At 52.9% G+C, this 57,671-nt stretch carries 46 protein-coding genes and 1 pseudogene (2 of these 47 cut by a window edge); 24 read left to right on the top strand and 23 right to left on the bottom strand.

The features are described 5' to 3' along the window. The 3 genes from HGO41_RS14770 to rnd form a co-directional block, all read left to right on the top strand. Nucleotides 1-109, top strand: partial view of a Slp family lipoprotein gene (locus HGO41_RS14770; protein ID WP_015689883.1) — the 3' portion only. 524 nt of this gene lie to the left of the window's left edge; only the last 109 of its 633 coding nucleotides appear in the window; its start codon lies beyond the left edge, outside the window; its stop codon occupies nt 107-109. A 317-nt stretch (nt 110-426) separates the two neighbouring features. Continuing rightward, nucleotides 427-2,124 (top strand): long-chain-fatty-acid--CoA ligase FadD, encoded by a 1,698-nt coding sequence (gene fadD / locus HGO41_RS14765; RefSeq protein ID WP_250981169.1) that lies wholly within the window; start codon nt 427-429, stop codon nt 2,122-2,124. A gap of 97 nt (nt 2,125-2,221) precedes the next feature. Next, nucleotides 2,222-3,343 (top strand): ribonuclease D, encoded by a 1,122-nt coding sequence (gene rnd / locus HGO41_RS14760; protein WP_013575322.1) that lies wholly within the window; start codon nt 2,222-2,224, stop codon nt 3,341-3,343. Nucleotides 3,344-3,690: 347 nt separating this feature from the next. Here the strand turns inward: rnd and minE are convergent, their stop codons facing one another. The 3 genes from minE to minC are packed head-to-tail and all read right to left on the bottom strand — an operon-like array spanning nt 3,691 to nt 5,490. Next, nucleotides 3,691-3,960 (bottom strand): cell division topological specificity factor MinE, encoded by a 270-nt coding sequence (gene minE / locus HGO41_RS14755; RefSeq protein WP_013575323.1) that lies wholly within the window; start codon nt 3,958-3,960, stop codon nt 3,691-3,693. A 3-nt stretch (nt 3,961-3,963) separates the two neighbouring features. Further along, entirely contained in the window at nt 3,964-4,776 is an 813-nt protein-coding gene (gene minD / locus HGO41_RS14750) for a septum site-determining protein MinD (protein ID WP_013575324.1), read from the bottom strand. Nucleotides 4,777-4,800: 24 nt separating this feature from the next. Then, on the bottom strand, nt 4,801-5,490 hold the full coding sequence (minC, locus tag HGO41_RS14745) for a septum site-determining protein MinC (RefSeq protein ID WP_013575325.1): 690 nt from the start codon (nt 5,488-5,490) through the stop codon (nt 4,801-4,803). Between the two features lie 136 nt (nt 5,491-5,626). On the opposite strand from minC, the gene HGO41_RS14740 reads away from it, so the two are divergent. The 4 genes from HGO41_RS14740 to HGO41_RS14725 all read left to right on the top strand — a co-directional run bounded on the left by HGO41_RS14740 (nt 5,627) and on the right by HGO41_RS14725 (nt 8,437). Continuing rightward, a complete protein-coding gene (locus HGO41_RS14740; RefSeq protein ID WP_013575326.1) occupies nt 5,627-5,899 on the top strand; it encodes a YcgL domain-containing protein in 273 nt (90 codons plus the stop codon). A gap of 122 nt (nt 5,900-6,021) precedes the next feature. Next, the gene (locus tag HGO41_RS14735) at nt 6,022-7,197 is read left to right on the top strand and encodes a lytic murein transglycosylase (RefSeq protein ID WP_250981168.1); all 1,176 of its coding nucleotides are present in this window, start codon (nt 6,022-6,024) and stop codon (nt 7,195-7,197) included. 26 nt (nt 7,198-7,223) lie between these two features. After that, a complete protein-coding gene (locus HGO41_RS14730; RefSeq protein ID WP_013575328.1) occupies nt 7,224-7,880 on the top strand; it encodes a fumarylacetoacetate hydrolase family protein in 657 nt (218 codons plus the stop codon). Nucleotides 7,881-7,987: 107 nt separating this feature from the next. Then, nucleotides 7,988-8,437, top strand: a complete 450-nt coding sequence (locus tag HGO41_RS14725; protein WP_013575329.1) for a YcgN family cysteine cluster protein — start codon at nt 7,988-7,990, stop codon at nt 8,435-8,437. Nucleotides 8,438-8,511: 74 nt separating this feature from the next. Here HGO41_RS14725 and iraP read toward each other — a convergent pair whose 3' ends face one another. The 5 genes from iraP to nhaB form a co-directional block, all read right to left on the bottom strand. After that, nucleotides 8,512-8,853 carry an anti-adapter protein IraP gene (gene iraP / locus HGO41_RS14720; RefSeq protein ID WP_013575330.1) on the bottom strand — a complete coding sequence of 114 codons (342 nt, stop codon included), beginning with the start codon at nt 8,851-8,853 and terminating at the stop codon, nt 8,512-8,514. Between the two features lie 114 nt (nt 8,854-8,967). Then, entirely contained in the window at nt 8,968-10,077 is a 1,110-nt protein-coding gene (locus HGO41_RS14715) for an AI-2E family transporter (RefSeq protein WP_217244019.1), read from the bottom strand. Between the two features lie 236 nt (nt 10,078-10,313). Next, complete coding sequence (locus HGO41_RS14710) at nt 10,314-10,511, bottom strand: hypothetical protein (protein WP_112151906.1); 198 nt, start codon at nt 10,509-10,511, stop codon at nt 10,314-10,316. 65 nt (nt 10,512-10,576) lie between these two features. After that, nucleotides 10,577-11,107 (bottom strand): disulfide bond formation protein DsbB, encoded by a 531-nt coding sequence (gene dsbB, locus HGO41_RS14705; protein ID WP_013575333.1) that lies wholly within the window; start codon nt 11,105-11,107, stop codon nt 10,577-10,579. A gap of 181 nt (nt 11,108-11,288) precedes the next feature. Beyond that, nucleotides 11,289-12,866, bottom strand: coding sequence for a sodium/proton antiporter NhaB (gene nhaB, locus HGO41_RS14700; RefSeq protein WP_013575334.1), 1,578 nt, complete (start codon nt 12,864-12,866; stop codon nt 11,289-11,291). A gap of 244 nt (nt 12,867-13,110) precedes the next feature. Between nhaB and fadR the strand changes: the two genes are divergently transcribed. After that, nucleotides 13,111-13,833, top strand: a complete 723-nt coding sequence (fadR, locus tag HGO41_RS14695; RefSeq protein ID WP_013575335.1) for a fatty acid metabolism transcriptional regulator FadR — start codon at nt 13,111-13,113, stop codon at nt 13,831-13,833. 121 nt (nt 13,834-13,954) lie between these two features. On the opposite strand, the gene HGO41_RS14690 is transcribed toward fadR, so the two are convergent. Further along, nucleotides 13,955-15,490: a SpoVR family protein gene (locus HGO41_RS14690; protein WP_013575336.1), complete on the bottom strand. Its 1,536-nt coding sequence runs from the start codon at nt 15,488-15,490 to the stop codon at nt 13,955-13,957. A 254-nt stretch (nt 15,491-15,744) separates the two neighbouring features. Then, nucleotides 15,745-16,575 carry an alpha/beta fold hydrolase gene (locus tag HGO41_RS14685; RefSeq protein ID WP_013575337.1) on the bottom strand — a complete coding sequence of 277 codons (831 nt, stop codon included), beginning with the start codon at nt 16,573-16,575 and terminating at the stop codon, nt 15,745-15,747. Between the two features lie 240 nt (nt 16,576-16,815). On the opposite strand from HGO41_RS14685, the gene ydfZ reads away from it, so the two are divergent. From ydfZ to dadX, 3 genes are all read left to right on the top strand, one after another. Beyond that, complete coding sequence (ydfZ, locus tag HGO41_RS14680; RefSeq protein WP_013575338.1) at nt 16,816-17,034, top strand: putative selenium delivery protein YdfZ; 219 nt, start codon at nt 16,816-16,818, stop codon at nt 17,032-17,034. 480 nt (nt 17,035-17,514) lie between these two features. After that, entirely contained in the window at nt 17,515-18,816 is a 1,302-nt protein-coding gene (locus tag HGO41_RS14675) for a D-amino acid dehydrogenase (protein WP_013575340.1), read from the top strand. 72 nt (nt 18,817-18,888) lie between these two features. Then, nucleotides 18,889-19,962 carry a catabolic alanine racemase DadX gene (dadX, locus tag HGO41_RS14670; protein ID WP_131638914.1) on the top strand — a complete coding sequence of 358 codons (1,074 nt, stop codon included), beginning with the start codon at nt 18,889-18,891 and terminating at the stop codon, nt 19,960-19,962. A gap of 8 nt (nt 19,963-19,970) precedes the next feature. Here dadX and HGO41_RS14665 read toward each other — a convergent pair whose 3' ends face one another. Next, nucleotides 19,971-21,167 carry a multidrug effflux MFS transporter gene (locus HGO41_RS14665; RefSeq protein WP_037034912.1) on the bottom strand — a complete coding sequence of 399 codons (1,197 nt, stop codon included), beginning with the start codon at nt 21,165-21,167 and terminating at the stop codon, nt 19,971-19,973. A gap of 150 nt (nt 21,168-21,317) precedes the next feature. Next, complete coding sequence (nadE, locus tag HGO41_RS14660; protein ID WP_013575344.1) at nt 21,318-22,148, bottom strand: NAD(+) synthase; 831 nt, start codon at nt 22,146-22,148, stop codon at nt 21,318-21,320. A gap of 466 nt (nt 22,149-22,614) precedes the next feature. On the opposite strand from nadE, the gene HGO41_RS14655 reads away from it, so the two are divergent. The 4 genes from HGO41_RS14655 (at nt 22,615) to HGO41_RS14640 (ending at nt 36,986) form a co-directional block, all read left to right on the top strand. Next, the gene (locus tag HGO41_RS14655; RefSeq protein WP_013575345.1) at nt 22,615-23,379 is read left to right on the top strand and encodes a DUF481 domain-containing protein; all 765 of its coding nucleotides are present in this window, start codon (nt 22,615-22,617) and stop codon (nt 23,377-23,379) included. Between the two features lie 510 nt (nt 23,380-23,889). Beyond that, nucleotides 23,890-25,512 carry a ShlB/FhaC/HecB family hemolysin secretion/activation protein gene (locus tag HGO41_RS14650; RefSeq protein WP_250981167.1) on the top strand — a complete coding sequence of 541 codons (1,623 nt, stop codon included), beginning with the start codon at nt 23,890-23,892 and terminating at the stop codon, nt 25,510-25,512. 36 nt (nt 25,513-25,548) lie between these two features. Further along, on the top strand, nt 25,549-36,759 hold the full coding sequence (locus HGO41_RS14645; RefSeq protein WP_250981166.1) for a hemagglutinin repeat-containing protein: 11,211 nt from the start codon (nt 25,549-25,551) through the stop codon (nt 36,757-36,759). Between the two features lie 2 nt (nt 36,760-36,761). After that, on the top strand, nt 36,762-36,986 hold the full coding sequence (locus tag HGO41_RS14640; protein WP_173362071.1) for a hypothetical protein: 225 nt from the start codon (nt 36,762-36,764) through the stop codon (nt 36,984-36,986). Nucleotides 36,987-37,145: 159 nt separating this feature from the next. On the opposite strand, the pseudogene HGO41_RS14635 reads toward HGO41_RS14640, so the two are convergent. From HGO41_RS14635 to yeaG, 3 genes and pseudogenes are all read right to left on the bottom strand, one after another. Beyond that, nucleotides 37,146-37,354: pseudogene (locus tag HGO41_RS14635) on the bottom strand (integrase core domain-containing protein); the annotation flags it as partial. Between the two features lie 285 nt (nt 37,355-37,639). Continuing rightward, nucleotides 37,640-38,914: a YeaH/YhbH family protein gene (locus HGO41_RS14630; RefSeq protein ID WP_013575357.1), complete on the bottom strand. Its 1,275-nt coding sequence runs from the start codon at nt 38,912-38,914 to the stop codon at nt 37,640-37,642. A gap of 34 nt (nt 38,915-38,948) precedes the next feature. Next, entirely contained in the window at nt 38,949-40,883 is a 1,935-nt protein-coding gene (yeaG, locus tag HGO41_RS14625; RefSeq protein ID WP_013575358.1) for a protein kinase YeaG, read from the bottom strand. A gap of 605 nt (nt 40,884-41,488) precedes the next feature. On the opposite strand from yeaG, the gene HGO41_RS14620 reads away from it, so the two are divergent. Both HGO41_RS14620 and HGO41_RS14615 read left to right on the top strand, forming a co-directional pair. Then, complete coding sequence (locus tag HGO41_RS14620; RefSeq protein ID WP_013575359.1) at nt 41,489-42,238, top strand: MipA/OmpV family protein; 750 nt, start codon at nt 41,489-41,491, stop codon at nt 42,236-42,238. 130 nt (nt 42,239-42,368) lie between these two features. Next, a complete protein-coding gene (locus HGO41_RS14615) occupies nt 42,369-43,223 on the top strand; it encodes an aldo/keto reductase (RefSeq protein ID WP_250981165.1) in 855 nt (284 codons plus the stop codon). 237 nt (nt 43,224-43,460) lie between these two features. Here HGO41_RS14615 and HGO41_RS14610 read toward each other — a convergent pair whose 3' ends face one another. Together HGO41_RS14610 and gapA are read right to left on the bottom strand one after the other, a co-directional pair. Further along, entirely contained in the window at nt 43,461-44,330 is an 870-nt protein-coding gene (locus HGO41_RS14610; RefSeq protein ID WP_112152462.1) for a D-hexose-6-phosphate mutarotase, read from the bottom strand. A 166-nt stretch (nt 44,331-44,496) separates the two neighbouring features. Beyond that, entirely contained in the window at nt 44,497-45,495 is a 999-nt protein-coding gene (gene gapA, locus HGO41_RS14605; RefSeq protein ID WP_013575362.1) for a glyceraldehyde-3-phosphate dehydrogenase, read from the bottom strand. Between the two features lie 349 nt (nt 45,496-45,844). Here gapA and msrB point away from each other — a divergent pair, with 349 nt between their 5' ends. Both msrB and HGO41_RS14595 read left to right on the top strand, forming a co-directional pair. Beyond that, nucleotides 45,845-46,258 (top strand): peptide-methionine (R)-S-oxide reductase MsrB, encoded by a 414-nt coding sequence (gene msrB / locus HGO41_RS14600; RefSeq protein ID WP_013575363.1) that lies wholly within the window; start codon nt 45,845-45,847, stop codon nt 46,256-46,258. Nucleotides 46,259-46,353: 95 nt separating this feature from the next. Then, a complete protein-coding gene (locus tag HGO41_RS14595; RefSeq protein WP_015689892.1) occupies nt 46,354-46,626 on the top strand; it encodes a YeaC family protein in 273 nt (90 codons plus the stop codon). A gap of 76 nt (nt 46,627-46,702) precedes the next feature. Here the strand turns inward: HGO41_RS14595 and pncA are convergent, their stop codons facing one another. The 3 genes from pncA to sppA all read right to left on the bottom strand — a co-directional run bounded on the left by pncA (nt 46,703) and on the right by sppA (nt 50,370). Next, nucleotides 46,703-47,332 carry a bifunctional nicotinamidase/pyrazinamidase gene (gene pncA / locus HGO41_RS14590; protein WP_013575365.1) on the bottom strand — a complete coding sequence of 210 codons (630 nt, stop codon included), beginning with the start codon at nt 47,330-47,332 and terminating at the stop codon, nt 46,703-46,705. Nucleotides 47,333-47,345: 13 nt separating this feature from the next. Next, nucleotides 47,346-48,359, bottom strand: coding sequence for an asparaginase (gene ansA / locus HGO41_RS14585; RefSeq protein ID WP_013575366.1), 1,014 nt, complete (start codon nt 48,357-48,359; stop codon nt 47,346-47,348). A gap of 157 nt (nt 48,360-48,516) precedes the next feature. Further along, nucleotides 48,517-50,370 (bottom strand): signal peptide peptidase SppA, encoded by a 1,854-nt coding sequence (gene sppA / locus HGO41_RS14580; protein WP_217243683.1) that lies wholly within the window; start codon nt 50,368-50,370, stop codon nt 48,517-48,519. A gap of 179 nt (nt 50,371-50,549) precedes the next feature. Between sppA and HGO41_RS14575 the strand changes: the two genes are divergently transcribed. The 3 genes from HGO41_RS14575 to HGO41_RS14565 all read left to right on the top strand — a co-directional run bounded on the left by HGO41_RS14575 (nt 50,550) and on the right by HGO41_RS14565 (nt 53,582). After that, the gene (locus HGO41_RS14575; RefSeq protein WP_013575368.1) at nt 50,550-51,101 is read left to right on the top strand and encodes an NAD(P)H nitroreductase; all 552 of its coding nucleotides are present in this window, start codon (nt 50,550-50,552) and stop codon (nt 51,099-51,101) included. Nucleotides 51,102-51,325: 224 nt separating this feature from the next. Then, a complete protein-coding gene (locus HGO41_RS14570) occupies nt 51,326-53,275 on the top strand; it encodes a DNA topoisomerase III (RefSeq protein ID WP_013575369.1) in 1,950 nt (649 codons plus the stop codon). Further along, entirely contained in the window at nt 53,268-53,582 is a 315-nt protein-coding gene (locus HGO41_RS14565; protein WP_013575370.1) for a DUF1496 domain-containing protein, read from the top strand. The genes HGO41_RS14570 and HGO41_RS14565 overlap by 8 nt, the downstream gene beginning before the upstream one ends. A 74-nt stretch (nt 53,583-53,656) precedes the next feature. Here the strand turns inward: HGO41_RS14565 and HGO41_RS14560 are convergent, their stop codons facing one another. Then, the gene (locus HGO41_RS14560) at nt 53,657-54,058 is read right to left on the bottom strand and encodes a pyrimidine (deoxy)nucleoside triphosphate diphosphatase (RefSeq protein WP_013575371.1); all 402 of its coding nucleotides are present in this window, start codon (nt 54,056-54,058) and stop codon (nt 53,657-53,659) included. Next, nucleotides 54,058-54,867, bottom strand: a complete 810-nt coding sequence (gene xthA / locus HGO41_RS14555) for an exodeoxyribonuclease III (protein WP_013575372.1) — start codon at nt 54,865-54,867, stop codon at nt 54,058-54,060. Before xthA ends, HGO41_RS14560 begins: the two co-directional genes overlap by 1 nt. 255 nt (nt 54,868-55,122) lie before the next feature. On the opposite strand from xthA, the gene tyrR reads away from it, so the two are divergent. Continuing rightward, nucleotides 55,123-56,697, top strand: coding sequence for a transcriptional regulator TyrR (tyrR, locus tag HGO41_RS14550; protein ID WP_015689897.1), 1,575 nt, complete (start codon nt 55,123-55,125; stop codon nt 56,695-56,697). Between the two features lie 77 nt (nt 56,698-56,774). Here the strand turns inward: tyrR and tpx are convergent, their stop codons facing one another. Further along, nucleotides 56,775-57,278: a thiol peroxidase gene (tpx, locus tag HGO41_RS14545; RefSeq protein ID WP_013575374.1), complete on the bottom strand. Its 504-nt coding sequence runs from the start codon at nt 57,276-57,278 to the stop codon at nt 56,775-56,777. 136 nt (nt 57,279-57,414) lie between these two features. On the opposite strand from tpx, the gene ycjG reads away from it, so the two are divergent. Further along, nucleotides 57,415-57,671 carry the start of an L-Ala-D/L-Glu epimerase gene (gene ycjG / locus HGO41_RS14540; RefSeq protein WP_013575375.1) on the top strand. It continues 721 nt past the right edge of the window, so 257 of the gene's 978 nt are visible here — the first part of the coding sequence; it begins with the start codon at nt 57,415-57,417; the stop codon falls past the right edge of the window.

The following is a 57,671-nucleotide window of genomic DNA, read 5'->3' as shown; positions in this document are numbered from 1 at the left end:
TGGTTTTGGCGGGCCGTATGATTCCTGGGGGCGGGGGTTTGGGCCCGGTTGGGGTCCCGGCTGGTATAATACAGCACCGGCCCGGGTCGAAAGCGTCGTCACCGAATAGACCGCCGCCGCCGCGTGGAGCTCCGCCTTCTCTTGGCGCGCTTCCCCCGGCAACAGTAAAACCGGCAGCGACGCATTCTGTTCTGCCGCTGCCCGGGAAATGACCTGAAGAGAAGCGTTGTTAAGGCGGCTTAATTGCCGCCTTTTTATTTTCTGCCATGGACGGTTGACAAAGTAAGGGCACAGAAAAAGTGACCCGCCTCTCAACCTCGACATTGTTTGAAACGCAACTGGTAAGCTGAGTTAAAATATTGTTAAAGACGTGATAAAACTCGTCGAATAGAGACGGCAACAGAACATGATTTCAGGAGTGATACCTTGGAAAAGGTTTGGCTAAAACGATATCCGGCAGATGTTCCTGAGAACATCGACCCTGACCGCTACAGTTCGCTGGTCGAGATGTTTGAAAATGCTACGTTGCGTTACGCTGACAATGCGGCATTTATCAACATGGGCGAGGTGATGACTTACCGCAAGCTCGAAGAGCGCAGCCGTGCTTTCGCCGCCTATTTGCAAAATGAGCTTGGGCTCAGGAAGGGCGACCGCGTTGCCCTGATGATGCCGAATCTGCTGCAATACCCGATTGCCCTGTTTGGCGTATTGCGCGCCGGCATGGTGGTAGTCAACGTCAATCCTCTGTATACGCCGCGTGAACTCGAGCATCAGCTCAACGACAGCGGTGCCAGTGCCATTGTGATTGTTTCAAACTTTGCACATACCCTGGAAAAAGTGGTGTACAAAACCCAGGTTAAGCATGTGATCCTGACCCGAATGGGCGATCAGCTTTCTGCGGCGAAGGGGACGCTGGTTAACTTTGTGGTGAAATATATCAAACGGCTGGTGCCTAAATACCACTTGCCGAACGCGATTTCCTTCCGCACCGCCTTACAGCGCGGACGTCGTCTGCAATACATTAAGCCCGATATCATTAATAATGATCTGGCGTTCCTGCAATATACCGGCGGAACGACGGGCGTGGCGAAAGGGGCGATGCTGACCCACCGCAACATGCAGGCGAATCTCGAGCAGGCGAAAGCGGCCTACGCGCCGTTGTTACAGCCGGGACATGAGCTGGTGGTAACCGCACTTCCGCTGTATCACATTTTCGCACTGACAGTGAATTGCCTGCTGTTCCTTGAACTGGGCGGTAAAAGCCTGCTCATCACCAATCCGCGCGACGTGCCGGGGATGGTCAAAGAACTCGGGAAATATCCTTTCACGGCTATCAGCGGCGTGAATACATTGTTCAATGCGTTGCTCAATAATGAAGATTTCCGTGAGCTTGACTTCTCCTCGTTGCGTCTTTCTGTCGGCGGCGGAATGTCGGTGCAGAAATCAGTGGCAGAGAAGTGGGAAAAACTGACCGGTAAACATCTGCTGGAGGGTTACGGACTGACAGAATGTTCACCGCTGGTGGCGGGTAACCCGTATGATTTGAAACATTACAGTGGCAGTATCGGTCTGCCAGTGCCATCCACGGAAGTCCGTCTCGTGGATGATAACGGCCAGGATGTCGGGCCTGGCCAGCCTGGCGAGCTGTGGGTTAAAGGCCCGCAGGTTATGCTGGGTTACTGGCAACGGCCTTCCGCCACCGATGAGGTGCTAAAAGATGGCTGGTTATCGACGGGCGATATCGTTACAGTGGACGAGCAGGGCTTCTTACGGATTGTTGACCGTAAAAAAGACATGATTCTGGTTTCCGGTTTCAACGTTTACCCTAACGAAATTGAAGAGGTGGTTTCACAGCATGACAAGGTACTCGAAGTTGCCGCCATTGGCGTGCCGGATGAGTCGTCGGGTGAAATCGTCAAAATTTGCGTGGTGAAGAAAGACCCATCACTGACCAGCGAAGAGCTTCTCGCACATTGTCGTCGGTTATTAACCGGTTACAAAGTACCGAAGATTGTCGATTTCCGCGACGAGTTGCCGAAGTCAAATGTCGGTAAAATTCTCAGAAGGGAACTTCGTGATGAGCAGCTGAAACCGAAAGCCACCCCGAAGCAGGATGCGGCATAGCGGATTGCCTGTTCAGTCAGAAAGAGTCAGATTCTTAACGCCGGCGATGTCCGGCGTTATCACGTTATAACGCAGTAATGATTAAGAGAATGATGTTTTGAATTATGAGTTGATCACCACCAATGACGCGCTGGAGCAAGTTTGTCTTCAGGCCAAAGCGCACAGTAAAATTGCGCTGGATACCGAATTTGTCCGTACCCGCACGTATTATCCGCAACTGGGGCTCATACAGTTATTCGATGGCGAAAGGCTGACGCTGATCGACCCATTGCCAATCACCGCCTGGCAACCCTTCATTGATTTGCTGGTTGATCCTGATGTCATCAAATTCCTGCATGCCGGCAGCGAAGATCTGGAAGTTTTCCTGAATGCCTTTGGGGTGATGCCTTCGCCGCTGATTGATACGCAGATCCTCGCTGCTTTCAGCGGGCGCCCGTTGTCCTGTGGTTTTGCACGTCTGGTGGCTGAAACCACCGGCGTTGAGCTGGATAAAAGCGAATCGCGCACTGACTGGATAGCCCGTCCGCTGAGCGAAAAGCAATGCGTCTATGCTGCGGCTGACGTGTGGTATCTGCTGCCGCTGGCCGATCAACTGATGCGTGAAACACAAGACGCAGGGTGGATGGATGCCGCGCTGGATGAATGTCTTGCTCTGTGCCGCCGCCGTAAGGAAGTGCTGCAACCGGAACTGGCTTATCTGGAAATCAGTAACGCTTTTCAGTTGCGTCCACGCCAGTTGGGATGCCTGAAGTTGTTAGCCGCGTGGCGCCTGAACCAGGCCCGTCAGCGTGATCTGGCCGTTAATTTTGTAGTACGTGAGGAAAACCTCTGGCAGGTGGCGCGCTATCAGCCAACGTCGCTGGGCGAGCTGGAAGCGCTTGGTCTGAGTGGCCCGGAGATTCGCTATCACGGGCGTACGTTGCTGGCGCTGGTGGAGGAATCGAATGCACTGGATGAAGCTGAACTGCCCGCACCGATTTTGAACCTGATTGATCAGCCGGGTTACCGCAAAGTCTTTAAGGATATTAAGGCACTTATTCAGACTGTCAGTGAAGAGAGTAAACTGAGCGTTGAAATGCTGGCATCACGTCGCCAGATTAATCAGTTACTGACCCATCACTGGAAGTTAAAAGATAAAGAATCACAACCTGAATTAATCAGTGGCTGGCGCGGGAAGTTGTTAGCTGAAAGACTGAATGAAATTTTGAGCAATTATTGATTCCTTCTTTTAAGAAGGAAAGTGAATATGCGTTAAAAAGAGCGGGCAATTGTCCCGCTCTTTTTATTTTATATTTCCCGATAACGCTTAATCCTAAAATAGCGGCAATCAGGCCAGTCTGGGGATATTAAATTCCAGCTAAAATGAGAGAAGTCTTAATCAAGAATTATCAGGAATAAGCACAAACAGACGGAAAAAGAACCTGTTTAATGGGGTTATATACAGTGGTTATTTCGGGGCGGGAAGAGAATAGCGGAAGGGAACGAGATAAAAAGCAGTAGCCCCCTGAAAAAACAGGGGGCGCTATGCTGAAAAAAACACCTGCGAACAAGGCAAACAGACTGCTGTCATTTAGGCGTTTCTTCCGATTCTGGCAGGGTGACGTTAAGTTCCAGTACGGAAATATCGTCACCTTTTTGCTCGAACTGAACCTGCAACATTTCTGGGTCAATCTTAATGTACTTACAGATGACCGCCAGAATGTCACGTTTCAGTTCAGGCAGATATGATGGTTCACTATCCCCTCGACGCCGTTCGGCTACGATGATCTGTAGCCGTTCCTTGGCTATATTGGCTGTCGATTTTTTGCGGGACAGAAAGAAATCTAACAATGCCATGGTTTATCCCCCAAAAAGGCGTTTCAGGAAACTCTTCTTCTCTTCCTCAATGAAACGGAATGCACGTTCTTCCCCAAGCAGACGGCTGACAGTATCGTCATACGCTTTCCCTGCATCGGATTCCTGATCCAGAATGACCGGCTCGCCCTGGTTGGACGCACGCAGTACAGACTGATCTTCCGGGATAACCCCGATCAGAGGAATACGCAGGATTTCCAGCACATCTTCCATGCTCAGCATGTCGCCACGGCTGACACGGCCCGGGTTGTAACGGGTAAGAAGCAGATGTTCTTTGATAGGCTCTAAGCCTTGTTCCGCACGGCGAGATTTTGAAGACAAAATGCCCAGGATGCGGTCGGAGTCACGAACGGAAGAGACTTCTGGGTTGGTGGTGATCACGGCTTCATCGGCGAAATACAACGCCATCAGTGCGCCGGTTTCGATGCCCGCAGGGGAATCGCACACCACGAAATCAAATTCCATTTCGGCTAAATCGTTCAGGATCTTCTCAACGCCTTCGCGGGTCAGTGCGTCTTTATCACGTGTTTGCGAAGCCGGAAGAATAAACAGGTTTTCGGTGCGTTTATCCTTGATAAGCGCCTGATTCAGCGTGGCATCACCCTGGATCACGTTAACGAAATCATAAACCACCCGGCGCTCACAGCCCATAATCAGGTCGAGATTACGCAGACCGATATCGAAATCGATAACTACAGTCTTTTTGCCTTTTTGAGCTAAACCGGTAGCAATGGCCGCGCTTGAAGTGGTCTTGCCAACGCCCCCTTTACCCGATGTAACAACTATGATGCGTGCCATGAATGGATTCCTTGTCAAAAGGGCTTAGTTTAAAGGTTGTATGGTTAACACATTATTTAACAGGCTGAGGCGCGCTGCCTGACCGAGATAATCGGCCGGGATTTGATCACTCAACCAGTATTGCCCTGCGATAGAGACTAGTTCAGCGCCTAACTGCGTGCAAAAAATCTGACAATTTGCATCGCCTGCGGCGCCAGCCAGCGCTCTGCCTCGCATCATGCCGTAGATGTGGATATTGCCATCGGCAATCAGTTCCGCACCTGCGCTGACACTGTTGGTCACGATGAGGTCGCTGTTACGGGCATAAATTTGTTGGCCGGATCTGACCGGAGTACTGACAATGCGGGTTTTAGCCGGTGCATTGTCGGGCACGACAGGAACCGGTGGTTCTGCAGCGATACGCTGTGCGCGGCCTTCACTCAGCAGCGGTAAACCGGTGCGGGAAAGTGCGCGTTTTTGCGCCTCATCTTTGCAACCACTGATGCCAACAATGCGAAAGCCTGCAGAAGCGACAGCCTGTTGAATGTCTTTCCAGTTTGCTTCACCGGTCAGTGAGGCAACGTTGATAACAACAGGGGCATTTTTCAAAAAGGCTGGAGCTTGCTCCACTTTTTCCTGTAATGCCTGGTAAATAACCTCAGGTTGTGAACTATGTAAATGAACAACCGATAAGGTAAAACTGCTGCCTTTTAGTTCTATTGGCGATTGTGACATCTATCCTGACTCAGTCTCAGCAACTCTAAATCCCCGGAATACCACTCGGGGGGCGATATTCCGATGTACGATAAGCATGTTATAGTTACAGTTATATCTAGGCAAGCCACCGTTTCAATAAAATAGAGTTAAAAAAATGCTTTGTGTGATCTATAGAAGTACTAAACGCGACCAGACTTATCTGTATGTCGAAAAAAAAGACGATTTTTCCCGTGTGCCTGAAGAATTACTCAAAGGTTTTGGCGTGCCTCAGTTCTCAATGATGCTAAACCTGGCAAACCGTGAAAAACTTGCCACAGCAGATATTGCTAAAGTGCGTCAGTCGCTGGAAGAGCAGGGTTATTATCTGCAGGTTCCACCGCCGGTAGAAAGTTTATTGAATATTCATCTGAACGACGCCAGTAAATAACGCATTCCTGACATTTGTCTCGGCACTCCTCGAACTTTCAGACGGCATGACTTGCATTCATCTTGGTCGTGCTCAAAGCTTATAGCGATGAATCACTTGCAGAAGTCAAAAGGAAGAAATTGATGAAATTGTCGGCACTGGCCGTGTTAACACCGCTGGTCATCCTCAGTGGTTGTGCAGCACAGAAAGCTACCTCAGGGCAACCCTCTACACCATCCACTGCGGCAACACAGCCTGCTGCTGCCGCACCGGCAGCGCCTTCTGGCAAAACGTCTCTGGCTGAACAGGGGCGGGACCCCGCGGAATTCCCGGCTTATGTCGAACAACTCAAAGCACAGGCGCTCTCGCAAGGGATCAGCCAGCAGACCATCGACAGCACCTTCGCCAACATTCATTTTGTTGACCGCGTGATCAATTCAGATCGCAATCAGCTCGAAAAGAAAATTACCCTCGACGATTATCTGACACGCGTTCTGCCTGAATGGAAGATTAAACAGGGGCAGGAACAGCTTCAGAGTAATTTGCCTGCGCTGACAAAAGCCAGCGAACGTTATGGGGTTCAGCCGCAGTACATTGTGGCGTTATGGGCGATGGAAAGCAGCTTCGGCAAAATTCAGGGTAAAGAGGATGTATTCTCTGCGCTGGCCACACTGGCCTTCGAAGGACGTCGTGAAGCCTTCTTCACCAAAGAATTTATGTCGGCGCTTAAAATTGTCGATTCCGGTAAAGCCACCAGCGACATGATGAAAGGTTCCTGGGCGGGTGCGATGGGGCAGTCGCAGTTTATGCCAAGTTCTTATCTGACTTACGGCGCTGACGGTAACGGCGACGGCAAGATAGACATCTGGGCAAACACCGATGATGTTTTTGCTTCCACGGCCAATTATTTGGCGAAAGAAGGCTGGAAAGGCGATCAGGGCTGGGGCCAGGAAGTGAAATTACCAGCTAACTTTGATGGCGCTCTGTCGGGGCTGAAAAATAACCAGATGCATCCGGCCAGCTACTGGCAGCAGCGCGGCGTGACGCAAGTTGACGGCAACCCGCTAATGTCGACAGCGACCCGTTCATGGATTATCACACCGGATGACACGCAGGGGCGCGCGTTCCTGGTTTACGATAACTTCCGTACGATCATGCACTGGAACCGTTCAACCTATTTCGCGCTGAGTATCGGCATGATGGCGGATGGTATTATGGGCTCGCAGTCACCGGTGGTTTCCGGCGATTTAGCACCGGCGACAACTCCGGCGCCTTCTGCACCGTTAGCGCCAGCACCGCATAATCCGTTCAGCGGCTGAAATTCCTAACTTCAAGGAGTAGCTGTATGTACCAACACAGAGACTGGCACGGCGCATTACTGGATTTTCCGGTCAACAAAGTCGTGTGTGTCGGCAGTAACTACGCCGATCATATTAAAGAGATGGGCGGGCAGAAAGCGGCGGAACCGGTGTTATTTATCAAGCCGGAAACCGCTTTGTGCGATTTCCGCCAACCCATCGTCATCCCGAAGGATCTCGGTGCGGTACATCATGAAGTCGAACTGGCGGTACTTATCGGCACACCACTGAAGCAGGCGACGGAAGATCGCGTCGCCAATGCTATCGCTGGTTACGGGCTGGCACTTGACCTGACGCTGCGGGATTTGCAGTCGACGTTCAAACAAGCCGGACAACCCTGGGAAAAAGCCAAAGGGTTTGACGGTTCCTGCCCGATGAGCGGATTTATTCCGGTAAGTGAATTTGGTGATGCACAACAGGCTGAACTGCGGTTAGAGATCAATGGAGAAGTGCGTCAGAGCGGGAATACCCGCGATATGCTGACGCCGCTTCTGCCACTGATTGCCTATATGAGCCGCTTCTTCACGCTGCGCGCGGGCGATATCATTCTGACCGGTACACCACACGGCGTCGGCCCGCTAAAAGCGGGTGATGAAATTGTGGCTACACTTAATGGTAAACAGGTAAGTTCCCGCGTGATCTGACGGCGTTTTTCCTCTCCGCCGGAACCCATTTCCGGCGGCTTTACTTGCATCTGCAGGCTAAAGCGTCTATATAAGCACCCTCATTTTCTTTATACCGGATGCACATTATGACTGAACCCGCTTTTTGGCAGCACAAAACGCTGTCTGAAATGACCGACGAAGAATGGGAAGCATTGTGCGACGGCTGCGGACAATGCTGCCTGCATAAGCTGATCGACGAAGACACCGATGAAATCTATTTCACCAACGTCGCCTGTAACCAGCTCAACATCAAGTCTTGCCAGTGTCGTAACTATGAACGTCGTTTCACGCTGGAAGAAGATTGCATTAAACTGACCCGCGAAAACCTGACAACCTTCGACTGGCTGCCGCCAACCTGCGCCTATCGCCTGATCGGCGAAGGACGCCCGCTGCTTCCCTGGCATCCGCTGCTGAACAAAGCATCGAAATCGGCCATGCATACAGCGCAGATCTCCGTACGCTACATCGCCGTGCGCGAAGACGACGTTGAAGACTGGCAGGATCACATCCTGAATAAGCCAAGCTGGGCCAGATAACCGATTTTGCCCGCAATCAGAAAACAAAAAGCCCCGGCAATCATTGCCGGGGCTTTTTATTACGAATTTTTACACTAAATCTCAGAGTCGGGTCTGACACCGTTCATGGCGCTGAGTGCTTCGGCATCCAGTTCAGGATCTTCTTTATCAATCAGTCGGGTCAGTTCAATGAGTGCCTGGAATTGCTCGAACAAAATCTTAGCGTCTGATTTAAGCATCTCATCAGCAGAGTCCAGCACTGAGTTGATGGCTTTGTTCACGCTTTCGATAATTTCCTGGGGGCCGCCATTTTTGCCGACAGTTAAAAATATAGCACTCAGCAAAAGGGACTGAGCCTCAACCTGTGCGGTAAGTTGCTTGGAATCCGCTTCCATGTGGGAGATTTTTGCGACCATACTTAAGATGATATTTTTCATTCATTGCCCCTTCAGACAAAGAGTATCTATTGCTTCTTATTTCTACGCCAGGTTATGAAAACTTCATAATCATATTTGGTAAAACTCGGTGGATTGTCGCAGTTGCTGAGAGCCTCAGGCATCTGGATGGTTTTTTCCTTCTTCGATAAAGTCTTCATTAATCTCATCGGTATTGTTCTGATGATCCCGGCCGGAAAGAATGTTCCAGCAGGCGATGAATAACGCGGCAATCAGCGGGCCAATCACGAAGCCATTGATGCCATACACTTCCATACCGCCAAGTGTGGTGACCAGGATAAGATAATCCGGCATTTTGGTGTCTTTGCCGACCAGCAGCGGACGTAACACGTTATCCACGATGCCGATGACCACCACGAAGAAGGCCACAATAAAGATCCCCTGCCACAGCATCCCGGAGGCGAAGAAATAAATCGCCGCAGGCACCCAGATAATGGCTGAACCCACTGCCGGAATGATCGACAGGAACGCCATCAGAGCACCCCAAAGCAGGCTTCCGTCCAGACCGGCGATGTAAAACGCAATACCGCCCAGCGCGCCCTGTACAACCGCCACCACAACGGTGCCTTTTACTGTCGCGCGAGAAACTGCTGCAAACTTCATAAACAGATGATGCTTTACATACCGTGACAACGGCAGGGTGGCGAGTGTCAGATTGACCAGGTAAGCGCCATCCTTGATCAGGAAGAACAGGATATACAGCATGATGCCGAAACCCACGACAAAGCCGAATGTGCTCTTACCTATTACGAAAACGCTGCCAGCCAGATACTGACTACCTTGCAGTGCCACATCAGAAAGTTTTTTCTGAATCTCAGCGGTGCTGTCGAGATCATGGTCTGACAGGAAGTGCCGTGCCCATCGTGGTAAATGATGGATGAAATCCGCCAGGATCACGGGCAGTTGTGTCTGATTTCCCTGCAGTTTGGTATAAACCGCATTGAATTCAAGTGCCAGCGACGAGGTCATAATCGCCAGAGGGGTGAAGACAATCAGACAAATTATCAAAACGGTCAGCAGAGAGACCACACCGTTGCGATCACCGACAACCTGTTTCAGCCGATTTTTTAACGGATTGAAGATGACGGCGAGAATAATGGCCCATAGTACGGAAGAGTAGTAAGGCCTTAATACATCGAAGAAAGCCAAAGTTACGATAAAAAGAATTGCGATGAAAAAGCCTTTTGAAAATCCTTTAATGAACATTTTTGTTCCTCTGATAAATCTTTTAGCCCTCGTAGCATAGAATGCATTGACGAATTTACAAACGTAGGTCTTTTTTTGTGCAGTGTGTTGTGTGCAGAAGGGGGAAGGGGGAAATCTTACCTCTGATCAAAAGCAACGCCGGGATTAATGGAACTCCGCCATTGCACCCGCGTTAATACCTGTCATTCCATTTCCGTTAAACGTCACTGTCGATTTCTATCCCTGATGTTTAAATTTTATTTAAACAGACCGTATAACACGAAACCAGCGACGACCCAGAAGGCGACGCAGGCTCCTACACAAATGATCCAAATGGCCCAGACGGGAAGATTTTTCATTGCACGTTCCAATAATGGTAATAAAAAGCACAGAGGCAGAAAGCCCGTGTTGAGCGGGCGCTGCAGATAATACATCACGTCTGTTTTGGAAAACATCTTCTCCTCCACAGACATAAAAAAAGCGCCATCAGAGGCGCTTTTCCGTGTCAGCAAGGACTGAATTAACGACCAAATAAATCGCGACGTTTTGGTTTAACGAACTGAGCCAGCAGCACCAGAACAGCAATCACCATAAACACGCTGAAAATCACGACCAGCCACTGTGGCATGCCCAGTGACAGGAATTCCCACTGTTTTTCTGCACAATCACCGCTGGCGATAAACATCCACGGGAACCATTTGTCCAGTGGCAACCAGCTTGGGAAACGCGCGGCAAAATCACAGGTGGCGAACGGAGAAGGGTGCAACTGAATCATGGTGTGTTCCCATGACAGGCGGATACCTTCGTAAGCACTGTAGAGCCAGATGAGGATCCCGGCATAGCGTAACCATGTGGAAGGTGCGATAGCACCGACGAGGCCAGCCAGCAGAATACCCATCAGAGCACAACGTTCATAAATACACATGACACAGGGCTTAAGTAACATCACGTGTTGGAAATACAATGCAACCAGCTCAAGTGCCAGTGCAGTCAGAGCCATCAGAAGCCATGCACCGCGACCTTGTGAACAGCGGTTAAGATATTGCAACATAGAAAATTTTTCCCTGCAGTTAGCTACTGACACGCAGTGTAAACCAATTGCTTGCTGCTGCCAGCCTGTCCGAATCAATATTCGGTAAATAATTAATATAAATCGGACAATTCGACTTTAAATTCTGTAATTTCCTGAGTGAAGGTGCTTACAGGAGATTACTGACTCAATCTTTCCTTCATCAATGCACCGGCATGATCTCAGTTACCGGGGGCAAACTCAGCCATCCCATGTCGCTGTACCACTGGGTCATATCGGGCAACAGATACTGAACACACAACAGGCCGACGAGTGTCATGACCACAGTGTACGGCAATGCCATCCAGACCATCCTTCCGTAAGAAAGCCGGATCAGCGGTGCAAGGGCAGAAGTCAGCAGGAACAGGAAGGCTGCCTGACCATTGGGTGTCGCCACTGAAGGCAGGTTGGTGCCGGTATTAATGGCCACGGCCAGCATCTCAAATTGTTTCAGATCGATAATGCCATTTTCCAGCGCCGATTTGGCTTCATTGATGTAGACCGTACCGACGAAAACGTTATCTGAAACCGATGAGAGCAAACCGTTGAACAGGTAAAAGAGTGAAAGCTGATTGGACGGTGCAGCCTGAAGCACAAAATGAATGATCGGGCTGAACAGATGCTGTTCGACGATCACGGCAACAATGGCAAAAAATACCGTCAGCAGGGCAGTGAACGGCAGTGAATCCTGGAATGCCTTGCCGATGGCATGTTCATCCGTCACACCACATAACGCGGTTGCAAAGATAATCACCGTCAGGCCGATCAGGCCAACCTCAGCGAGATGGAATGCCAGCGCAACAATCAGCCACACACCAATCACCGCCTGCACAGCCAGTTTTATACGCTCCTGCTTCGTGTTGTTCTCGCTGTTCTTTTGATCAAACTTTTTAAGCACTTCATACACCGGATGTGGCAGTTGCGCACCATAACCAAACCAGCGGAAGCGTTCTACCAGCGCACATACAATAAATCCGCAGAAAAAGACCGGCACGCTGACCGGCGACATGCGGATCAGAAAATCGATGAATTGCCAGCCTGCGCTTTTCGCGATGATCAGGTTTTGCGGTTCGCCGACCATCGTCATCACGCCACCCAGCGCGGTACCGACACCGGCGTGCATCATCAGGCTGCGTAAAAATGCGCGGAATTGTTCAAGCACAGCCTGATGCTGCTGATTGCCGGTAAAAGAGCTGTCGTCATTGACCTCAGTATTTTCATTCTGATTTGAAGCAACGTTGTGATAAATGGAATAAAAGCCCACTGAAACGCTGATCACCACGGCAATAACGGTCAGTGCGTCCAGGAATGCGGAAAGAAAGGCGGCAGCAAAACAAAACGCCAGTGAAAGGGCAATTTTATTGCGCAGATTCAACAACAATTTGGTGAACACGGTTAACAGCAACTGCTTCATGAAATAGATGCCAGCGACCATGAAAATCAGCAGCAAGATGACTTCCAGATTAGCAGACACTTCTTCGCGGATCCGTCCTGCGCTGGTCATGCCGATCATGACGGCTTCGATGGCGAGCAATCCACCCGGCTGAAGCGGGTAGCATTTAAGCGCCATACCTAATGTGAAAATGAACTCAATCACCAGCAACCAGCCCGCGATAAAGGGACTGATGAGGAAGAAAATCAGCGGGTTAACAATCAGAAAAACCAGAATTGCTATTTTGTACCAGTTTGGTGACTGGCCAAGAAAATTCTTTATGAATGCGCGGCTGTAGGTTGTTTCCATATTGCCCAAAGGTCCTTTATATATATTTTATTAATGTTTCAAAAAGATAGGTAAGTTTAATCGTCTGACTGGATTTTTCAATAATAAAGGGCGATGCAATAAATCCATGAAAAATGTGAAATTCTGTCAGCCCACCCACAGTTTCAACATTACTTCCGTCGGGACGCTATAACAGGGCATTTTCATCTGGTATGATGAGATGAACTATATCCCTAATAAAAGCCCCACACGGAACGACAAACACATGGTTATTAAGGCACAAAGTCCTGCCGGTTTTGCCGAAGAGTATATCATCGAAAGTATCTGGAATAGCCGCTTCCCTCCGGGTTCAATTTTGCCTGCTGAAAGAGAGCTTTCAGAACTCATTGGTGTAACCCGAACCACATTGCGTGAAGTGTTACAGCGGCTTGCCCGCGATGGATGGTTAACCATTCAGCACGGTAAACCGACGAAAGTGAATAATTTCTGGGAAACATCCGGCCTGAATATTCTTGAAACGCTGGCGCGTCTGGATCATGACAGCGTACCGCAGCTGATTGATAATTTGCTGTCTGTGCGTACCAACATCGCGACGATCTTTATCCGCAAGGCGATGCGTACCAACCCGGAAGAAACCCAACAGGTTCTCGCGAAAGCGACTCAGGTTGAAGATCATGCCGAAGCCTTTACGGCGCTCGATTACGGCATTTTCCGTGGTCTGGCATTCGCCTCTGGCAACCCGATTTATGGTTTGATCATCAACGGACTGCGCGGTCTTTATACGCGCGTCGGACGCTATTACTTCTCCAATCCTGAAGCGCGCAAACTGGCGATCACTTTCTATAAAAAGTTGTCTGATATCTGCCACGAGAAAAGCTATGAGCAGATTGTGGATTGTGTGCGTAATTATGGCCGTCAGAGCGGTGAAATCTGGCACAGCATGCAGGGTGCTATGCCGGGTGACCTGGCCGAACAAAAACATCGTTAATTCCCTATATCCTTCAAACAGTCTCATCGTTGGCTGCCTCGATATAATTTGAAGGATTGAGGGAGCCAGTAATAACAAAAGGGCGCTTAGCGCCCTTTTTTAATGCCTGAAAATGGAAAATTTACAGCGGTGTCGGACGTGGCGGGCAACGTTCGAGTAACTCGACGCTGCCGTCTTCATTGAGTTGCTCGATAAAGACATCGAAGCCCCACAGGCGGTGGACGTGTTTCATCACTTCACGGCGGCTTTTATCAAGCGGTGCCCGGTCCTGCGGAATGTAGCGTAATGTCAGCGAGCGGTCTCCGCGCAAATCCACATTCCAGACCTGAATATTCGGTTCGTGATTACTCAGATTATACTGCGCCGACAACTCCTGACGAATTGCACGGTAGCCTTCCTCATTGTGGATCGCGGCGATTTCCAGATAATTATTGTGATCGTCATCGAGCACCGTAAACAGACGGAAATCACGCATCACTTTCGGTGACAGGAACTGGCTGATGAAGCTCTCGTCTTTAAAGTCACGCATCGCAAAATGCAGCGTGTCGAGCCAGTCTGAACCGGCGATATCCGGGAACCAGTAACGGTCTTCCTCCGTCGGCTCCTGACAGATACGCTTGATATCCTGCATCATCGCGAAACCCAGAGCATACGGGTTGATACCACTGTAATACGGGCTGTTATAAGGCGGCTGATACACCACATTCGTGTGACTGTGCAGGAACTCCAGGATGAAACGGTCGGAGACTTTTCCTTCGTCATACAGATGATTCAGGATGGTGTAATGCCAGAATGTCGCCCAGCCTTCGTTCATGACCTGAGTTTGTTTCTGCGGATAAAAATACTGGCTGATTTTACGCACAATGCGCAAAATTTCTCTCTGCCAGGATTCCAGCAGAGGTGCATTTTTTTCCATAAAATACAACAGGTTTTCCTGCGGTTCCGGCGGGAAACGTCGCGCCTGTTCTGGTGCGTCTACACTGTCTTTGCGTGGCAGCGTTTTCCACAGAGAATTCACCTGACTTTGCAGGTATTCCTCACGGCTTTTTTGCCGCGCCAGTTCTTCCTGCAGGGAGATTTTTTGCGGACGTTTATAGCGGTCAACGCCGTAATTCATCAGCGCGTGACAGGAATCCAGCAACCGTTCAACTTCATCGACACCATAGCGTTCCTCGCATTCACTGATATAACGCTTGGCGAACAGCAGGTAATCGACGATGGAACTGGCATCGGTCCAGCTTCTGAACAGATAGTTATTTTTGAAGAAAGAGTTATGCCCGTAGCAGGCATGGGCCATCACCAGCGCCTGCATGGTGATCGTATTTTCTTCCATCAGATAAGCGATACACGGGTTGGAGTTAATGACGATTTCGTACGCCAGACCTTGTTGTCCGTGCTTATACAGCTGTTCGGTTTCGATGAATTTCTTCCCGAACGACCAGTGAGTATAATTGATCGGCATGCCAATGCTGGAATAGGCATCCATCATTTGTTCGGAAGTGATGATCTCGATTTGATGCGGATAAGTTTCAAGCCGGTAGGACTTCGCCACCCGGTCAATCTCTTCGAGATAGGTTTGCAATAACTCAAACGTCCAGTCCGGTCCATCGCTAAGACGTTTGTCCTCAGTTTTTTGCTTTTGGGTCACTGTCGTCATAAGCCGCACCCTCATTCAGTTATGGACGCTACAGAGTGTTTGATTCACAACCTTTTCTTAAGATTTCGCACGTCCATTGATAATCGTAGCTCAATCTGAGTGTGTCGTTAGATAAACACCATGAATCCATTCCTCAACAAATCTATATCCTTAAGGCCGGAGACTGTCAATCGGCGGGCAATAAAGAGCCCAAAGCCGCGTACAGTCTGGCTTTGGGCGAACAATATCAGGAGACAGGCGCAAACAGCGGGGGATTAACTGCGGATAAATTCTAACAAATCCTGATTTATCTGATTCTTGTGTGTGCTGCACAGACCATGAGATGCGCCCGCATAAACCTTACCTTTGCCATTTGGCAACAACTTAAGCGCAGCTTCGCTGGAGGAAGCGGGTGGCACAATCTGGTCATCATCACCGTAAATCACCAGCGTCGGGATCGTCATCTTCTTCAGGTCTTCGCGCTGATCGGTTTCAGAAAACGCTTTAACACAATCATAAAGTGCTTTTATTGAACCCTGCATACCCTGGAGCCAGAAACTTTGGCGTAAACCTTCTGACACCTCAGCACCGGGGCGGTTGAAACCATAAAATGCGTCGGGTAAGTCCAGGAAAAATTGGGAACGATCTTTCGTCACACCGCCACGGATACCATCGAAAACAGAAAGAGGTAATCCTCCGGGATTGAAATCCGTTTTGATCATAATCGGTGGCACTGCACCAATTAACACCGCTTTTGCCACCCGTGAGGTGCCGTGCCTGCCAATATAACGGGCAACTTCGCCGCCGCCGGTAGAGTGCCCGACGTGTATCGCGTCTTTGAGATCCAGATAAGCCGTCAGTTCGGCCATGTCATCTCCGTACTGGTCCATATTATTGCCTTCCCATGACTGAGAAGAACGCCCGTGTCCGCGGCGGTCGTGGGCAATAACGCGATAACCATGTTCTGCCAGAAACAGCATCTGATCTTCAAAAGCATCCGACGACAGGGGCCAGCCGTGACTAAAAACCACCGGCTGTCCGCTGCCCCAATCCTTATAAAAAAGTTGTGTACCATCTTTAAGCTTCAGAAAGTTTGAGTTATTCACAATCGACTCCTTATTGCTGAAAATTGCTGAAATGAACGGTGCAAAACAGAAACCGATTGAAGTGTAGGTCAGTAATTGCGTCGTTGCGATATGAGTCACATTTTTAAAATGGCAACGTGGCGGGACAGGGTATGAAATTTAACCTGATACTTAGCAGGGTTTATATATTGAAACTTAATTTTTACGGGTATAGCATTAACCCGCTATTGTTTGTTATTGATGCTTTAGGAGGTCAAGAAAATGGTAAATACCTTTACTTATGATAGATATAGAAATCGTATCGGCCAGGGCGTTCGTGTAATGGATGCCGAAACGGGCGTTACCGGCAAAATTACCGCGTTCAGGGTGAAATCGAGTTCACCGGAAGAAATTCGCCGCGAAAGTTGTGTGCAACTGGAAGGGCAGACGGGCCTGTTTAAACCTGTCTCTCTGATGAGACTGGAAACGACGTCTGCCTGATTTTTTCTGTTACGCCGGTAAATTCCCGCAATATAAGGCCACTATGAATAGTGGCCTTAATGTTTTACGCAGCCACTTCGGCTTTGCCTCGTTTTATAAATCCCCGTTCAACCTGAACGTCAATTCTCCGCGCAGCGTGAGGGAATATCACATGCCTGTTTTTTTGTGGTGTTTTATTCCGACAATTGGCTTGTATACAAGAATAAAAACCTGCAGCAAAACTGCCCCTGATGCGTCGGGAGTCTTGTGACATCAATGCAATCAATGCTGTCATTACGCCATAAATTTCTTGCCGCATGGCCGGAATGTTGCGGAATATCGTTATTTATTTCTGGCTATTGAAATAAATGCTGTCATGAACGATAAATAAATGTGAAAGACCTCACGGTTGTGAGTGCCTGTGTTGGTGATTTTTCTTAGTCAGGTTAATTTCCTGTCATCAGAATATTATGCTTTGTTTTGTCGTGGAGTGGAGTCGATATGCGTGTGGTGATTTTAGGCAGTGGTGTGGTCGGTGTCGCCAGTGCATGGTATCTGGCTAAAGCGGGTCATCAGGTGACGGTTATTGACCGCCAGTCCGGCCCGGCAGAAGAAACCAGTGCGGGTAATGCAGGACAGATCTCACCGGGCTATGCTGCGCCGTGGGCGGCTCCGGGGGTTCCGGTCAAAGCCGTCAAATGGATGTTCCAGAAGCACGCGCCTCTGGCGATTCGCCTCGACGGAACACAGTTCCAGCTTAAATGGATGTGGCAAATGTTGCGTAACTGCAACATGGACCACTATCAGACCAACAAAAGCCGCATGGTGCGTCTGGCGGAATACAGCCGTGACTGCATGAAAGCGTTACGCGAAGATACCGGCATTCAGTACGAGGGTCGGCAGGGCGGCACGTTGCAGCTTTTCCGCACCGCGCAGCAGTTTGAAAGCGCAGCCAAAGACATTGCGGTGCTGGAAGACGCCGGTGTGCCGTATCAGTTGCTCGAATCCAGCCAGCTGGCGACTGCAGAACCGGCGCTGGCTCAGGTTGCGCACAAACTGACCGGCGGCCTGCGTTTACCCAATGATGAAACCGGCGACTGCCAGATGTTTACCCGCAAGCTGGCAGACATGGCGCGTCAGGCGGGAGTTATCTTCGAATTTAACCGCACGGTGGATAAGCTGCATATTGAAAATGGCGAAATCACTGGCGTGCAGTGTGGCAATGAGTTCGTCAGGGCGGATGCATACGTGGTGGCATTCGGATCGTATTCCACCGCGTTGCTGCGTGATCTGGTCTCTATTCCGGTTTATCCGCTGAAAGGCTATTCCCTGACGATTCCGATTACTGATCCGGCTTCTGCGCCGGTGTCTACCGTACTTGATGAAACCTATAAAATTGCTATCACCCGTTTTGATGACCGCATCCGCGTCGGCGGTATGGCGGAGATTGTCGGCTTCAACCTGAAGCTGGCGCAGGCGCGCCGCGAAACGCTGGAGATGGTGGTCAAAGATCTCTATCCGAACGGCGGCAACGTCGAACAGGCCACGTTCTGGACGGGGTTGCGTCCGATGACGCCGGATGGCACGCCGATTGTCGGGCGTACGCGCATTAAGAATTTGTATCTCAATACCGGCCACGGCACGCTGGGCTGGACGATGGCCTGCGGCTCCGGGCAGTTGCTCTCGGACATTATGTCCGGCGTGACGCCTGCGATCCCATCCGATGACCTCTCGGTTGAGCGTTACAGCCCGGATTTCATTGCCCGTCCGGCTGGCCCGCACAAAATGCATCCGGTAGGCTGAACCTGCTGTAATCCGATCCCATGCGGGGTTTGATACCGCATGGTTTTTACTTTGCTTATTGCCGGAGCTGGTATGCCTCGCCCGATTTCAGCCACATTGTCTCAGTCTGCGTTAACTCAAAACCTGAACATCATTCGCGGTTTTGCCCCCAACAGTAAAGTCTGGACGGTGGTGAAAGCCAACGGCTACGGCCACGGTATATCCCGTATCTGGCGCAGTTTATCCGCCACTGACGGTTTCGCTTTACTCGATTTCAATGAGGCGATTTTACTGCGTGAGTCCGGCTGGCAGGGACCGATATTACTGCTTGAAGGTTTTTTTACCGCAGAGGATCTGGCTATTGTTGATCAATATCGCCTGACCACGGCCGTACACAGCGAATGGCAGATAAAAGCCCTTGCGCAGGCCAGCATCAGCCTGCCGGTCAGTATCTACCTGAAAGTAAACAGTGGCATGAACCGCCTGGGTTTTGCGCCTGAGCGCGCCGGTGCTGTCTGGCAGCAGTTACGTGAGCTGAAGCAGGTGGGGGAAATCACGCTGATGAGCCATTTCGCCACCGCTGACAGTGTGGAAGGTGTCGATGCGCAGATGAGTGTGATTAACCTCGCCGGGCAAAACATTCGCGGCCCGCGATGTCTGGCCAATTCCGCTGCGACGCTGTGGCATCCGCATACACATCATGACTGGATCCGTCCGGGAATTATTATCTATGGCGCGTCGCCAAGCGGTGAGTGGAAAGATATTGCGCATACCGGTCTGCAACCGGTAATGACGCTTAAAAGTGAGCTGATTGCCGTACAGGAACTTAACGCCGGTGCGCGCGTGGGTTACGGCGGGCGTTACAGTGTAACTCGTCCTCAGCGTATCGGCGTGGTGGCCTGTGGCTATGCGGACGGATATCCGCGCCATGCGCCTTCCGGTACACCGGTTTGGGTAGACGGCGTGCGAACGACGACGACGGGCACGGTTTCAATGGATATGCTGGCTGTGGATTTAACGCCATGCCCGCAGGCGCAGATGGGTGCGCCGGTTGAGTTGTGGGGGAATAATTTACCGGTGGATGACGTGGCAACAGCGGCCGGTACGCTGGGTTACGAACTGCTGAGTGCGCTGGCACCCCGCGTACCGGTGTCGACAATCGGTTAAAAAACGTATTACTGTCCCAGGCGGGTCAGCTGGCCCGTCGATTTTTTGCTGGCGCGTCGAGCCAGCATCGCCAGACATCCTCCTGCCAGCATCACCAGCGACAGACTCAGCTTAGGCTGCAACGGTAATGCCATCGCGATAAAACCAAGTAGTGCACCGCCCGCCATTTGCACCGAACCTGCCAGTGCCGAAGCCACGCCTGCTTCACCGGAGAACGGTTCCAGCGCATAACTGGTGGCCGGGCCCATCAGGAAAGCCAGACCGGCACAGGCGCTGGCGACTGGCACCATATACAGCCAGGTTGCTGTTTGTTCCGCAGGCGGAACCAGCGTGATCCCAGCGATTAGCCCGAGACAGCCAATAAACATCAGGATGCCGCCTGTTTTCAGACATACCGGACGCCCCACTTTGCGGATAATCCGGTTGGCGATAAAGCTCATCCCCATGATCCAGAATCCGTTTGCGCCGAATACCAGTGAAAACTGCAGTGGCGTCAGCCCGGCAGTGTTCATCAAAACGGTCGGCGCCAGCGAGACATAGGTCAGCGCCATACCCATTGCACCTGCATTCACCAGAGCAAAAGTAATGAAGCGCGCATTGAATAAAATGCGGGCGTACTGACGGAATGGCAGGCCGGTGTTGGTCTGCGTATCAGCAGGGCGAGTCTCAGGCAGTTTGAATATAACCAGCAGTAAGACAGCCAGTGTATAACCGGTTAATGCCCAGAACGGCGCACGCCAGCCATAATATTGCGCGATCAGGCCGCCGATCAGCGGTGCCAGTGCCGGAATGATATTCAGCGTGCCATTGAGGAAACCATACGCACGGGCGGCATCGTTGCCACTCATCCGGTCGCGTACGCCGCTGAAAATCACTACGGAAGTGCAGCACACTGCCAGTCCCTGAATGACGCGGGATAATAAAAACATCCACGGTGTTACGGAGGTCGCAGCAACTATCGCCCCTGCCAGATACACCATGACGCCGATAATGGCGATCGGGCGACGACCAAATTTATCCACCAGCGGACCGGCCACCAGTTGTCCCAGCCCCATCACCAGAATAAATAATGAAATCGAGGACTGAATGACCGCCTCGGTGCTCTGTAAACCGAGCGCGATGGCGGGAATGGCGGGCAGGTACAAATCAATACCTAAAGGGCCAAGCAGCACCATGCTCAGCAGCAGGAAAAGGAATTTTTGCATTGAAAACATCACTGTCAGTCATCCGAAAGGAGGCTAAGGGTAATGATTTCGTTAATGAATGGAAAGAAGCTTGTGATAATCAGACCGGCGGGCGCTGTGAATAAAAACGGACACCCGCAGGTGTCCGTGATCTAAGCGGTGACGAAAGACTTATTTTTTCTTCCAGAAATCATCAAACACCGTGACCGGCGGCTGACGTTTATGTTCAGTGCGCAGGTACCAGCCCTCAATGATGGTGGCATATTTATCGTCGATTTTCTTGCCTTCCAGATAGTCGTCGATCAGTTCGTAAGTTACGCCGAGTGCGGCTTCATCTGGCAAGGCAGGGCGGTTATCTTCAAGGTCAGCGGTCGGGGCTTTCGTATAGAGATGTTCCGGGCAACCCAATTCTTTGAGCAGGGCTTTTCCCTGACGCTTGTTCAGACGGAAAATCGGATTAATGTCCGTGCCGCCATCACCGTATTTAGTGAAGAAACCGGTCACGGCTTCGGCAGCATGATCAGTCCCGACCACCACGCCTTTTTTCATCCCGGCGATGCTGTACTGCGCTTTCATGCGCTCGCGGGCCTTTTCGTTGCCTTTAATGAAATCGCTCAGTTCGATACCGATTTCACGTAAGGTCGCTTCGCTTGCCAGGACGGCATTCTTGATATTAACGGTCAGAACTTGATCTGGCTGGATGAACGCAATGGCATCCTGGCAGTCCGATTCATCAGCTTGCACGCCATATGGCAAGCGCACCGCAATGAACTGGTAAGCGCTATCATTTGTTTGTGCGCGTAATTCGCTAATTGCTGTTTGGCAAAGTTTGCCGGTAAGAGTAGAATCTTGCCCGCCGCTGATACCCAGAACCAGTGTCTTGATGAACGGGTGGGCCAGCAGATAACTTTTGAGAAAATCGACGCTGACACGAACTTCCTGTGCGGCATCGATGTGGGGTTTGACGTGCAGAGCCTGAATAATCTCTTGTTGTAAAGCCATGACCACTCCTCCTGAAGGCTGCCTTCGAGGAACCCGAGGCAAAAATAAGACGTTATCAGGACAAAACTACCCCGCATCGCTCAAAAGGACAAGATTCAGCGACGAGTTAGGCGGAAATCTGTACGCTGCCGGCTCGCAATATATCGAACCAAAGTGGCGGGAAGACGTAAAGTGTGGCGCGTAATGAACCATTTCCATTCCTCATTGAAATAAGAAATCAATGCAAGAAAGGGTAATGATTTTGTATGTTTCTATTGCCGGAAATATATGTCACTCGGAACTATCCAAAAAAGCCGCTTTATTAAGATATTCCGGGCTGAGTGCGTTATATTTGTTGCGGTAGAAATATTTGTATGCATATGCCATCGAAATGGAGTTGCAGGCTTGATTAACGGATCCTAATTAATGGCATAAATCGTGTGGTTCCAGTCTCGTTATTTGCCTTAAGTCTTATTGGGGAAACAAAATGTTTTTTCGGGTTGTACGTCGTTTACCAGCTTGTGCCGTAGTCTGCGGTGCAGCGCTGTTCAGTATTTCAAGCCTTGCAGACACCACCATCTTCACCGCGTTAGATGATCCGGCTCAGGCGAAAAAGCCGTTCGAGGGCAATATTCAGGCGGGTTACAGTGCGCAAACCGGTAACACCAGCAACTCCACGCTGAATGCTGATACCACCATGACCTGGTTTGATACCAACACGGCTAACAGCCTGTGGGGTTCTGCGCGTAACACCTCTTCTTCCGGTGTGCGTTCATCCGAGAAGTATCAGGCCGGTGCCCGTACGCGTTATAACCTTGACAACGCGAACTATATTTTCGGTCAGGGGAGCTGGCTGAGCGACCGTTATAACGGTTACCGTTCGCGGACTGTGGGCGCTGTCGGTTATGGTCGTCAGATCTGGAGCGGCCCGGTTCATACGCTGAACCTGGAAGCAGGTCCTGGTGTTCGTCATGATGAATTCGAACAGGGCGGTAACACCACTCGTGCGCTGGCTTACGCTTCAGGCACTTACGGTTACCAGATCAGCGACACTGCGCGCTTCACGCAGGGTGTTTCTGTATTAGCGAACGACGAAACTACGCTGAACTCAGAAACCGCGCTGACCGTTGCGATCAACTCCCACTTCTCGTTGAAAGTGGCGTATGACGTAACCTATAACACCAAACCACCAGCCAGTGCGCCGGATAAAACCGACACCGTGACGTCTGTAAACCTGGTGTACGGTCTGTAATTTCCCCCGGGAAATTATGCAGAAAAGCCGGAGGAGAAATCCTCTGGCTTTTTTTATGGGTTATTTTTGCCAGCATCTTGCACTGAATTTTAAATAAGCGGATGGCTATTAAGCCTCTCAATTATATTCCCTGTATCCTGCTTGTAAGCCAGAAGAAAATATCCCTGAAAGCCACAAACGGCGCAGGCAGGGGTAACCGGATGAATACCCCTATAAACCATGATTTCTTATGTTTCGCGCTATGCTTCTTGCAGAATTTTTTTTATAAACTTAAAAAAAACCTAAAGTAAGTCTTATTCCTGCCGATAGAAACCGAATGTTTAATCTTAAATCAATGCCATAGCCACTTCTGATGCTGTGTTTTTGAGGCGTACAGGCAAGCGGTTCTGGCCATAGAAAACACCGGATATGGAAATCATAAGCTTTCTTACACCATTAGCCCGCACTGTTTCGGCGTGCGCGTGTCTTTCCCTGCGGTGGCGAGTTTCCTGCCTGCTGGTACTTACCGGAATGTTTTCCCTCACCGCGCAGGCCGCGCCGCTCAGCCCCGCCGACCGCGACAGTATCGAACAGCAGCAGCGGCAACTTCTGCAGCAGAACCAGCAGCAGCGTCAGGAACTGGAGCGCAGCACGTCAGTCGCCCCCGCTCCGCAAACTCCCGTACACTCCGGCGGCCCGTGCTTCGATATTCACGACATTACCCTCAGCGGCGCAGACCATATGCCCGCGCGCATCCGGCAAAAACTGACCCAACCCTATCTGCAACAGTGCCTCGGCATTGGCCAGATTAATGCCCTGGTGAAACTGGTCTCCGACTGGTATATCGGCCAGGGTTACATCACCAGCCGCGCATTTCTCACCGAACAGGATTTATCTTCCGGCACGCTCAGCCTGACGGTGATGGAAGGCAAACTCGAAGCCATCAAAATGGAAAACCAGCGCGGCGCAATGCTGGCGATGGCGTTTCCGGGGCTGACCGGCAACATCCTTAATTTGCGTGATATCGAACAGGGGATGGAGCAGATTAACCGGCTGCGCAAAACGCCGGTGCAGATTGAAATCCAGCCCGGCAGCCAGCCGGGATACTCCATCGTCAACCTCACCTCAAAGCCTGAGTTTCCCCTGCAGGCCAGCGCCGGTTTTGATAACTCAGGGCAGAAAAGCACCGGCACCGGACAGGTCAGCGGCTCGCTGACCGGCAATAACCTGCTCGGGCTGGCGGATCAGTGGTTTGTCAGTGCGTCACGCAGCAGCGACGGCGCAAGCGACCATGACGCGAAAAGCGTGCAGGCGGGCGTCAATCTGCCTTACGGCTACTGGCTGTTCGATTACAACTACAGCTACAGCGATTACCTGAGCACCATTGAATCGCAGGGCTATCTGTGGCGCTCCACCGGCGACAGCCAGGCGCACCGCTTCACGCTTTCCCGCGTACTGTTTCGCAACGGCGACATGAAAACCGCCGCCAGCCTCGGGCTGACGCACCGCCTCAACCGAAATTATCTCAACGACGCCCCGCTGGAAAGCAGCACCCGCAGCCTGACCAGCTGGACCGCAGGCATTAATCACAGCCAGAAACTCTGGGGCGGATACGCCACGCTTAACCCGGCGTTCAGCCGTGGCGTGCCGTGGTTTGGCGGCGAAAGCGATGAAGATAAAAACCCGGATGCCCCGCGTGCGGAGTTTTCCAAATGGACGCTGTCCACCAGCTATTACCGGCCTGTCACCCAACGCATTACCTGGCTGACCAGCGCCTACGGCCAGTGGGGCGATGACCGTCTTTACGGCAGCGAACGCCTGACGATTGGTGGCGAAAGCTCGGTGCGGGGGTTCAAAGAGCAATACCTCTCCGGCGACAACGGCGGCTACTGGCGTAATGAGCTGGACACTCAACTGTTCGCCATGCCGGGGCTCGGACAAATCAGCAGCGTAACGGCCCTCGACGGCGGCTACCTGCAACGCAGCAATCACGACACCAATGCGTCCGGCACCTTATGGGGCGGGGCGGTGGGTTTATCGAGCAGTAACGCACATTTCTCCAGCCAGTTTACCGTCGGCTGGCCGCTGAGCTATCCGGACTCACTGGCACCGGATCGCGTCACGGTCTACTACCGCATCGGTTTTGCACTTTAGCGTTGTACCTCTGCATAAGAGAGAAGGAATTCGGCGATGAAATCGATCACAGAGCAACCGGTCGCGTTATGGCGTAAAGCGCTGGCCTACGGGCTGATGGGCTGGCTGGTCTGGCAACCGGTGATGCCTGCATTTGCGGCGGGTATCACGGTAGCCGAAGGCAACACCCGCACCGATCAGGCGGGTAACGGCGTGCCGGTGGTGAACATCGCCACCCCGAATCAGGCCGGGATTTCGCATAATAAATACAACGATTTCAACGTCGGCCAGCAGGGCCTCATTCTCAACAACGCCACCGGCAAACTGACCCAGACTCAGTTGGGCGGGCTGATACAGAACAACCCCAATCTTACGGCAGGTCAGGAAGCGAAGGGCATCATTAACGAAGTGGTGTCGTCGAACCCTTCACAGCTTAACGGCTACATGGAAGTCGCCGGTAAAGCCGCGAACGTCATGGTCGCCAACCCTTACGGCATCACCTGTAACGGCTGCGGCTTCCTCAACACCCCTAACGCCACGCTGACCACCGGCAGGCCGGTGCTGAATGCGGACGGCTCGCTGCAATCCCTCGAGGTCACGCAGGGCGCGATCACCGTTGAAGGTCAGGGGCTGGATGCCCGCACGAGCGATTCTTTTTCACTGATTTCCCGCGCCGCGCAGATTAACGCCGGGCTGTACGCCAGAGACCTGAACGTCACCCTGGGTGCCAACCGTGTCGATGCGCAGGGCAATGCCACGCCGATATCCGGCGCAGGCGTACCGGCGGTGGCGATTGACACCGGCGCACTCGGCGGCATGTACGCCAACCGCATTCATCTGGTTTCCAGCGACAAGGGCGTCGGGGTCAACCTCGGCAACCTGAACGCCTCGGTTGGCGATATGCAGATTGATGCCAGCGGCAAGCTGACGCTAAGTAATGCGACTTCCACCGGCAAGCTGACGGCGAATGCGCAGGCCATCGCCCTTAACGGCACCCAGCAATCGGGCGGCGATATGGCGCTCAACAGCCAGGGGCAACTGGCCGTTCAGGGGAGCCAGGTGACCAGCGGCGGCAATATGACCCTGGCCGCTGACCAGCTCAATTCAGGCAATACCGCGCAGGTGTCTGCGGCAGGCAATATTCATGCTACTGCCGGTAATGGCAGCCAGTGGCAGGGCAAGCTGACGGCGGGGAAAGATCTCCAACTGAACGCCGGATATCTCACCAATAACGGACTGATCGCCGCAAACGGAAACGCCCGTATCACCACGCAGCGGCTGACCAATACCGGCACGCTGCAGGCACAGGGGACGCAAGATCTTCAGGCGACAACGCTGGATAACAGCGGGGTGGTACAGGCCAGCGGTGCCCTGACCCTTACTGCCGGAGAGACTCAGCTTGGCGGATTGTTATCGAGCGACAATCAACTGACCGGGCGTTTCGGGCAACTTTCCACCCTCGCAGGGTCGCAGATTCAGTCCGGTACCGATGCGGATATCGGCGTGCAGAACAGTGCGATGTTCGGCGGGAACGTCCGCGCCGGACAAAACCTGCGGCTCAGCAGCGGCTCATTGAGTTCGGCCAGCAGCGCTAAGCTTTACGCTGTCGGGAATGTGCAGGCGGAGGCGGGTAATAACGGCGTGTGGGACGGCAGCCTGACGGCGGGCGGTAATCTGGGCGTCAGTGCGGGCGACATGACCAACAACGGCACGCTGGCCGCCAGCGGCAACACGCAGCTCACCACGCAAAAACTGACCAACGGCGGCCTGATACAGGCGCGGGGTACACAGATCCTGAACGCCAGCGAACTGAACAACAGCGGCAAAATGCAGTCCGGCGGCGAACAAGATATTACTGCCAGCACCCTCAGCAATCAGGGGCTGATCGGTTCGCAGCAGGGGCTGGGGTTGCAGGTTGCTGACCAGATGACCGTGGGTGAACAGGGCTCGCTGTTTGCCGGTGACCGGCTGAACATCGGCGGCGGTCAGATGATTGTCGACGGCACGCTGACCGGCAAAAATGGCCTGACGCTCAACAGCACTTCCCTGAACGCCGGGCAAAACTCGCTGATCACCAGCCTTGGCGATATTCAGCTCAATGCTGCGCAGCAGGCGCTTGGCGGCCAGTTGTCGACCAACGGCAACGTGGGCCTGAACGCTACGGATCTGTCCGTCGGGGCGCTGGGTTCCGTTCACAGCGATAAAGATTTATCCCTGACGGCAACCGGCAGCGCCACGCTGGCCGGTGCGCTCGACGGCAACACGCTGAAAGCCGGTGGCGGCACATTGCAGGTGACCGGCACCGGTTCACTGGCCTCCACGGGAGATATGCAGTTATCCGCCCGCCAGCAGCAGCTCGACGGTACCATCAGCGCGGGCAATACTCTTTCGATCACCGCTGACCGGCTTAATGCCGCACAGGGTGGTAAAACCTCGGCACAAAATGACGTGCAGGCCACGGTTGCCAGCGGCGGGCAGTGGTCCGGCAGCCTGATTGCCGGACGTGACCTGAACTTTACCGCACACGATTTCAGCAACGGCGGCACGCTGGCCGCCAACCGCAACGGCCAGTTCAGCTTCGGCACCCTGACCAATAACGGCCTGCTGCAGTCCCTCGGCACGCAACGGCTTGACGGCGACACCTTCAATAACAACGGCACGGCGCAGTCCGGCGGTGACCAGACGCTGACCCTCAGTCAGTTCAATAATCAGGGGCTGACCGGCACCCGCGGCGACTTAGCGCTGACCGCGGACGACGTGACCAACGGTGATGCGGCAATCTTACTGGCCGATGGTCAGTTGACGCTCAACACCGCCCAGGCAGATCTGGGCGGCACGCTGACCGGCACGCAGGGTACAACACTTAACGCCACCGCGCTGACCACCCGCGCAGGATCGGTACAGTCCAGCCAGGGCGATGTGAACCTCAGTGCGGATACCGCAAACTTAAAGGGTTTTCTCTCCGCCGACGGCAACGCGGCGCTGACCACGCAACAGCTCACCACCGGCAACGGCTCGCAGACGCAGGGTAAAAACGCGCTGGGGATCAGTGCGTCTGAAAAAGCCGATCTGGCCGGGAAACTGGTGACACCGGGCACGCTGACGGTGCAGGCCGGTACGCTGACCAGCGGCGCGGCGCTGGGCGCGGACAATGTGGATATCACGGCCACCTCGCTGACCAACAGCGGTGCCATCACCGCCGACGGCGGCCTGCATGTGAAAGCCGGTACCTTGCAGCAGCGGGGCAGCCTGTCTGCGCAGAACCAGATGACGCTGGAAGGCCAGACGCTGGTCAATCAGGGCAACGTGTCGGGCGGTAACGTCGGCGTGAATGTCACCGGCAGTCTGACCAATCAGGGCACCGGCGTGATATCTGCGGGTAATGGTCTGACCGTGACGGCACCGGTTGTGATCAACAACGGCCAGCTTCTGGCACAAACCGTAGGCGTGAATGCCACGGGTATCAGCAACAACGGGCTGATGCAGGGCAACGGCGGTACCACGCTCACCGCCAGCACCTTAACCAACGGTGCGCAGGGGCAGTTATTGTCCGGCGGCACGCTGGGTGTGCAGGCAGGCGATACGCAAAATCAGGGCAGGCTACAGGGCAGCCAGCTTAGTCTGACCGGCAACAGCCTGACCAACGGCGGCACGGCATTAGGCACGAATGGCCTGAACGCGCAGATGCAGGGTGACCTCAATAACGGCGGCAGCCTGCTCTCATCTGGCAACGTCACGGTGAACGCCGCCACGCTGGAAAACAGTGGCCAGTTGCTCAGCGATAAAACCGCCACGGTGACGGCTGACCACGTCAGCAACACAGGACAGATCCAGGGCGACACGCTGGCGCTTACGGCGAACAACGCGGACAACAGCGGCAACCTGATTGGCCTGAAGGGCCTGACGGCGCAGTTGCAGCAGGATTTAACCAACGCCACGTCCGGCAAGATGCTGACGCAGGGCGCACTCACCGTCACCGCCGCGCACGTCACCAACAACGGCAACTGGCAGGCCGACAGCGCCGATGTACACGCCGGTCAGTTAGATCTTAACGGCGCGATCCAGACCGCCTCGCGCGCGGAGCTTACTCTTACCGGTGCGCTCAACACGCAGGCGCAGGGCAAAATCATCTCAACCGGTCTGGCTATTTTGCAGGCGGCGAACCTGAATAATCAGGGGAACTGGTCGGCGGATAATCTCACCCTGACCGGCGGTGCGCTGACCAGCAGCGGCGGCATCAGCGGTGTCAGCGCGCTTGCGGCCACGCTCAGCGGGCAACTTCAGGTTCAGCAGGGCGGCACATTACTCAGCGGCGGCACCGCCACGCTGAACGCCGGGAATATTGCTAACAGCGGCACTCTTCAGGCCGGTAACCTGACGCTCACCACCAACAGTATTAGCAACACCGGGCAGTTACAGGGCGAGCAAAGCCTGCAGGGTACGGTACAAAACGGCATCACCAACCTGAGCGGCGGCACCGTACGCAGTCAGGGGACGTTAGATTTGGGCGCACAGACGCTGCTCAATCAGGGCCAGATGCAGGGCGACGGCGTCACTCATCTGACCCTCACCGGTAATCTCAACAACCAGGGCACCTTACTGACCGGCGGCAGGCTGACAGTGTCTGCACCGGTGCTGACCAACAGCGGCACGCTGCAGGCACAGGGCCTCACCATGACCGGCGGCACGCTCAACAACAGCGGTACGCTGACCGGACAGGGCGACAGCGCACTGAACGTCACGCAGATGACCAATCAGGGCCAGCTTCAGGGCGACCGGCTGACGCTGACCGGTAACGAACTGCATAACACCGGCACAGTATTGGGCAGCCAGTCACTGGGGCTTAACGTTCAGAACGCCGACAACCAGGCGGGCGGCAGACTTTACAGCGCAGGCAACCTGACGCTGGTGACACCGGTGCTGAATCAGGCGGGCAGCCTGCTGGCGCTGGGGGATATGACGCTGCAACTCGGTTCGGGCTTCACCCAGACCGGCACGCTGGCAGCGGGGCAGAACCTCAACCTCAGCACGCAGGGCGACCTGAACGTGCTCGGCACCTTGCAGGGCAACGGCATCCAGCTCAGTTCCACGGGCAACTTTACCAACAGCGGTCAGTTGCGCGGTGGCGGCGGTACGGTGGGCGTGGACGCCAGCAACATCCAGCTCAACGGCAGCGGCAGCGTACAGTCCGGCGGGGATATCCGCCTCGCCAGCCGTGGTGTGCTTAACAACAGCGGCTTTGTCGGCGGGGCAGGCAACGTGGTGATGTCCGCTGGCGGCCAACTGACGAACAGCGCGCTGCTGTACGCCGGTAACAACATGCAGTTGCTGGCCGACAGTATTCACAATAACTACGGCGATATTCTGGCAGGCAACAGCCTGTGGCTGCAGCGGGACGCGGCGGGCAACGCCAACAGTGAAGTGGTCAACACGTCGGGGGATATCGAAACCACCAACGGCGATATCACCATCAACACCGGCCATCTGCTGAATCAGCGGGACGGGTTGAGTGTGTCCGGTTCCTCTCAAACGCCGGTGGATGCGCCGTCATGGTTGGGGCAAAGCTCCGTGACCATGAGATTAGGGGATCTCAACGAAAGCGACCTCGGTTATTACACGGTATCGGTCAGAACTGGCGGAAGTATGGGACAAGGTAACGGTTCCGTTGATGACCATTTTTACCTTGCGCCGAAAGCGACGGCTGCAGAAAAGAAATATCTGGTCAGTACCTCAACCGTTAATGCTACCGCCTCAGGAGGCGCGGGGCGTATTGCTTCAAACCGCGATTTAAATATTGCAGCCAGTAATGTAGATAATATCGCCAGCAATATTTTGGCCGGGGGAAACATCACCCTGTCCGGCAGTTCTTTGAATAATCAGTCTTATGAGAATGGCGTCCAAAATGAATATCTGACCTATAAATATACGGGCGTTACAGCCACTGAGAGCTTCGATAAACTCCACGGCTTAGCTTACTTTGACCCTGACTGTGGCAACTGCTATTACGTTGATGCCGATACCAATACTAAAGTTACCTATCAGTTAGCGAACGGCGCAACTTACGAAACCCTCAGCACCGGCGAAGGCCTCCGCTCAGTTATTCAGGCCGGTGGGGCAGTTAACGCCAGTTTCAGCAATAACATCAGCAATACCACGACCTCCGCTAACGCAGGCGGTTTATCCCATGCGATAAGCGCCCCGTCTCTGAACGGCACGTCGGGCCTGCAACAGGTCAGCGGTTCGCAAAGTAAACAACTGGCATCCGCACAAAACCTGACCGTCGGCTCGGTACAGTGGAACAATTCCGTCACCGATGCGTTAAAGCAAATCGGCAATCAGGGCGCTGCACTGACGGATTACCCGCTGCCGACCGGCAATAACGGTTTGTTTGTGGCGAGTCAGGATCCTTCCAGCCCGTATCTGATCACCACCAACCCGCAACTTGGCGGGATCGGTAAAACCGATCCGTCACTGTTCAATGCGCTGAACGATTACCTTGCGCGACCGACGTCTGCGATATCTGCCGTGGGCAAACAGGCCACCCCGGGTGGTACCGGCCTGACCTCTGCGGCCTTTTCTGCAACGCCGGTGGCAGGTCAGGTTGTCCATCCTGCGGTTCAGCCCGGCACGCCGTCCAACCCGCGCATTGAAACGGCACCCGTCTATACCGACGAGAGCAAGTTCCTCGGCTCGGCCTACTTTATGGACCGGCTGAAGCTGACGCCGGATTACGACTACAAATTCCTCGGCGATGCCGCCTTCGATACCCGTTATGTCGATAACGCCGTGCTCAGTCAGACCGGGCAGCGCTACGTCGGCGGCACAGGGTCAGACCTCGCGCAGATGCAGTATCTGATTGATAACGCCGCCGAACAGCAGGCCGGTCTGGGCCTGCAACTGGGCGTCAGCCTGTCACCTGAACAGGTCGCTGCGCTGACCAAAAGCATCGTCTGGTGGGAAAAAACCACCGTCAACGGCCAGACGGTTCTGGCCCCTAAACTCTATCTTTCTGCCAACGACACCCACTCGGTGACCGGCAGCGTGATTTCCGGGAACACCGTCAATCTCGACGCCGGGCATATCGTCAACGCGGGCAGTACCCTGCAGGCCCGGACGCAACTGGCAGCAAAAAGCAGCAGCTCGCTGGATAACCTTAACGCCGGGCTGATTGCCTCTAACGGCAGCCTGCAACTGAGCGCGCTGGGCGATATCAATAATATCGGTTCTTCGATTAGCGGACAGACCGTGGCACTGGCCTCGGTCAGCGGCGATATTAACAACGTTACGCAGGCGCAGCAGTGGACGGCCGCGCCGACCACCAGCAAAAGCAAAACGTCTCAGCTGACCTTCAGCCAGACCCAGACCGGCGACGTGGCCGGTATCTCGGCCACTGACGGGCTCTCGCTTACCGCCGGTCACGACATCAACAACACCGGCGCCCGGCTCACGGCGGGCAGCGACCTGCAACTGGTGGCGCTGAACGACATCAGCATCACCGGCAACGCGCTCAGCACCAGCAATACCACGGCAAAAAGCAGCGCGCAGACCACCGACAGCCAGGCCAGCACGGTCAGCGCGGGCGGTAATTTATCGGCCAGCGCGGGGCACGACCTGACCGTGGCGGGCAGCGCCGTCACCGCCAAAGGCGACGCCACGCTGGCGGCAGTCAATGACATCAACCTCAACACGATGGACAAGAGCAGCCATCAGACCAGCGGCAAAAATCAGGCTGACAGCAACAACGCCACCCGCACGGTGGTGAGCAGCGGCGGTGACCTGACGCTCAGCGCCGGGCGCGACCTTAACTCGCAGGCGGCGCAACTGACCGCCGACCTCAACGCCTCACTCAGCGCCGGTCGCGACGTCAACCTGAACGCGCAGCAGACCAGCACCTACAGTGAAACCCACGGCAGTAAAAGCGTGAGTATCCGTGAAAATGTCGGGCAGGAAGGGACAGCGGTGGTCAGCGGCGGAAGCACCAGCATTGCCGCCGGGCGCGACATTACGACACAGGCCGCGCAAGTACAGGCCACCGGCGACCTGGCCCTGAACGCCGGGCGGGATGTGAATATCACCACCGCACAGGAAAGCCAGTACAGCTACGACGAAAAAACCAAAACCAAGAAACACCTGTTCTCCGGCACGACCACGCACACGGTCGCTGAGGACTATGCCACCACAGAGAAAGCCTCGCAGCTGAGTGGCGACAAGGTGTCAATTGTTGCCGGACAAGACCTGACGGTGAAAGGCTCGTCCGTGGTCGGTGACGGGGATGTGACGCTGAAAGCGGGGAAAAATGTCAATATCCTTGCAGCCACCGATACCAGTTCCAGCTACCGCCTGAGCGAGACTAAAAAAAGCGGGCTGATGGGCACGGGAGGTTTTGGTGTAACCATCGGCAGCGCACAATCGCGACATCAGCTCAATGAAGAGGGTACCACTCAGAGTCAGAGTGTCAGCACTATTGGTTCAACCGGCGGTAACGCAAATATTATCGCGGGTGAAAAAGCACATATCAGCGGCGCGGATGTGATTGCCGATAAAAACCTGAACGTTGTCGCGGGCGAAATTGTGGTTGACCCCGGTAACGATCTGTTGAGACGTAAAGAGAGTTACGAACAGAAAAAGAGCGGTCTGACATTGTCAGTGTCCAGCCCGGTGACCGATGCCATTCTTGCAGCGAACAGCACACTCAAACGAAGTGGGGAGGTCAGCGACGAACGGCTGAAAACGCTGTATGCCGTGCAGGCGGCAGATAACGCATGGATAGCTGTCGCGGGTGCCTCTTCCATGGCGACTGATGTAGCCCAGGGCAATCTGAACGCCGTGAAGGTGGAACTCAGCGTAGGTTCGAGTAAAAGCTCATCTGAATCCAGTTCTACACAAAATCAGGTACGCGGCAGCACCCTCAGCGCAGGCGGAAATACCACGCTGGTGGCTACGGGTAACAAAGGTACCAGCGGTGATCTTCATATCAGCGGCAGCGGTGTGACAGGCAATAATGTCACTCTTGTGGCGCAGAATGATCTGCTGCTGGATGCCGCATCGAACAACACCGAGCAAACCAGTAAGAATAACAGCAGCGGCTGGAATGTCGGTGTGCATATATCGCTGGGTCAGGAGACGGGAATTGGCGTGTCGGCCAGCGGTTACCAGTCAAAAGGAACGGCTGACGGTAAGAGTACCGAATATGTTAATACGCGGGTCAACGCCAGTGATGGGCTTAGCCTGAGCAGCGGACGGGATACGGTTATTTCCGGTGCGCAGGTGTTGGGTGAAAAAATCACTGCTGAGGTGGGTCGCGACCTGACGATAACCAGCCTGCAGGATACTGACGAGTACCACAGCCAGCAGAAAAGCGTGAGTGGCGGCGCCAGTTTCACTTTCGGGTCAATGACCGGTTCAGCCTCACTGAGTATTAATAAGAGCAAAACCGACAGCGACTACGCAAGCGTTGGTGAGCAAAGCGGGTTGTTTGCCGGGGATAAAGGGTTCGATATTACGGTAGGCAACCATACCCAACTGGGTGGTGCAGTCATAGCGAGCACTGCAACAGCCGATAAGAACCTGCTTGATACCGGTTCGTTGGGTTGGAGCGATATCAATAACGAAGCGCAGTACAGTGCCAGTAGCCAGGGGCTTGCCGGTGGCTTTTCATCGGAAAAAAATAATAAAGGCGAGCGGGTTAACGGCGGCGGCGTTGTCCCTGTTATTGGTGTTAAGAGCAGCGGTGACGCTTCAGGTACAACGCAATCGGCCATTGCTGCGGGCAGTATCGTCATCCGAGACAGTGAGAAGCAGACGCAGGATATTGCAGGGCTAAGCCGCGATACCGACAACGCCAATGGTCATATCGATAAGATTTTCGATGAGAAGAAAATTGCCGAGCAACAGGAACTGGCGGCGGTGTTCGGGCAGATGGCGAACTCAGCTGCCGGTGATCTTGGTGAGGCGATGGGCTGGGGACCGAATAGCCCCGAAAAAGCCGCGATCCACGGTGTGATAGGTGCAATCCAGGCGAGTTTCGGCGGCGGCAATGCGCTGGCCGGCGGGTTGGCCGGGATGAGCAGCGAAGCGTTTAGTCAGATGGTCGATACTTATCTGAGTAACAACACACAACTGGACCGCAATGAAAGAGGGGCTATCACCCAGTGGGCCGCCACGTTAAGTGGTAGTGCAATTGGCGGAATTATTGGCGGAACGACCGGTGCACAGTCCGGCGCAGCCGTCTCACTGGATGCTGAACGCTATAACCGCCAGTTACACCCGGATGAAGTAGCCCGGATCCAGCAATTGTCCGGTGGGGATAAAGATAAAGAAGCGCGTCTGAAAGCGGCGGCCTGTGCGTTGGTGAAATGTTCCGCTGAGTTTGCGGAAGGTTCTCCGGATTATGTGAAAGCGCAGGCGCTGGAGCAGTTAGGTAACAGTGATGCGTATGCCAGTGAGCGTACAGTACTGGCATCACAGAGCGGTAACCAGCTGATCTACGCAATGGGCAGCTATGCCAGCGCCAGTTTGCCGATGTTCGGGTATTCGGTTAGTGATCAAACCGGGGATGCGCTATCCCACTACGGTGTGGGGACGCGTTTAGGTGGCCTGACGCAATTTACCGCCGGGGAACTCCAGGCGGTGGGTGGGGCAGCAATATGCACGACCACCGCGGGTGTAGCTTGCCTGGCAGGCGGTTATCTGGCAGCCTCAGGGATAGATACGGCTAATGCAGGCTTTAACACCTTCCTGTCTGGTGTCAACCAGAAAACCAGCGGTGCGTATTTGCTGGAAGGGTTGGGAGTCTCTCCACAGTACTCGGAAGGGATTTACGGCCTGACGCAGGTGGGCGCGGCGGGGATTGGCGGAGTAGGAAAAGCGACGTCAGTTACTGCCGATGTGGGTGCAAAAGCAACTGCTACGACGGGAGAAGTTGTAGCTACTGAAGCCACAAGTGCAAATGCCCAAGCTGCATTGAGAGCGAAACTATCAGGACTACAAAAAGCTCAAGAGACAGCAGCGGTCACTAAAACACTGCCTGATGGCCGCATTCGTTACTACACACAAGAGGTTCCAGCCAGAACGGAAGGCCCTACTCGGGGGGCTTCTTTTGTTACAGAGTTTGATCCTAAAACGGGCAGTACGAGGCAGTGGATGGAAAGCTATGATCATTCAGGGGAGGTAATCCGTGTCCACCCGAAAAGTATTAATGGCCAATCGGTTGATGCTCAGCACTACCCTCCGACCGGAGCAGAACTAAAGAATTGGGGGCAGCAATGAGCATGGAAGACGTAGTGGCTGATAGGCTTGAAAGAATAGTTGCGGATGGGTTTGATATTTTTAAAATATCAAAAGAGGCACTTGATATTTATCAAGATCCAAGTTTTTCACTCACGAAAAAGTTAGATTTTGCGTTGCTGTCACTAATTGCAATGGTCGAAGGGCCAGAGTTTGAGATGACAGAAAAAGAGTTTCATGAATTTTTATCTGATATTCGACAGATGTAGTCTCTTCAAAATACCTACATTGGTCAGGCACTATCGACACCGGCCTTGCGCCGGTGTTTTTGCACCCATTCTGTAAGTGTAAGCACACCAGTTTTAGTTCCACGCACTTTTTGAGATTTCCGGTTTCTGATCCCTTCCCAATATCTGTGCCAGGATAAATCAAAGATCCGGGCCTGTTTGCAGGCTTCGGATAAATTCTGCCGGAGTCTGGTTATTTAACGAGGAATGTGGCCCATCATGGTTATGTTCCTTCCGCCAGCGATCGAGCTTTTCTTGCGCATTCTCGATCGACAGGAACGAGTGGATATTCAGGCATTCCTCAGATTGCCATTGAACGATTCGATCAATGGGTTATCTGCAGGCATGCCGGAGAGAAGTCCTTAGTAACTTTATTTTCGCATGCTCATCACTTTTGAAATGATTTGCCAATAAATACGTTCATAAATGGTGATATTTACTTTTTTAATCAATAAATTATTTTACTCACTGTGCTGTTGCGTCATATGAAACGGTATAGTTTGGACGTATGGAAAGAAAATCTTCACCAAAACGAAGAGTAATTTATTGATCTCATTGAAAGGGAATATGCACTCAAAAGTGAAGGGAAAAAGCCAGTAAAAGTAACTTAACCGGCTGTTTTTAAAGACTAAACATTAATGATCCTGAACCTGCTTATGAAACAGCTCCCTGAATACCGGATAAATATCTTCCTGTTCACGGATATGCTGCATGGCGAAATTATCGAATTTCTCCTGTAGCACTTCGTATTCACGCCACAGCGTCTGGTGGGCGCGGCGGGTGATTTCGATATAGCTGTAATAACGCACCATCGGCAGGATCTTCTGTGCCAGAAGCTGATGGCAGAGCGGGGAGTCGTCAGCCCAGTTATCGCCATCGGAGGCCTGCGCGGCGTAAATATTCCACTGCGCCGGGTCGTAGCGTTCCTGAATGACTTCATCCATCAGTTTCAGTGCACTCGAAACGATGGTCCCGCCGGTTTCCTGCGAGTAGAAGAACTCCTGTTCATCCACTTCTTTAGCCTGTGTATGGTGACGGATATAGACCACGTCGACGTTCTTATACGTCCGGCTCAGGAACAGATAGAGCAGGATATAGAAACGTTTGGCCATGTCTTTGGTTGCCTGATCCATCGAACCGGAGACATCCATCAGACAGAACATCACCGCCTGGCTCGAAGGCTCGGGGCGACGTTCATAGTTACGGTAGCGCAAATCAAAGGTATCGATGAACGGCGTTTTGGCGATTTTTGCCCGCAGCTCAGCAATCTCTTTACGCAGCCGTTCTTCTTCCAGTAATTGTGCTGGTTCGCTGTGCTCGACCTCGGTCAGCGTCGATTCCAGCTCACGCAGCTCGCGTTTTTTACCCGCTGTCATCGCCGTGCGGCGGGCCAGCGAGTTTTGCAAAGAGCGCACCACACTGATATTGGCCGGTACGCCATTAGACGTGTAACCGGAGCGGTGGGTTTTAAATTCATTCAGCTGTTTATGCTGGTTTTTTCTCAGGTTTGGCAGCGCCAGATCTTCAAACAGCAGATCGAGATATTCGTCCTTTGAAATCTGGAATGAAAACTCATCTTCGCCTTCACCATCCTTGCTGGCATCGCCCTGACCACTGCCGCCGCCACCGCCCCCCTGCGGTCGTTCGATGCGGTCATTCTGCACAAAGTGATCGTTGCCGGGATGAACACGGTGGCGCAAGCCACCGCGACCCTGATGAAACATGGGCTCGTTGATATCGGAATTGGGGATCGAAACGGATTCCCCGCTATCCACGTCGGTAACCGAACGCTTGTTGATGGCCTCGGCAATCGACTGTTTGATTTGCGACTTATAGCGGCGCAAAAAGCGCTGGCGGTTCACCGCGCTTTTATTCTTGCCATTCAGCCGACGGTCAATAAAATACGTCATATTTCCCCCAAACGACGTTGCCAACGATCTTCTGTTACGAGGATTTTCTTACGCGCAGGTACCATTCACACAGCAGGCGTACCTGTTTGCGTGTGTATCCTTTCTCCATCATTCTGTCGACAAAATCATCATGTTTTTTCTGTTCATCTGTCGACGTCTTGGCGTTAAACGAGATAACTGGCAGTAATTCCTCGGTATTTGAGAACATTTTTTTCTCAATGACCGTGCGCAGTTTTTCGTAACTGGTCCAGTTTGGATTGCGGCCGCTGTTATTGGCGCGGGCACGCAGCACGAAGTTGACGATTTCGTTACGGAAATCTTTTGGATTGCTGATCCCGGCCGGTTTTTCGATTTTTTCCAGCTCGGCATTCAGCGATTCACGGTCAAACAGTTGACCGGTATCCGGATCGCGGTATTCCTGATCCTGGATCCAGAAGTCAGCGTAGGTAACATAACGGTCGAAAATGTTTTGTCCGTATTCTGAATAGGATTCCAGATAAGCAGTCTGGATCTCTTTGCCGATAAACTCAGCGTATTTCGGGATCAGATAGCCTTTCAGGTGCTCCAGATATTTTTCAGCGATGTCCTGCGGGAACTGTTCGCGCTCGATTTGCTGTTCCAGCACGTAGAACAAATGCACCGGGTTGGCAGCCACTTCCACATGGTCAAAGTTGAAAACACGGGAGAGAATTTTAAACGCAAAGCGCGTCGACAGCCCGTTCATGCCTTCATCCACACCCGCATAATCGCGGTATTCCTGATAGGACTTGGCTTTCGGGTCGGTATCTTTCAGGCTTTCACCGTCATACACCCGCATTTTGGAATAACTGCTGGAGTTTTCAGGCGTTTTCAGGCGCGAGAGAATCGAGAAGCGCGCGAGCGTTTCCAGAGTTCCCGGTGCACAAGGAGCATGCGAGAGTTCACTGTTGCTGAGCAGCTTGTCGTAGATTTTCATCTCTTCAGACACGCGCAGGCAATAAGGCACTTTCACGATGTACACACGGTCAAGGAACGCTTCATTATTCTTGTTGTTACGGAACGTCACCCATTCAGATTCGTTGGAGTGCGCCAGAATAATGCCGTTGAACGGCAGGGCGGAGATCCCTTCGGTACCGTTATAGTTACCTTCCTGTGTCGCCGTCAGTAACGGGTGCAGCACCTTAATCGGTGCCTTAAACATCTCAACGAATTCCATCACACCCTGGTTTGCGCGGCATAAAGCACCGGAATAACCGTAAGCATCCGGATCATTTTGCGCGTGGTTTTCCAGTTTACGGATATCCACTTTCCCGACCAGTGCGGAGATGTCCTGGTTGTTTTCGTCGCCCGGTTCCGTTTTGGCGATGGCGATTTGTTCGAGAATCGACGGCCAGACTTTCACGACTTTAAACTTCGTGATGTCCCCCCCGAATTCATGCAGACGTTTTGCCGCCCATGGCGACATGATGGTGCCGAGATAGCGCGGAGGAATGTTGTATTCTTTTTCCAGAATATGCGCATCTTCCTGCGGATTGAACAGGCACAGCGGATGGTCGTTTACCGGGCTGCGTTCGCCGTTGGCGCTCAGCACGTAAATCGGTACACGTTGCATCAGGGATTTCAGCCGTTCGGCCAGTGACGATTTACCGCCACCCACCGGGCCCAGTAAATAAAGGATTTGTTTCTTTTCTTCCAGACCCTGCGCGGCGTGTTTCAGGTAGGAGACAATCTGTTCGATAGCCTCTTCCATGCCGTAAAATTCTTCAAATGCAGGGTAACGTGCAACAACACGGTTCGAGAATAAACGCGACAGGCGTGGTTCAAGCGCGGTATCTACCATCGCTGGTTCACCGATTGCCATCAACAGACGTTCCGCCGCATTGACATAAGCACTGCGATCTTGCCGTGCAATGGTAAGAAATTCCTGCAGTGTGAACTCTTCGTCCTTGGCAGCCTCATAGCGCTGGCGATAATGGTCAAATATGTTCATACGATGCCCGTCCTTCGTTATTTTACCCTTCGTCTTTGGAACCGCACCTTCGTTGGCTTCGCTTGTTCACCCGGGTCACTTAACTGTGTAAGCTCATCGGGAATCATTCACTTGCCGCCTTGCTGCAATTCCAATGATTCGGGTAACGCACAGGTTAATGAGAGCTTTTTTCAGCGCTCCCGGAAGAAAGATCTCCCACCTGAAATACAGCAACCCTTATGCCAACTTGCAAAACCCCTTGGAAAGCGACAATCTCGATGGTTTGAGAACTGTCTTTATTCGGTGGGACGGGCAACCGTTCAGGCTAAGTCTTTCATCTATTTATAAGCGTAGTTTGGCATTAAGAAAATTTCCTCTCTGGTTTTGGCGTTTTTTAAGTCATATCAATGACTCAGTTGTGCGGAATGCTCTGAAAAGCCTTACAGGACGTGCCCTGCAGAGCGGAAGTTGTTTCTTTAGTCATTTTTATTTCATATTTTGCAGTTAAATTGTGCGATCGCCCCGGTTTTTCTGGATATGTCTTTTTATAGACCCAGAATTGCTAAGCGTGACGTTTAAGGTTCATTTACACTAGCGACGTTTTTTTACTTAATGGAATTAAGACAATGAAAATGATCAATCTAAAAACACTGTCCATCGTTAGCGCGGCAGTGCTTTGCAGTCATGCTGCCGTGGCGGGAACCTGGCAGGCGGGTGCATCTGCGCTGGTCGCTCCGGATCCGTACCGTGGTAATAATGACCACGTATACCCGGTACCGATCATCAATTACGACAATGATGATTTCTATTTTCACACCCTGATGGCGGGCTATTACCTGTGGAATGATGACGCCAACAAACTGAGCGTCACCGCCAGCTATTTCCCGTTGAGCTTTGACCCAAGCGACAGCGACGATAAGCGCATGAAGCGCCTCGATAAACGTCACTCAACGCTGATGGCCGGTCTGGCTTATTCGCATAATGCCGAGTGGGGTACCCTCCGCGCCAGCTTCAATGCGGATACGCTGGATACCAGCAATGGCATGACTGCTGATCTGGCTTATCTGTATGCCATTAAAGGCTCTAACTGGGCTGTGGTACCGGGCTTTGGTGTGACCTGGTTTAGCTCGAATCTCACCCAGTATTATTATGGCGTGACCAAAGACGAATCCCGTCGCAGTGGCTTCCATAGCTATTCCCCGAACGACAGCTTCAGCCCGTATGTTGAAGTCTCCGCAAAATATAACTTCACGCCAGCATGGCAAGGGTTCGTGACCGGTCGCTACCTGCGTCTGTCCAGTGAAGTGACCGACAGCCCGATCATCGAAAATAACTGGACTGGCGTGTTGTGGACGGGTGTGACTTACACCTTCTGAGGCAATGCACCATCATGGTGAACATATTGCACATTAGTGGGGCGTATCGCCCCATTTGCACATTTATAGATCAGTAAATTTTCAAAGAATCGAATTAACTTTTCAGCTATGACCCAACCGGAGGAAACAGATGAAAGCGAAGACCGTGCAATTGCCTGATGGCACGACAGTACCCGCAATCGGACAAGGTACCTGGTATATGGGGGAACGGAACAGTGATCTCCGTGCCGAAGTGAAGGCCTTGCAGCAAGGGCTGGATGCCGGTATGACGCTGATCGACACTGCAGAAATGTACGCGGATGGCGGTGCGGAAAGGGTGGTCGGTGAAGCGATATCCGGGCGGCGTGATGACGTGTTTCTGGTGTCAAAAGTGTATCCGCATCATGCCGGTGGCGCGAAAGCGATCGCCGCCTGTGAGCAAAGTCTGAAGCGTTTAAAAACAGATTGTCTAGACCTGTATTTGTTGCACTGGCGTGGTTCGATTCCGCTACATGACACTGTCGCGGCGATGGAAAAATTGCAGCAATCCGGCAAAATCCGGCGCTGGGGTGTCTCTAATCTTGATACTGACGATATGCAGGCGCTGTGGAAAATCCCCGGAGGCAATGCATGCATGACCAATCAGGTGCTGTATCACGCGGCAGCCCGTGGCATTGAGTTTGACCTGCTGCCATGGTGTGAGGAGCACAGCGTTCCCGTTATGGCCTATTGCCCGCTGGCGCAGGCCGGCAAGTTACGTCACGACGTCCTGACTGCACCGGTGATGCAGGAAATCGCCAACGCTCGGGGTGTCAGCAGCGCGCAGATTGCTCTGGCCTGGGTAACGCGCACCGGTAACGTGATCGCTATTCCTAAAGCGGTACAACCGCAGCACGTGAAAGATAATGCGGTGGCGCTGACGCTCAGCCTGACGGCCGATGAAATAGCACGAATTGACACAGTATTCCCGGCACCGAATCATAAAACGCCGCTGGATATGGTTTGAAGTCAATCATTCACATCGGTCATCAGACGATAAAAAGGGGCCATCTGGCTAATGCCGGTCACTTAAGCATTTTTATGAATACAAATTCATTTTTGTGCTTCAAAGGATAATGAAGGAATCAGGCTTGTAGCGCTATTTTTCTTCATTGAAGGCCCAAATTCACGGGCCTCATTTCCTTAAGTGACCAGCATTAGGCCATCTGGCCCCTTTGTCATCTTTGCTGCAAACCTAAACCGGTTATTTACGGACAGAGAAGGTCACTGCCAGACGCGCTGGCGCGGCATGCGTAGAGGTGTGTGTATGGGAAACTTGCGCCGTTTCAACGCACACCATGGTTTTATATCCGTCATCCGGCATATCAGCCATGCTCACCGACAGTGCAGAACCCGGATTCCAGGCCACCACATCGGCGTTATTTTCATGTGCGACAACCAGCGTACGTTTCAGAACCGGATCAACGATTTCGCTGGTGGCTTGCGGCTGGGTGTAGATGCGGTCAGTCTGGCCCGTGAAGGTCAGATCACCGTCTTCCTGCTTGGTTTTTGCGCCATCGACTTTATCAATAAAGCTGTTGCCCAGGCCTTTAATAGTGACATCGGCGATGTCGCCAATGTTGAAATAGGTGTGCAGGGCGCTGTTGGCTTCGAAATCACCGGTTGATTCCAGCTCGATGTGGCAGGTTGCCCCGAGCGTGAAGCGTGCCGTCAGCGTGAATGCATGCGGCCAGAATTCCAGTGTTTCAGGGGAGCTTTTCAGCGTTAAGGTCAGTACCACATTTTCGTCAGTTTCTTTGTGGTCAGTCAGTTCCCACGCAACGTTACGTGCAAAACCGTGTGAGGGTTTGCCCGCCGGACCAAACCACGGCCAGCAGATAGGGATACCGCCACGAATCGCAACGCCTTCTTTGAACGCGCTGGCACTGCTCATCCATAGCACCGGCTCTTCGCCTTCAGGTTGCCATGCCAACAGATGTGCACCTTGCAGGGCAATGGCAGCACGGACTTTCGGATGAGTCACCACGAGTACCGGCAGTTCGTCGACAAGACGCTGGCTAACGGAGGTAGAGATTTGGTTTACGATCGGAAGAGAAAAGAGTTGTTCTGTCATTATCTAAAATCCTGTCAGGGTTAAACAATTACGATTTTGAACCAAGACTACACATGAACCAAACCCGTCTGTTTGATCGCACTCATGTGCTGATAAAAAAGTGCATCCGACAGAAAGCAAAAGGGCGACTTGCGTCGCCCTTCAATCAGTTCATTCACATAACCAATTATTTGGAAACGTGAGCGATCAGATCCAATACTTTGTTTGAATAGCCAGTTTCGTTGTCGTACCAGGAAACCAGTTTCACAAAGTTGTCGTTCAGCGCGATACCTGCTTTCGCATCGAATACGGAAGTCAGTTTTTCGCCGTTGAAGTCGGTAGATACTACGTCGTCTTCGGTGTAGCCTAGAACGCCTTTCAGATCGCCTGCTTCAGAAGCTGCTTTGATTACTGCGCAGATTTCTTTGTAAGACGCTGGTTTTTCCAGACGTGCAGTCAGGTCAACAACAGAAACGTTAGGAGTAGGAACGCGGAACGCCATACCCGTCAGTTTACCGTTCAGAGCTGGGATAACTTTACCTACTGCTTTAGCAGCACCGGTAGAAGAAGGGATGATGTTCTGGGATGCGCCGCGGCCGCCGCGCCAGTCTTTGTGAGACGGGCCATCAACGGTTTTCTGAGTTGCGGTAGTTGCATGAACAGTGGTCATCAGTGCTTCAACGATACCGAAGTTGTCGTTGATAACTTTAGCCAGTGGTGCCAGGCAGTTAGTGGTGCAAGATGCGTTAGAAACGATTTCCTGACCTGCGTATTCTTTATGGTTAACACCCATAACGAACATTGGGGTGTTGTCTTTAGAAGGACCAGTCAGAACAACTTTCTTAGCGCCTGCAGTGATGTGCTTACGAGCAGTCGCATCATCCAGGAACAGACCAGTAGCTTCAGCTACAACGTCAACGTTAACTTCATTCCATTTCAGGTTAGCTGGGTCACGCTCAGCGGTAACACGGATGGTTTTGCCGTTAACAACCAGGTGACCGTCTTTAACTTCAACAGTACCGTTGAAACGACCATGAGTTGAGTCGTACTTCAGCATGTATGCCATGTAGTCCGCGTCCAACAGATCGTTGATTGCTACGATCTCAATGTCAGAACGTTCTTGAGCAGCACGGAAAACAATGCGACCGATACGGCCAAAACCGTTGATACCTACTTTGATAGTCATATATTCCACCAGCTATTTTTTTAGTGAATAAAAGGTTGGTTGTAAAATTACAAAAACCTTGCTGAGCGTCAAGCGGAATCGTGTCAATTATTGCTGTAAGTCAAAGCGACGACCTACTCTTGCTCGCTTATTGCACGTTCCGTTTTTAAATCGGCTCACAACCACATGGGGGCGAAAAACAGAATATAAAGAGCCGGAAGATCAGGAGTGTGATCGCCATCACAAGTTGCAAGCTGGCTAACGCTGATGCCATACAGTTTAGGACAAAACGGGCAGACTCGTTGTTAATTTTTTGTTATTATAAACTGTTATTTAAGTTGATTTTTATATTCGTCAGAGAACGAGAATCATGAGCATTGAAGCCAAATCTTCCCCTACACTTGACCAACTCACTGAAATTCAACGTTATGTCACGCAGGAGCACGGAACAGAACCTCCGTTCTCCGGAAAGTTGCTGCACAACCGCCGCGAAGGGATTTATCATTGCGTGGTCTGCGAGTCAGCGTTGTTCTACTCCGATACCAAATACGATTCCGGCTGTGGCTGGCCAAGTTTTTATCAGCCAGTTAACCCTGATGCGATCAAATATCTCACTGATAATTCGCATAAAATGGCGCGTGTCGAAATCCGCTGCTCCCGCTGTGAAGCTCATCTGGGGCATGTTTTCCCGGATGGCCCGAAACCGACAGGTGAACGTTACTGCATAAACTCTGCCTCAATGAGCTTTACTGATGGCAAAAGTGGCAATAAAACCCGCGGTTAGTTCGCAAGAAAATGGTGATGTAATTTTACCGACAAAATCGATTCAGCTATTATTCAAAACCGTTTGAATAATACAGATGAACACAAGGTGCTCAGATGGAAATTAATCAACTTATTGATGTAATGACGCCGGAAATTTACGCACGTCTCGCGCAGGCAGTTGAACTCGGAAAGTGGCCGGACGGTGTCGCGCTGACGCCGGAACAGAAAGAGCACAGCCTGCAGGCCGTGATGCTGTATCAGTCGCGTCACAATGTTGATGCCCAGCACATGAGCATTGGCACGGACGGGCAGATTGTCACCAAAAGCAAGCAGGAACTGAAACAGCAATTTACGCAGGATACGCTGATTAAACTGAAGCCGGAGTAAGTGGGCGGGTTGCGAAAGTGCTGTTTGCTGATAAAGGCGCTGAAGCGCCTTTATCAAGTCAGACGGGAAGACAAATTCAGCCTGTTACTGCCTCAGAGGTACTGATTTTTGCCCCTGCTTTACGCATCGCTTCAACCGCTTCAGCACTGTCTTCGGGTTGCAGATTGACGCCACGGCAACCGTCGGTCAGCAGTGTCACCTGATAACCTTGCTCCAGCGCATCCAGCACCGTGAATTTCACACAGTAATCCGTCGCCAGCCCCATCACATACACATGTGTAATCTGCGCCGCTTTCAGCCAGTCATTGAGCATCGTAGCAGCGCGATGTCCGTTATCGAAAAACGCACTGTAGCTGTCGATGTCAGGATTGGTGCCTTTCTGCACCACAAAATCCACCTGCGGCAGATTCAGCCCCGGGTGAAATTCAGCGCCCGGTTCACGCTGAACGCAGTGAACCGGCCACCAGACTTGCGGCAGACCGTTCAGTTCGCCCGACGTCCAGGGCTCCGCGTGGGAATTCACCGCAAAGCTGCGATGTCCCGCCGGATGCCAGTCCTGCGATGCCACCACGGCGATGTCATGGCTTTTACACCATGTCATCATCTTATTGGCAACCGCAATCGTGGCGTCGCCGTCAGTCACGGCCAGCGCGCCGCTGCGACAAAAATCATTTTGCAGATCGACCAGCAACAAAGCAGATTTCATATCGCCCTCTTATTTATTCGGTGAGTTCGCCGCGCAGGTTTTGCTGCATCAGTTCGCGGATTTCCTCGGGAGTGTGTGACTGGCTGAGCAGATAATGCAACTTGGTCAGTGCCGCTTCCACGGTCATATCAAACCCGCTGATCACGCCGGAATGGGCGAGGGCGTTGCCGGTGGCATAGCCGCCCATGTTGACGCGCCCTGAAATACATTGCGTCAGATTAACCACCACAATGCCGCGCTCAGATGCGTCTTTCAGCACTTTCAGCAGGTCGCCTTTTTGCGGGGCGTTACCGACACCGTAGGAGCGCAGGATCAGCGCTTTTACCGGTTGCATCAGGAAGTTTTGTACCACTTCGGCGGAAATGCCCGGGTAGATCGTTACCACGCCGATCGGTTGTGGCGTGATGTGATGCACTTTCAGCTTCGCCGCAGGCACTTCAGGCAGTGACGGCGTGGAAAGTCGGCGGATGTGGATCCCGGCTTCCAGCAGAGGCGAAAGGTTCGGTGACGCAAAGGCATCGAAACCATCTGCGTGCGCTTTGGTGCTGCGGTTGCCGCGATACAGACGGTTGTTGAAGAACAGGGTGACTTCGTTGACCGGATGATTCGCGGCGATATACAGCGAGTTCAGCAGGTTGATCTGACCATCAGAACGCAACGCTTCAAGCGGAATCTGTGACCCTGTCACAATCACCGGTTTGCTCAGATTTTCCAGCATGAACGACAGTGCAGAAGCGGTGAATGCCATGGTGTCGGTGCCGTGCAGGATAACAAAGCCGTCGTAGTCGTCGTAATGCGCCTGAATATCGTCGGCGATGTGCTGCCAGTCTTCCGGCGTCATGTCGGAGGAATCCATCAGAGGCGCGTATTCCTGAATGGTAAATTCAGGCATCTCAGGGCGATGGAATTCAGGCATCAGCGCCAGCTGACGTTGTAAATGGCCGGACACCGGAATGTAACCCTGTTCAGAACGCTGCATACCGATTGTGCCGCCGGTATAGGCAACGTAAATAGATTTTTTAGTCATCGAAGATGTTCTTTTTTAGAAAGGTGAAAGCAACTGCGCTAAGTATAAAGGCTTCGTGGCTGACGTCCCACCCTAAAAAAGCCCGGAGTTCTCAGCAAGAAGCTCCGGGCTGTGCATTAAGGCGATTCTTTATCCCACATTATCCCAAAACGGAACGTTACTTCACATCACCACAGGTCAGGCAGAGTGCGTAACGGTTCTGAGGATCGTTCATATTGCTGAACAGGTCAGCCTGTGATTTCAGCGCCATGGCCATTTTGCTCACCGGCGCAGGCAGATACGCCTGGATTGCCGCTGGCAACATAGCGTGGACCGATGCGCTGACCTGCGAGAATACCAGGTCGCTCAGGCTTGGCTCGCTGACATACCAGTTCAGTTGCCATTTTGGCAGTTTGGCCAGTTCAGCGGCTTTCTTCACAGCGTCATCGAAATCACCCAGCTCATCAACCAGGCCATTGGCTTTGGCATCAGACCCGATCCACACGTGGCCCTGGGCGATCTGGTCGATCTGCTCAGGCGTTTTGTGGCGTGAATCGGCAACCAGACCGAGGAAGGTTTTATAACCGTTCTCGATATTGAGTTGCATCATCTGCGAGAACTCCGGCGGCAGCGCTTTGGTGGAAGCGATATCCGCCAGCGGTGACGTTGCCACGCCGTCAGTATGCACACCCGCGTAATCGAGCGTGTTCTGGTACGTGTTGATTACACCAAAGATACCGATGGAGCCGGTGAGGGTGCTCGGGCTGGCGATGATGTAGTTGGCTGGTGTTGAAATCCAGTAACCGCCGGATGCCGCCATACCGCCCATTGAAACCACAACCGGTTTGCCTGCGGCTTTCGCAGCCGCGAGTTCGGAACGGATCACTTCAGAAGCACTGACGCTGCCGCCCGGGCTGTTAACGCGCAAGACAATCGCTTTCACTTTCGGATCCAGACGGGCATCACGAATTTGCTGTGCCGTGGTGTCGCCACCGACTGCGCCCGGTTGTTCTTCACCGTCGTTAATTGCACCGGTGGCAAAGATCACCGCGATTTGCGGATCGTTGTTGTCCGGTTTTGGCTTCGGCGAATAATCGTAAATGCTGGTGTAATTAAAGTCTTTGGTGTCTTTGTTCCAGCCAAAGGCTTTCACCATCTCGTTGTCGGCTTCGGTGCGTGACGCCAGTGCATCAACCAGCTTGGCTTTCAGCGCATATTGCGCCATATCACCGCCGGTTGCCTGCATACCCGCCAGCACGCCCGCCGCACCCGGGAACAGTTGTTCGGGCGTGATCTGACGGTTGGCTGACACGGTATTGAGATAGTTGGTCCACAATCCGCCAATCCAGCGGCTGTCTGCCTCACGGGCGTCAGGAGACATATCATCACGGATCAATGGCTCAACGGCAGATTTATAGGTTCCGACGCGGAAGATATTGGTGGTGACTTTCAGCTTATCCAGCAGGGATTTGTAATACAGATTGTTAGTGGCAAAACCGTGAAGATCGACCGCGCCCTGCGGCGACAGATAGATTTTGTTGGCGTAACTGGCCAGATAATATTGTGACTGGTTATAGCTGTCGCCGATGGCGTAAACCGGTTTGCCTGCATCGCGGAATTCACGCAGCGCTTTACCGATGTACTGCAGTGAAGACTGGTCGGTGCCGGTGAAATCGGTCAGCTGTAACACAATCCCGGTAACGTTTTTGTCGTCTTTAGCGGAGCGGATGGTCTCGACGAGATCAAACAGCGAGTTCTCCTGCAAGCGGCTGCTCGACGTGCCCAGCAATTCGCGGCCCCACTGACGGACTTTATTATTGACGGAAGGCTTGTCGACCACTGAGCCGCTGAGATCAACCAGCAGTGCACCTTGGGTCGTTTCGACAGGCTTGTCCTGCACGGCATACCAGATGCCAACACCAGCCAGAATAATGAGAATAAGGAATACGTTGAGAATGAATTCTCTGACGAAATTAAGAAGACGCCAGGTCCACTTAAAAAAAACGGCGATAATTCGCCACAATGTGCGCATGGTCTCTCCAACAAGACAGATAAGTCCCGCTATCCTAATGACCCGCCAGAAAAATGTCAGCTTTAAATCATGTCAGAGTTTGGCAGTGATGCATTATCTGAAAGCCAGTTGACCGTTGGAAAAAGGCGTTACGATTATGTTAACGTAATTCAAATAGCAATTATTCTCAGGAGAACATCATGGACGCTTTGGACTTATTACTTAACCGCCGTTCTGCTTCCCGCCTGGCTGCACCGGCACCGGCAGGTGAAGCGCTGCAAAACATCATCCATGCGGGTATGCGCGCCCCGGATCACGGTGCCCTGCAACCCTGGCGTTTTGTCATTGCTGAAAACGACGGCCTGACCCGTTTCAGTGAGGTGCTGCGCGCGGCCGCCATAAAAGACGGCGCGGATGAAAAAGCCATTGAGAAAGCCACGCAGGCGCCATTGCGCGCACCGCAAATTATTACCGTGATTGCCGTGTGCAAAGAAAGTCCTAAAGTACCGCAATGGGAACAGTTGCTTTCCGCCGGTTGTGCGGTTCATGCCATGCAGATGGCTGCACTGGCGCAGGGTTTTAACGGCATCTGGCGTACCGGCGCGTGGACTGATCATCCGGACGTACGCAAGGCATTCAAATGTGGTGAAAACGATAAAATCGTCGGTTTCCTGTATCTCGGTACACCGCAACTGAAAGCCAGTTTGCAGGTGATCCCGGCCGACAGCACGCCATTCGTCACGCATTTGTAAAATCAGACCGCTCACTTATCAACCGGTTTTGATCGGCCTTTTCCGATTAAACCGGTTTTTTTGCTGCCTAAATGAGCGACCGCCGTCGCGGATCCTTGTAACCATCTTACTAATTACGCCGTCAGCGGCTAACATAGCCACTCTGCATGATGAGGACGTAGTGAAATGAAGGGTGGGATAATGGAAATCTTTGTCGCGATTACACCGCAAACAGGTGCCTGTTGATGCGTCTGTTCATTGCCGAAAAACCCAGCCTTGCCCGCGCGATTGCGGATGTCCTGCCGAAACCTCATCGCCGGGGCGATGGTTATATTGCCTGTGGCAACGATCAGGTGGTGACCTGGTGCGTCGGCCACTTACTCGAACAGGCGCAGCCCGATGCCTACGACAGCCGCTTTGCGCGCTGGTCGCTCGCCGATTTGCCGATCATTCCTGAAAAGTGGCAGCTTCAGCCGCGTTCTTCCGTCGCCAAACAACTCAACGTCATTAAACGCTTATTGCTCGAGGCCTCGCAGGTTGTCCACGCCGGTGACCCGGATCGCGAAGGGCAGTTGCTGGTGGATGAAGTGCTGGATTATCTCGAACTGACGCCGGAAAAACGTCACGCGACCCAGCGCTGCCTGATTAACGATCTCAACCCGCAGGCCGTCGAGCGTGCTATTGAGCGGCTGCGCGACAACCGCGATTTTATTCCGCTGTGTGTTTCCGCGCTGGCCCGCGCCCGTGCCGACTGGCTTTACGGCATCAATATGACCCGCGCCTACACCATTCTGGGGCGCAACGCCGGTTACAACGGCGTGCTCTCCGTCGGACGCGTACAGACCCCGGTTCTCGGACTGGTGGTCCGTCGCGATGAAGATATCGAAAACTTCGTGCCGAAAGATTTCTTTGAAGTAAAAGCGCATATCGTCACACCTGCCGAAGAGCGTTTTGTCGCGCTGTGGCAGCCGAGTGATTCCTGCGAGCCGTATCAGGATGAAGAAGGGCGATTGCTGCACCGTCCGCTGGCCGATCATGTCGTGGCGCGTATTGCCGGACAACCGGCGATGGTCACCGGCTATAATGACAAGCGTGAGAATGATATTGCGCCGCTGCCGTTTTCACTCTCCACATTGCAGATTGAAGGCTCTAAAGCCTTCGGGCTGAGTGCTCAGCAAATTCTTGATATCTGTCAGAAATTGTATGAAACGCACAAATTGATTACGTATCCGCGTTCGGATTGCCGATACCTGCCAGAAGAGCATTTTGCCGGGCGTCATGCCGTGCTGAATGCCATTGGCGTTCACCGGCCTGACCTGATGCCACAACCGGCAGTGGATACCGATTTACGTAACCGTTGCTGGGATGACAAAAAGGTTGATGCGCACCATGCGATTATCCCGACGGCGCGCAGCAGTAACGTCAACCTGACGGATGACGAACGCAAAATTTACGGTCTGGTGGCGCGCCAGTATCTGATGCAGTTCTGCCCGGATGCGGTTTACCGCAAATGTGTTATCGACCTGGATATCGCGGGCGGTAAATTTATCGCCAAAGCGCGTTTTCTGGCCGAGGCGGGCTGGCGCACGTTGCTGGGCAGTAAAGAACGCGACGAGGAAAACGAAGGCACGCCGCTGCCGGTGGTGGCCAAAGGTGACGAACTGTTGTGCGAGCGCGGAGAAGTGGTTGAACGCCAGACCCAGCCGCCGCGGCCTTTTACCGATGCTACATTGCTTTCCGCCATGACCGGGATTGCGCGTTTTGTGCAGGATAAAGAACTGAAAAAAATCCTGCGTGCGACAGATGGATTAGGTACGGAAGCAACGCGTGCCGGGATTATCGAGCTGCTGTTCCGCCGCGAATTTTTGTATAAGAAAGGGCGCTATATTCATTCCAGCGATACCGGCCGCGCGCTGATCCACTCGCTGCCGGACATCGCCGCCCGCCCGGATATGACCGCTGACTGGGAATCCACGCTGACGCGTATCAGTGAAAAGAGCTGCCGTTATCAGGATTTCATGCAACCGCTGGTCGCGACGTTGCAGAATCTCATCATGCAGGCCAAAACGAACCGGGTGTCTTCGGCATTCCGCAGTCTGCCTTCCAAACCGGCGGGCGCTGTGGCGAAAGGCAAAAGCGCCCCTAAACGCCGCAAAGCGAGTACCAAAGGGAAGGAAGCAAACAGTGATGAATAATGTTTTTATCCGTAAAGTTCTGATGGCAGCGCTGATCAGTTCCGCGTTGCTGGCTGCACCGGCGATGGCGAACCGCAGCAATATCGGCAACGGTACGGATGTCGTTGTGCCATTGCCGCCGCAAATCTGGCAGAACAGCGGCAACAACAATAACAGCGCGCCAACCTGCCACAATTGCTGTATCTACAACAACCAGAGTTACAGCGAGGGGGCCGTTGTCACGGCAGACAGCGTGGTCCTGCAGTGTTCCCGTGATCCGAATGTGGTGGGCACCAACGAACTCAAATGGCAAGTGTTGAAGAAATAACGCTTTCTTAAAATGTTCAGACAAAAAAGGCGCGAAACTGGCAACAGTCCGCGCCTTTTTATTTGCCATGATCGCTAACCGGCAAATTTTGCCAGATAAGCTTGTGCCAGCGGGATATCCGCCGGTGCCAGTTCAAACGACAGCACCTCATCCGGCGTTACCCAACAGATTTCAGAGTGACACTGTAACCTAATCTCGCCGGTAAACCCGCTGACCCGCCAGCCATGCAAACGAATTAACCGTTCAGACTGTTGCACAACGCTGGTGGCGATGAAATCTTCCACCGTGGCAGTGATGCCCATTTCTTCCTGCAACTCGCGCACTAATGCAGCAGGCTGGCTTTCCCCGGCTTCGACTTTGCCGCCGGGAAATTCCCACAAACCGGCCTGATCGCCGGACGCATCCCGACGGGCAAGCAGCAATTTGCCCTCGCGCTCAATCAGGGCGGCGACCACATCAATCGTTTTCATGGTCATTACTTCAGGTCGAACGTCGCCCAGATTGGCGCATGGTCAGACGGCCTTTCCATCCCGCGGATATCGTAATCAATCCCGGTGGCGATACAACGCGCGGCCAGCGGCGTGCTCGCCATGATCAGATCAATACGCAGACCACGGTTTTCATCAAAGCCGCGTGAACGGTAATCAAACCACGAGAATTTATCAGCGGTGTCGGGGTTGGCGGCACGGAAGGTGTCGATCAGACCCCAGCCTTTCAGGCGATCCATCCACTCACGTTCTTCCGGCAGAAACGAACATTTACCGGTGCGCAGCCAGCGTTTGCGACTGTCTTCGCCGATACCAATGTCCAGATCGGTCGGGCTGATATTCACATCGCCCATCACCACGACCGGATTGTTCACCGACAAACTGGTGGTCAGGTAATCCTGCAAATCACGGTAAAACTTCTCTTTTGCCGGGAATTTAGTCGGATGGTCGCGGCTTTCACCCTGCGGGAAGTAACCGTTGATGACCGTCAGAATGCCTTGTGGCGTTTCGATATCGGTCATGATGATGCGGCGCTGAGATTCTTCATCATCACCGGGGAAACCACGGCGTACAGCGACGGGTTCTTGCTTGGTCAGCATGGCAACGCCGTAATGGCCTTTTTGCCCGTGATAAAACACGTGATACCCGTGCTGGCTGACTTCTTCCAGCGGGAACATATCGTCATGCACCTTGGTTTCTTGTAAACCAATAACGTCAGGCTGGTGCTGTTCGATTATTGCCGCAAGCTGATGTGGACGTGCGCGCAATCCATTGATATTAAAGGAGACGAACTTCATAGTCGGGAACCATTTGGCGATGAAATCAGAAGGGCGATAGTAGCAGAAAAAGGCGGGATGGCGAAACCAACATGTGCCGGATGCTGTCAGCAGAAATCACTATGAAAGCAAAATCCTTACCCGATCATCATGGCAGTCAGATGTCATTCAGCGAATTATTTTGTCAACTTTTCGTGACAGTCTCTTCTTCCGGTGTACATGAAAGAGTATTATGCCTGCAGCGATTTCCGCACCGGCAGAAAAAGGTCAACACTGATGCGTCTGGAAGTTTTTTGCGAAGACCGCCTGGGTCTCACCCGTGAACTCCTCGATTTACTGGTTTTACGCAGTATTGATTTACGCGGTATCGAGATTGCCTCGATTGGCCGTATTTACCTGAATTTTTCCCAACTGGATTTTGATACTTTTCGCGCCCTGATGGCTGAAATCCGCCGCATCGACGGCGTGACGGACGTCCGTACCGTGTCGTTCATGCCTTCCGAACGGGAGCATCGTGCGTTACGCGCTTTACTGGTTTCCATGCCGGAACCGGTTTTTTCCATTGATATGAAAGGCAAGGTCGAGCAGGCCAATCCGTCGGCGATGGCATTGTTTGAACTCGATGAAGACAAAATCCGCAATGTGACAGCAGCGAATCTGATCACCGGTTACAACGTCACGCGCTGGCTGGAAAGCGAAAATGCCCAGCCACACACCGAACGTATTGTGATCCGCAGCCAGGATTTCCTGATGGATCTCACGCCAATACATGTGGATGACGAAGACGAAAAAGGCGGAATTGCCGGCGCCGTCGTCATGCTCAAATCGGCTGCCCGCATGGGACGTCAGTTGCAGGATCTGACTGTTAACGATGACAGTGAGTTTGACCACATCGTCGCAGTCAGCACCAAAATGCGTCACGTTTTGGATCAGGCGCGTAAACTTGCCATGCTGGATGCGCCGCTGCTGATTGTCGGTGATACCGGCACCGGTAAAGATTTACTGGCGCATGCCTGCCATCTGCGCAGTGCACGCGGCAAAAAACCTTTCCTCGGTCTGAACTGTGCGTCGCTGCCGGATGACGTCGTAGAAAGTGAGCTGTTTGGCTACGCGGCAGGCGCTTATCCGAATGCGCTGGAAGGCAAAAAAGGCTTCTTTGAACAGGCTAACGGCGGCTCCGTGCTGCTCGATGAGATCGGTGAAATGTCGCCGAGAATGCAGATCAAACTGCTGCGCTTCCTCAATGACGGTACGTTCCGTCGCGTGGGTGAAGAGCACGAAGTGAAAGTGGATGTCCGCGTGATGTGCGCCACTCAGAAAAACCTGGTGGAACTGGTGCAGCGCGGCGAGTTCCGTGAGGATCTGTATTACCGCCTGAACGTGCTGAGCCTGACACTGCCACCACTGCGCGACCGTCCTGCGGATGTGATGCCGCTGACTGAACTGTTCGTGGCGCGTTTCTCGGATGAACAGGGGATGCCGCGTCCGAAACTGTCTTCACAGCTGGCGAATTACCTGACGCATTACGGCTGGCCGGGCAACGTCCGCCAGTTGAAAAATGCCATTTATCGTGCGCTGACGCAACTGGAAGGCGGAGAGCTACGCCCGCAGGACATCGTTCTGCCGGACTTTGACGCTGAAGTGACGATAGGTGAGGAAGCACTGAACGGTTCGCTTGACGACATCAGCAAACGTTTCGAACGCTCCGTGCTGACCCGGCTTTACCGCACTTATCCGAGCACGCGTAAACTGGCGAAACGTCTGGGCGTCTCACACACGGCTATTGCTAACAAACTGCGCGAATACGGCCTCAGCAGTCGTCGTGGCGAAACGGGCGACAGCGACGAGTAATTCCCGGTTCAGAAATTATGCACAATAAAAAAGCAACGGATTACGCCGTTGCTTTTTTTTCATCTGCTAAGAAGTGATTATTTCAGCACAGCCAGCGCAGATTCATAGTCAGGCTCAGTGGTGATTTCATTCACCAGCTCGCTGTACAACACGTTATCCTGACCATCCAGCACCACAACCGCACGGGCAGTCAGACCGGACAATGCGCCATCGGTAATGCCCACGCCGTATTCGGATTTGAAATCACCGCCACGCAGGGTGGACAGGGTAATCACGTTGGACAGGCCTTCCGCGCCGCAGAAACGGGACTGTGCGAAGGGCAGATCAGCAGAAATGCACAGCACCACAGTGTTGTCGATGTCAGCCGCCAGTTGGTTGAATTTGCGGACGGACGTGGCGCAAACGCCGGTATCGATGCTTGGGAAAATGTTCAGGACTTTACGTTTGCCCGCGAAGCTGCTCAGGCTGACATCAGAAAGATCTTTAGCGACCAGGGTGAAAGGCTTAGCAACATCGCCTTTCTGAGGGATTTTGCCTGCAACGCTAACCGGGTTGCTTTGAAAGTGTACTGTCTGGGTCATGATTATTTCCTATTTCCATTTGAGTCAAACGGCTTTCAGTTTAGGGGAACAATGCTATGTTGGATATAGATTATTTGTTAATAAGTTGTATGTATTGATTGTATCCCGCAGGGCGCATTTCACTATTGGAGACGCTATGAGAAGTGTTCGCTTTTATCCTGAAGCCTGGCCGTTACATACGCCGTTTGTGATCTCCCGTGGCAGCCGCACTGAAGCGCGGGTGGTGGTGGTCGAAATAGAAGAAAGCGGCATTCGCGGCGTCGGGGAATGCACGCCGTATCCGCGTTATGACGAGAGCGAAACCTCGGTAATGGCACAAATCGCCAGCGTCGTTACCGCTATAGAACAGGGTGCCAGCCGCGAAAAACTGCAACAGATACTTCCGGCAGGCGC

Source organism: Rahnella sp. CG8 (genome assembly GCF_023701875.1).
GTDB classification, from domain to species: Bacteria; Pseudomonadota; Gammaproteobacteria; order Enterobacterales; family Enterobacteriaceae; genus Rahnella; species Rahnella aceris.
Note: the sequence above shows the minus strand (reverse complement) of the source record. Positions and strands in the feature narration are given on the sequence as shown.

Excerpts from the sequence above, each read along its gene's own strand:
- HGO41_RS14565 (WP_013575370.1), top strand. The coding sequence starts at position 53,268 with ATGAATAATGTTTTTATCCGTAAAGTTCTGATGGCAGCGCTGATCAGT.
- fadR (WP_013575335.1), top strand. The coding sequence starts at position 13,111 with ATGGTTATTAAGGCACAAAGTCCTGCCGGTTTTGCCGAAGAGTATATC.
- nhaB (WP_013575334.1), bottom strand. The coding sequence starts at position 12,866 with ATGGAAACAACCTACAGCCGCGCATTCATAAAGAATTTTCTTGGCCAG.
- HGO41_RS14620 (WP_013575359.1), top strand. The coding sequence starts at position 41,489 with ATGAAAATGATCAATCTAAAAACACTGTCCATCGTTAGCGCGGCAGTG.
- pncA (WP_013575365.1), bottom strand. The coding sequence starts at position 47,332 with ATGAAATCTGCTTTGTTGCTGGTCGATCTGCAAAATGATTTTTGTCGC.
- tyrR (WP_015689897.1), top strand. The coding sequence starts at position 55,123 with ATGCGTCTGGAAGTTTTTTGCGAAGACCGCCTGGGTCTCACCCGTGAA.
- HGO41_RS14640 (WP_173362071.1), top strand. The coding sequence starts at position 36,762 with ATGGAAGACGTAGTGGCTGATAGGCTTGAAAGAATAGTTGCGGATGGG.
- HGO41_RS14610 (WP_112152462.1), bottom strand. The coding sequence starts at position 44,330 with ATGACAGAACAACTCTTTTCTCTTCCGATCGTAAACCAAATCTCTACC.
- HGO41_RS14560 (WP_013575371.1), bottom strand. The coding sequence starts at position 54,058 with ATGACCATGAAAACGATTGATGTGGTCGCCGCCCTGATTGAGCGCGAG.
- HGO41_RS14645 (WP_250981166.1), top strand. The coding sequence starts at position 25,549 with ATGAAATCGATCACAGAGCAACCGGTCGCGTTATGGCGTAAAGCGCTG.
- yeaG (WP_013575358.1), bottom strand. The coding sequence starts at position 40,883 with ATGAACATATTTGACCATTATCGCCAGCGCTATGAGGCTGCCAAGGAC.
- dsbB (WP_013575333.1), bottom strand. The coding sequence starts at position 11,107 with ATGTTGCAATATCTTAACCGCTGTTCACAAGGTCGCGGTGCATGGCTT.
- dadX (WP_131638914.1), top strand. The coding sequence starts at position 18,889 with ATGCCTCGCCCGATTTCAGCCACATTGTCTCAGTCTGCGTTAACTCAA.
- ansA (WP_013575366.1), bottom strand. The coding sequence starts at position 48,359 with ATGACTAAAAAATCTATTTACGTTGCCTATACCGGCGGCACAATCGGT.
- HGO41_RS14655 (WP_013575345.1), top strand. The coding sequence starts at position 22,615 with ATGTTTTTTCGGGTTGTACGTCGTTTACCAGCTTGTGCCGTAGTCTGC.
- ydfZ (WP_013575338.1), top strand. The coding sequence starts at position 16,816 with ATGGTAAATACCTTTACTTATGATAGATATAGAAATCGTATCGGCCAG.
- HGO41_RS14570 (WP_013575369.1), top strand. The coding sequence starts at position 51,326 with ATGCGTCTGTTCATTGCCGAAAAACCCAGCCTTGCCCGCGCGATTGCG.
- HGO41_RS14595 (WP_015689892.1), top strand. The coding sequence starts at position 46,354 with ATGGAAATTAATCAACTTATTGATGTAATGACGCCGGAAATTTACGCA.
- minC (WP_013575325.1), bottom strand. The coding sequence starts at position 5,490 with ATGTCACAATCGCCAATAGAACTAAAAGGCAGCAGTTTTACCTTATCG.
- xthA (WP_013575372.1), bottom strand. The coding sequence starts at position 54,867 with ATGAAGTTCGTCTCCTTTAATATCAATGGATTGCGCGCACGTCCACAT.
- HGO41_RS14735 (WP_250981168.1), top strand. The coding sequence starts at position 6,022 with ATGAAATTGTCGGCACTGGCCGTGTTAACACCGCTGGTCATCCTCAGT.
- sppA (WP_217243683.1), bottom strand. The coding sequence starts at position 50,370 with ATGCGCACATTGTGGCGAATTATCGCCGTTTTTTTTAAGTGGACCTGG.
- HGO41_RS14615 (WP_250981165.1), top strand. The coding sequence starts at position 42,369 with ATGAAAGCGAAGACCGTGCAATTGCCTGATGGCACGACAGTACCCGCA.
- HGO41_RS14730 (WP_013575328.1), top strand. The coding sequence starts at position 7,224 with ATGTACCAACACAGAGACTGGCACGGCGCATTACTGGATTTTCCGGTC.
- msrB (WP_013575363.1), top strand. The coding sequence starts at position 45,845 with ATGAGCATTGAAGCCAAATCTTCCCCTACACTTGACCAACTCACTGAA.
- minE (WP_013575323.1), bottom strand. The coding sequence starts at position 3,960 with ATGGCATTGTTAGATTTCTTTCTGTCCCGCAAAAAATCGACAGCCAAT.
- HGO41_RS14630 (WP_013575357.1), bottom strand. The coding sequence starts at position 38,914 with ATGACGTATTTTATTGACCGTCGGCTGAATGGCAAGAATAAAAGCGCG.
- tpx (WP_013575374.1), bottom strand. The coding sequence starts at position 57,278 with ATGACCCAGACAGTACACTTTCAAAGCAACCCGGTTAGCGTTGCAGGC.
- gapA (WP_013575362.1), bottom strand. The coding sequence starts at position 45,495 with ATGACTATCAAAGTAGGTATCAACGGTTTTGGCCGTATCGGTCGCATT.
- nadE (WP_013575344.1), bottom strand. The coding sequence starts at position 22,148 with ATGGCTTTACAACAAGAGATTATTCAGGCTCTGCACGTCAAACCCCAC.
- HGO41_RS14710 (WP_112151906.1), bottom strand. The coding sequence starts at position 10,511 with ATGTTTTCCAAAACAGACGTGATGTATTATCTGCAGCGCCCGCTCAAC.
- HGO41_RS14715 (WP_217244019.1), bottom strand. The coding sequence starts at position 10,077 with ATGTTCATTAAAGGATTTTCAAAAGGCTTTTTCATCGCAATTCTTTTT.
- HGO41_RS14675 (WP_013575340.1), top strand. The coding sequence starts at position 17,515 with ATGCGTGTGGTGATTTTAGGCAGTGGTGTGGTCGGTGTCGCCAGTGCA.
- HGO41_RS14725 (WP_013575329.1), top strand. The coding sequence starts at position 7,988 with ATGACTGAACCCGCTTTTTGGCAGCACAAAACGCTGTCTGAAATGACC.
- HGO41_RS14740 (WP_013575326.1), top strand. The coding sequence starts at position 5,627 with ATGCTTTGTGTGATCTATAGAAGTACTAAACGCGACCAGACTTATCTG.
- HGO41_RS14665 (WP_037034912.1), bottom strand. The coding sequence starts at position 21,167 with ATGCAAAAATTCCTTTTCCTGCTGCTGAGCATGGTGCTGCTTGGCCCT.
- HGO41_RS14650 (WP_250981167.1), top strand. The coding sequence starts at position 23,890 with ATGTTTTCCCTCACCGCGCAGGCCGCGCCGCTCAGCCCCGCCGACCGC.
- minD (WP_013575324.1), bottom strand. The coding sequence starts at position 4,776 with ATGGCACGCATCATAGTTGTTACATCGGGTAAAGGGGGCGTTGGCAAG.
- HGO41_RS14575 (WP_013575368.1), top strand. The coding sequence starts at position 50,550 with ATGGACGCTTTGGACTTATTACTTAACCGCCGTTCTGCTTCCCGCCTG.
- iraP (WP_013575330.1), bottom strand. The coding sequence starts at position 8,853 with ATGAAAAATATCATCTTAAGTATGGTCGCAAAAATCTCCCACATGGAA.
- HGO41_RS14690 (WP_013575336.1), bottom strand. The coding sequence starts at position 15,490 with ATGACGACAGTGACCCAAAAGCAAAAAACTGAGGACAAACGTCTTAGC.